We start from the raw sequence: 57,186 nt of genomic DNA on the forward strand, positions 1-57,186 counted from the left end.
GCCGTCGCCCTCGCCGACGACGAGGTCGCCGAACTGCTCGGTGAGGGCACGCGGGCCCTGGCTGCGGCGGGGGTCGACGTGCACTGGCCGAAGGAGCTGTCGCGTGAGCTCGCGTCGCACGCGACCGTCGGGCCGACGGATGACGGCACGCCCGCTCGGCGGGACGCCGCGACGCCCTCGTCGTTGCTCTCGTCGGACGCCATGGTCTCCTTCCGCTGGCAATTCGCGCTCGGAGGGCGGGAGTTGTCCCGGCAGGAGCTGGACCGGCTCGCGGCGGCCAAGCGTCCCCTGGTGCGGCTGCAGGACGGGTGGGTGCTGGTGGATCCGCGGCAGGCACACCGCGCCCGGTCCCGCCGGAACCGCGCCCTCTCCCCCGTGGAGGCGCTGGCCGCCGCGCTGACCGGCTCGGCGGAGGTCGACGGCCGGCAGGTCGACGTACGCTCGTCCGGGTGGCTGGAAGGGCTCAGGAAGCGGCTCACGGACCCCGGGACGGCACCCGCCGTCGAGCAGCCTCCGGGGCTGGCCGCCACCCTGCGCGACTATCAGCTCCGCGGGCTCGACTGGCTGGCCCGCATGACCGCCCTCGGCCTGGGCGGCTGTCTGGCCGACGACATGGGCCTTGGCAAGACGATCACCCTGATCGCACTGCATCTGCACCGGCAGGCGGACGCCTCGGCCGCCGGCCCCACCCTCGTCGTCTGCCCTGCCTCCCTGCTCGGCAACTGGCAACGCGAGATCGAACGGTTCGCCCCCGGTGTGCCGGTGCGCAGGTTCCACGGTCCCGGACGCGCTCTCGGATCCGTCGCGGACGGGGAGTTCGTCCTGACGACGTACGGCACGATGCGCCTGGACGCCGAGCGGCTGGCCGCACTGCCGTGGGGCCTGGTCGTGGCCGATGAGGCGCAGCACGTGAAGAACCCCTATTCGGCGACCGCGCGGGCATTGCGGTCCATCGGGGCACACGCGCGCGTGGCGCTCACCGGCACCCCGGTGGAGAACAACCTCACCGAGCTGTGGGCCATCCTCGACTGGACGACTCCCGGCCTGCTCGGCCGCCTCGGCACCTTCCGCGCCCGCTACGCGCAACCGGTCGAGGCCGGCCTCGATCCCGCCGCCGCACACCGTCTCGCAGGGCTCGTCCGGCCGTTCCTGCTGCGGCGGCGCAAGTCGGACCCCGGCATCGCCCCCGAGCTGCCGCCGAAGACCGAGAGCGATCACCCGGTGGCTCTCACGCCGGAACAGGCAGGACTGTACGAGGCGTTGGTACGCGAGACGCTGGAGCGGATCGCGGCCGCCGACGCCATGGCCCGCCGGGGCCTGATCGTGCGGTTGCTGACCGGCCTGAAGCAGATCTGCAATCATCCGGCGCAGTTCCTCAAGGAGGACGAGCCGCGGCTTGCCGGCCGCTCGGGCAAGCTGGAGCTGCTCGACGAACTCCTCGGCACCATCCTCGCGGAAGGCTCGGGGGTGCTCGTCTTCACTCAGTACGTGCGCATGGCCCGCCTGCTGGAGCGCCATCTGACGGCCCGTGGGGTGCCCTCGCTGCTCCTGCACGGCGGAACCCCGGTGAGCGCGCGCGAGGAGCTGGTCCGGCGTTTCCAGGACGGCGGGGCACCGGTGTTCCTGCTGTCCCTGAAGGCGGCCGGGACGGGCCTGAACCTCACCCGCGCCGGGCATGTCGTGCACTACGACCGCTGGTGGAATCCGGCGGTCGAGGCGCAGGCCACCGACCGCGCGTACCGCATCGGGCAGACACAGCCGGTGCAGGTGCATCGCCTGATCGCCGAGGGAACCCTGGAGGACCGCATCGCGGACCTGTTGGACCGCAAGCGCGAGCTGGCGGACACGGTGCTCGGAACCGGCGAGGCCGCGCTGACGGAACTGACGGACGCGGAACTGGCCGCGCTGGTCGAGCTGCGCAAGGAGGCACGATGAGCGATTACGACGACGAGCACGGCCGTGCGGCGGGGCGCACGCTTGCCGCACTGCCACCCGTCCACGGACGCGGGTTCGCGCAGAGCTGGTGGGGTCGGGCATGGCTGCAGGCGCTGGAGGACGCGGCCCTGGACGGTGCGGCGGTCAAGGCCGGCCGCAGGCTGGCGCGAGCGGGCGGAGTGGGCGCGGTGACCGTGCGGCCGGGGCGGGTCACCGCCGTCGTACGCGATCCGGGAGGCGCGGCCCACCGGGCCGATGTCCTCGTGCCGGAGCTGTCCGAGGAGGAGTGGCGGCGGTTCCTGGACGTGACCGTGGAGCAGGCCGGGCACATGGCCGCGCTCCTCGACGGGGAGCTGCCGCCGCTGCTGGTCGAGGACGCCGCGGTCGGCGGTGTCGAGCTTCTGCCGGGCCTGGGTGATCTGGAACCCGAGTGTGACTGCGGAACGTGGGACCACTGCGGGCACACCGCCGCGTTGTGTCACCAGGTGGCGCGGCTGCTGGATGAGGATCCGTTTCTGCTGCTGCTGATGCGCGGTCGCGGCAAGGATGCGTTCCTGGCGGAGCTGCATGTGCGCGGTACGGCGTCCCGCACGAAAGACTCCACATCCGTGGCCGGGGGCTCCGTGGCCAGGGGCGTGGACGCGGCGGAGGCCTGGGCGGCCGGGGACATCCTGCCCGGGCTGCCGGAGTTGCCCGGGCTCCCGCAGGCTCCGGGCGCACCGCCGTCCCTGACGGCCGCAACGGCACCGGCGCCCGGCATCGATCCCGTGGCGCTGGAGCACCTGGCGGGCCGCACCGCCGTGGAGGCGTACCGGCTCCTTGCGGTGGTCCTGCGCTCGGGTGCGTGGGACGGCACGGCCCGCACGGCCGCCCAGGACGCCGTACGACTCGCGTGCGGAGCGCCCTCGGGCGACGTCGTCGCACGGCTCGCCGAGGGGTCGGGCCGCGGCCGCCAGGGGCTGGCGACGGCTGTCCGTGCCTGGCATGCCGGTGGTGTCGCGGCCCTGGCCGTGCTCGACGAGGAATGGCAGGTGGAGGGTGTGGCACTGGCACGCGCGCGTGCGGCGCTCGAAGCGGCCTGGGAGCCGGACGAGCGGCCGGAGTTCCACAGCAGCGGCAACCGGTGGACCGTCCCGGGCGGAGGGGTTCAGTTGCGCCTCGGCCGGGACGGCCGCTGGTGGCCGTACCGTGAGGAGGCCGGGCACTGGGCCCCTGCGGGCGGGCCGGACGCTGATCCGGCGACGGCACTGGCCGCGGCGCGGCTCGGCACCGGCCCGGAGGGTGAAGAGGACTGCTGACAGGCCGTCAGCTCGAATCGTCGCGATCCGATGAACGGCCGACGCCGGCTGTTCACCCCGCGGTCTTACGACGTTCCTCCTGGGGCCCAAATGTGGCCGTTGTCAATGAACTTGCCCCAGGAGGCCCGATGTCCCCGCAGTCCGCCGGCCGGCGCCGCGTCCACCGTTCCGTTGCCACGGGCCTGTCCCTGGCCCTGGCCGCCACGTTGCAGGCCGCGGGGACGGCTAAGGCGGCACCGTCCCAGGACGCCCGCGTCATCCGCACGGCGACGCTCGGCGAGATCCCGCTCGGCGCGTTCAGCAACGCGCTGCTGCCCGGCAGTGTCGACGACGACCACGGGGTGAAGCTCGGCGGCATCGGCAGTGACATCTACCCGGCGGGCCGCAAGGGCGAGTACTGGACGGTGACCGACCGCGGCCCCAACGGGCAGATCAAGGTGAACGGCACGAAGCGCCGTACGTTCCCGGTGCCGGGATTCGACCCCGCGATCGTGAAGATCCGGGTCTGCGGCGACAAGGTCCAGGTCATCGATGCAATCCCGCTGACGACCTCCTCCGGGCAGGCCGTCACCGGGCTGCCCGACCAGAAGAGCCGCGACGAGGCGCCGTACACCTACGACGCGCAGTCGCCGCTCTCCTACAACCCGAACGGCCTCGACACCGAGGGCATCGTGCAGGCCGGCGACGGGACGTTCTGGCTCGTCGACGAGTACGGCCCCTCGCTCGTCCACGTCTCCGCGCGCGGGAAGGTGCTCACCCGGTACGTACCGAAGGGGCTCGGGCCGACGGGCGCGCACTACCCGGTGGTGGAGGCGCTCCCGTCGGTCTTCCTGCACCGCAAGATCAACCGGGGATTCGAGGGGCTGGCGCAGCTGCCCGGCGGTGATCTGGTGCTGGCCCTGCAGAGCCCGCTGTCGCTGCCGGACGCGGATGCCGGGAGCGCCTCGCGCACCACGCGGCTGCTGCGCTTCTCGCCGGGCAAGGAGGCCGTCACCGCCGAGTACGCCTACCGGTTCGACCCGGTGGACGTCGTCGATCCGGGCGAGGACGACACCTCCGAGCTGAAGATCTCCTCGGTGGTGGCCGTGGGCGGTGACCGGCTGCTCGTCGAGGAGCGCACGGACAACGCGGCCCGGCTGCAACTGGTCGAACTGAAGCGGCGGTCGAGCATACTGGGCGGCTCCTGGGACGACGACACGACGTCTCCGTCCCTGGAACAGCTGGACGACCCGGCGTCCGCCGGCGTACCGGTCCTGGCCAAGCGGCTCGTGGTGGATCTGGGCAAGGTCGACGGAGTGCAGCGGAAGATCGAGGGCATCGCGCGCGTGGACAACGACACGCTCGCCCTCATCAACGACAACGACTTCGGGATGACCGACGGCGCGGGCGCGTTCGACGCACAGGGCCGGCTTGTCGACAGCGGGATCAGGACGGCCGTCACGTATGTCCGGCTGCCCGAGGGACTGTGACGTCCCTGACTCCGTCAGTCCGGAAAGCGGACTGACGGACGGCCGGGACGGCGGCGCGTGCCGCTGCCCGGCCGTCCTCGCGTTCAGCCGCGTGCCCCCAGCAGGTGGTCCATGGCGAGCTGATCGAGGCGTTCGAAGGCCATGCCGCGCGCGGCGGCCGCGTCGACGTCGAAGTCCTCGAAGGCCGTACGGTCGCCGAGCAGGGCCTGCAGACCGTCGGCCGCGGTCGGCCGGGCCAACTGGTCCAGGCGTGCGGCACGCAGCGCCTCCTGCACCTCGGGGTCGGCGCGGAAGGCGGCGGCACGCTCCTTGAGGATGAGGTAGTTGCGCATGCAGCCCGCGGCCGACGCCCACACTCCGTCGAGGTCCTCGGTCCGCGGCGGCTTGAAGTCGAAGTGCCGCGGGCCTTCGTAGCCGGCGCTCTCCAGCAGGTCGACCAGCCAGAACGCCGCCCGCAGGTCACCGGCGCCGAACCGCAGGTCCTGGTCGTACTTGATGCCGGACTGGCCATTGAGGTCGATGTGGAACAGCTTGCCCGCCCACAGGGCTTGGGCGATGCCGTGCGGGAAGTTCAGGCCGGCCATCTGCTCGTGCCCGACCTCGGGGTTGACGCCGTACAGCTCGGGGCGCTCCAGGCGCTCGATGAAGGCCAGCGCGTGGCCGACGGTGGGCAGCAGGATGTCCCCGCGCGGCTCGTTCGGCTTGGGCTCGATCGCGAACTTCAGGTCGTAGCCCTGGGAGGTGACGTACTCGCCGAGGAGGTCGAAGGCCTCCTTCATGCGGTCCAGGGCGGCGCGCACGTCCTTGGCGGCACCGGATTCGGCGCCCTCACGGCCGCCCCAGGCGACGTACGTCCTCGCGCCCAGCTCGACCGCGAGGTCGATGTTGCGGATCGTCTTGCGCAGCGCGTAACGGCGTACGTCGCGGTCGTTGGCGGTGAAGGCGCCGTCCTTGAAGACGGGGTGGGTGAAGAGGTTCGTGGTGGCCATCGGGACGGTCATGCCCGTCGCGTCCAGGGCCTGACGGAACCGCTTGATGTGCGACTCGCGCTCGGTGTCGGAGGATCCGAAGGGGATCAGGTCGTCGTCGTGGAAGGTCACCCCGTAGGCGCCCAGCTCGGCCAGGCGCCGCACCGTCTCGACCGGGTCGAGGGCCCGGCGGGTGGCGTCGCCGAACGGGTCCCTTCCCTGCCAGCCGACGGTCCACAGGCCGAAGGTGAACCTGTCCTCGGGGGTGGGCTGGTAGCTCATGCCGCGGCTCCTTGCTGTGTTGCGACCATTTCGTCATGGCCGTTTACAAATTAGTATGCGCTCGCGCCTCCGGGAAGAGACAAGATGTCTATGTCCCGCAGAGTCGCGGAACGTCGCGCAAGTCGCGGAACGTCGCGGAAAAGGGAGAGCCCGATGTCAGCAGCCGAGGGTCCGCTCGTCGTCGGCGTGGACACATCAACGCAGTCCACGAAGGCACTGGTCGTGGACGCGGCCACCGGCCAGGTGGTGGCGAGCGGCCAGGCGCCGCACACCGTGTCCTCCGGCGCGGGCCGCGAGAGCGATCCGCGTCAGTGGTGGGAGGCGCTGTGCGAGGCATTGCGCCAGTGCGGGGACGCGGCACACGAGGCGGCCGCGGTGTCGATCGGCGGCCAGCAGCACGGCCTGGTCACCCTGGACGAGCGCGGTGAGCCGGTGCGTCCGGCGCTGCTGTGGAACGACGTGCGCTCGGCGCCGCAGGCCCGCCGGCTGGTGGAGGAACTCGGCGGTCCGAAGGCCTGGGCCGAGCGCACCGGCAGCGTGCCCGGCGCGTCGTTCACGGTCACCAAGTGGGCCTGGCTGGCCGAACACGAACCGGAATCGGTCCGCGCGACCAGGGCGGTACGGCTCCCCCACGACTACCTCACCGAGCGCCTGACCGGACAGGGCACCACCGACCGCGGCGACGCGTCCGGCACCGGCTGGTGGGCGTCCGGGACGGAGGCGTACGACGCGGAGACGCTCGCCCACGTCGGCCTCGACCCTGCGCTGCTGCCCCGTGTGGTGCGGCCGGGAGAGGTGGCCGGCACCGTGCGCGACAGCCACGACCTGCCGTTCTCCAAGGGCACGCTGGTCGCCCCCGGCACCGGCGACAACGCGGCGGCGGCGCTGGGCCTCGGGCTGCGGCCGGGCACCCCGGTGCTCAGCCTCGGCACGTCCGGCACGGTGTACGCCGTCTCCAGGCACCGCCCGGCCGATCCGACCGGCACGGTGGCGGGGTTCGCCGACGCCCACGGGGACTGGCTGCCTCTGGCCTGCACCCTGAACTGCACGCTCGCGGCGGACCGCGTCGCGGCGCTGCTGGGCCTGGACCGTGACGCGGTGGAGCCCGGCGGCTCGGTGACCCTGCTGCCGTACCTGGACGGCGAGCGCACCCCGAACCTGCCCAACGCCTCCGGCCTGCTGCACGGCCTGCGCCATGACACGACCGCAGGCCAGCTGCTGCAGGCCGCGTACGACGGCGCCGTTCACGCGCTGCTCGGCGCCCTCGACCTGGTCCTGGACGAGGACGCGGACCGCAGCAGCCCGCTGCTGCTGATCGGCGGCGGGGCACGCGGGACGGCGTGGCAGCAGACGGTACGGCGGCTGTCGGGCCGGCCGGTCCAGGTCCCCGAGGCCAGGGAACTGGTCGCCCTCGGGGCCGCGGCACAGGCCGCCGGCCTGCTCACCGGCGAGGACCCGGCAGCGGTGGCCCGCCGCTGGAACACGGCCGCGGGCCCGGTGCTGGACGCCGTGGAACGGGACCAGGAGACCCTGGAGCGGATCACCGGGGTACTCTCCGACGCGGCCCCCCTGCTGGAGCGGGGGACGGACACCACGCCGCACGGATGAGCCGGGCGGCAGACACCGGGGACTGACTTCAGGCATGACCGCACCGCTGCACGAGGCCCGCCCGTCGAGCGCCGGCCGCGCCCTGCCGGACACCCAGCAGGGCATGCGCCGACGCAACCTGGCCCGCGTGATGCACGCCGTCAGCGCCGAGGGTTCGCTGTCGCGGGCCGCGGTCGCCTCGCGCATCGGCCTGACACGGGCGGCCGTGTCGACCCTCGTGGACGAGCTGATCCGCTGGGGGCTGCTGGAGGAACTGGGCCCGGAGCGTCCGGGCCGGGTGGGCCGGCCCGGGTCGGCACTCGCGGTGAGCGGCCGGGGTCCGGCCGGGATCGGAGCCGAGATCGGCGTCGACCACCTCGCGGTGTGCGCGGTCGACCTGCGTGGCACGGTGCGCGCGCGGGCCGTGCGGCACGGAGCGAACCGGGGCCGCGCGCCCGCACCTGTGGTCGAGGAGCTGACCGGGCTGGTGCACCGGGTCGTCGCGGAGGCGGAGCGGGAGTCGCTGTGGCCCGCCGGACTGGCGGTTGCCGTGCCCGGACTGGTGGCACGGGACGGCCGTACGGTCGTACGCGCCCCGAACCTCGACTGGCACGACACCGACCTCGGCGCCCTGCTGCCCGGCGCGTGGCCGCTGACCGTGGACAACGAGGCGAACTTCGGTGCACTCGCGGAGTTGTGGCTCGGTGACGGCACGCCGCATGACTTCCTGCACGTGTCGGCCGAGATCGGAGTCGGGGCCGCGGTCGTCGTGGACGGCGGACTGCTGCGCGGCACCCGCGGCTTCGCCGGCGAGCTGGGCCACGTGCCCGTACGGCCGGACGGGCCGCCCTGTCCGTGCGGCGGCCGCGGCTGCCTGGAGCAGTACGCGGGCGAGGAGGCCGTGCTGCGTGCGGCGGGGCTGGAGCCGGGCGAGGATCTGGTGGGCCTGCTCGCCGGGCGCGCCGAGCAGGGCGACGACAACGTACGAGCCGCCCTGCGGGACGCCGGCACGGCGCTCGGCATCGCGCTGACCGGGGCGGTGAATCTCCTCGACCCCGAGACGGTGGTCCTCGGCGGTGCTCTGGCCGGCCTCTCCCCCTGGCTGCTGCCGTCCCTGGAGACGGAGCTGGCGGGCCGCACGGCGGGCCCGCCCTGCCCGGTGACAGTGTCCCGGCTGGGCCCGGAGGGGCCCCTGCTGGGCGCGGCACATTCGGTCGTCCGGGCCGTTCTGGACGATCCGGCGGTGGTGGCGGAACGGTCCTGAGGCCCGTTGCCGGGTCTCGTGGGACCCCAGGGCTGTGAAACGGGCTGGGGACAAACCGGCCCGGTGACCGCCGCCGTTCGCCCGATCGGGTGGCCCGGTTTTCCACAAGTGGGGGCTTCTCCACGGAACCGGCGCGCACTCTTCTGCCCAACCCGCCTGCGCCGTACCGTGATTCACGCGAGGCACTCGGCCGACGGATCGTCAACGTCTGCGGCTGCCGAGCGATCGACGGTATTTCACACACATCTGGTGGCAGTGGGCTGACACGCATCGGGGGACACACATGCACGAGAAGACGACCGGGGCGCTGCGGCGCGACGCCGTCGGGTTGCGCGAGGTGCTGTTCCAGAGCGTCACGGCGATGGCACCGGCCGCCGCAGTGGCCGCGTCGATTCCGGCCGGTGCCGCCTTCGCCGGCGGCAGCCTGCCGCTGGCGGTCCTGATCGCCCTGGTGGCCTGTCTGTTCACCGCGTCCTGCGTGGCCGAGCTGGCCCGGGAGCTGCCCGCCGCGGGCTCGGTGGCCACCTACGCGGCGCGGGGACTGCACCCGGCCGTCGGGTTTCTCGTCGGCTGGGGTTACGTCTTCGTGGAGATGCTGGTCCCCCCGTTGCTCCTGCTGCAGCTGGGCTTCACGGCGGCGGGCACACTGCACGAGGAGTGGTCCTCGTATCCGGCGGATCTGTGGTGGCCGTGGTCCCTGGCGGGGACCGGCGTGATCGCCGTCGCCGGTTACCTCGGCGTCCGCGCCTCGGCCCGGTTCGGCACCGTCCTCGGCATCTTCGAGGTCCTGGTCTTCCTGGTGTTCGCGGCCCTGCTCATCGGCATGGCGGGCAGCGCCAACACCCTGTCGGTCTTCGGCACCTCACACACTGCCGATGGTTACGCAGGGCTCGGTGGCGTGTTCGCCGGATCCGTGTACACGGTGCTGGCGTTCGCGGGGTTCGAGGCGGCGGCGCCGCTCGCCGAGGAGACCCGCGACCCCCGGCGGACGATGCACCGCGCGGTCCTCGGGGCGGCCCTCGGGATCGGTCTGTTCTACGTCGTCACGACCTATGCGATGACCGTCTACTTCGGCCCGGACCGCTTCGCGACGTTCGGCGCCTCGGGCTCGGCCTCCTGGGACGGCGTCGCCCGCGCCTCCTTCGGGCTCTTCTGGGTCCTGGTGTTCCTGGCGGTGATCAACTCCACGATCGCCAATGCCAACGCGTGCGCCAACGTCTCGACCCGTACGGCCTTCGCCCTGGCCCGGATCCGGGTCCTGCCCCGCCTGCTCGCCACGCTCCACCCCCGGCACCGCTCCCCCGTGGCCGGTATGGCGCTGCAAACGCTGGTGGCGGTCGGGGCGGTGCTGGGACTCGGTTTCGGCTACACCCCCGTGACCGGGTTCCTGCTGCTCGCCACGGTGATCGTCACGGTCGTCGTCAGCGTCTACATCGTGGTGAACCTCGCCTGCGCCGGCTACTTCCTGCGGGCCGGCCGGGCGGGCCTGAGGCCGGTACGGCACCTGCTGTTCCCGGTGCTGGGCATCGCGGCCTTCATACCCGCCCTGCTGACGGCCGCAGGCCTCCCGGTCTTCGACTTCGTCACTGAACTGACCGCCCCGGTCTCGTATGCGGGCCCGGTCGTCGGGATCTGGATGGCGGCGGGTGTCGTGGTGCTGATCCTGCTGATGCGGCGTCATCCCGAGCGCATAGCCGAGACCGCGCGGGTGCACCTCGACGTGTACGACCCGGCCGGCGACCGGCAGGACGGGACCGTGCTCCGCTGACGTCCCGTCACGCCCCGCACCCGCCGCACCACAACGCACCGGTGCCCACCCCCGTCCCACGACCGCCCACGTCAGAAGGGACCACCTCCACGATGACCGACCCCCGGATCCTCACCGTGCGTCCGGAACCGGACGCCTACGCCTGGACGTTCGGCGGTGCTCCGCCGGTGGCGCGGATCGCGCCCGGCACAGTGCTCGACCTGTACACGGAGGACTGTTTCGCCGGGCGGGTACGCTCGGAGAAGGACCTCGTCTCCGAGGTCTGCGAGTTCCCGTACCTCAATCCGCAGACCGGCCCTTTCCACATCGAGGGTGCCGAGCCAGGCGACACCGTGGCCGTGCACTTCGTGTCGATCGAACCGGCCCGCGACTGGGCGGCGTCGACGACGGTCCCGCTCTTCGGCGCGCTCACCTCGACCCACACCACGGCCACGCTGCAGCCCCCGTTGCCGGAGCGCGTCTGGATCTGGCAGCTGGACCGCACGCGGCGCACCGCCCTGTTCCAGGCGCAGGACAGCGACATCGAGGTCGAGCTGCCCCTCGATCCCATGCACGGCACGGTGGGCGTGGCGCCGGCCAATCTGGAGGTGCGCTCCGCCCTGGTCCCGGACGCCCACGGCGGGAACATGGACACCCCCGAGATGCGGGCCGGTGTCACCTGCTACCTGGGCGTCAACGTCGAGGGCGGCCTGCTCAGCGTCGGCGACGGACACGCCCGGCAGGGCGAGGGCGAGACCTGCGGCGTGGCCGTGGAGTGCGCGATGAACACCGTGGTGGTCGTGGAGCTCCTCAAGGACGTCGCCACCCCATGGCCCCGGCTGGAGTCGGACACCCACATCATCTCGACCGGCTCGGCGCGACCGCTGGAGGACGCGTTCCGGATATCGCAGCTGGACCTGGTGCAGTGGCTGGTGCGCGACTACGGGTTCAGTGCGCCGGACGCGTACCAATTCGCCACTCAGGCAGTGGAATCGCCGTTGGCCAACGTGTGCGACACGAACTACACGTGCGTGGCCAAGCTCCGCAAGGAATGGCTGCCGGCGCGCGAGACGTACCGCGGCGTGCACCACCGGCTGCGGGAGACCGCCCGGGCACTGCGCGGTTGACGCCGACGACGTCCCCGTGGGCGCGCATTCCCCCACCCTGAGTCCCCCTCTCGCCCCCCTCTCGTCCCCCTCGATCCCCCCTCTCTGAAACCTGACGCTCCTACGGCTCCGACTCCCCCCACCTTGAAAGGCACCGCCGATGGACATGGACCCGGCCGGCACCGCACAGCCGAGAGATCCGGCACCACCAGCGAGACCGGCACAGCCACGCCTGAGCAGACGCCGGCTGCTGAAAGGCGTGGCGCTCGCCGCCGTCCCCTACACACTGCTCCCCGACCCACGCGCCGGTGCGCAGCCCGAGGCCGTCGACTACCCGCTCGCCGAATGGCATCCGGCGAGCGTCTCCAACTACACCGCGTCCGACCGCCCGGGCGACTACGCCATCGACCGTGTGATCATCCACGTCACACAGGAGACGTACGCCAACACGCTGACGATCTTCGGAAATCCGCAGAAGAAGGTGTCCGCGCACTATCTGGTCCGCTCGGCGGACGGGCACATCGCCCAGTGCGTGCACGAGGCCGACATCGCCTGGCACGCGGGAAGCTGGGACTACAACACCCGCAGCATCGGCATCGAACACGAAGGGTGGGTGGACCAGCCGGCCTACTTCACCAACGCCCTCTACGAGCAGTCGGCGAAGCTCACGGCGGCGATCTGCACCAAGTACGGCATCCCGAAGGACAGGCAGCACATCATCGGCCACTACCAGGTGCCCGGCACCGATCACACCGACCCGGGCCCCGGCTGGGACTGGGTCCGCTACCTGAGACTGGTCAACTTCTCCTAGCCGGAAGACGATGGACGCAAGGAGCGGCATCAGGACCGACATCGCCGATTCGCCGTGCGGGAGGCAGAGTTGACCGATCCGTGGGTGGCCCTGGATCCGGGGGCCGACCCCACCGAGCGGGTCCGTGTGCTGCGCAGGGCGCACGAGACGTTCACCACGGTAGGCACGGTGCCGAGCCCGGTGCGGTCGGTCGTGGCGGAGTCGTGGCGGCGCAGCGCGCGGGCCGGTGTGGCACCGGACGCCACCGCCGGCGTGGAGCTGACCGACGCCGACCTCGGCGCGTACCGGGCGGAGCACCCGCTGGCCAGGGTGATGCCGCTGTTCCGGGAGCTGATGGGTACGTTCGCCGCCGACGGTGAGCATCTGCTGGCGGTGTGCGACGCGCAGGGCAGGCTGCTGTGGGTCGAGGGGCACCGGGCGACCCGGCGCCGGGCGGACGGGATGAACTTCGTCCCGGGCGCGCGCTGGTCGGAGAGTGCGGTCGGCACCAACGCGCCGGGGACCGCCGTCGCCGTGGACCGGCCGGTGCAGGTGTTCGCCGCGGAGCACTTCATACGTCGGGTCCAGCCGTGGACCTGCGCGGCGGCTCCGGTGCACGATCCGCGCACCGGCCGGGTCCTGGGCGCGGTGGACATCACCGGCGGGGACGGGCTGGCGCATCCGCACAGCCTGGGCTTCGTGCAGGCGGTGGCGCGGGCCGCGGAGGCGCAACTCGCGCTGCTCGCGCCGCCGCCGAGCACCGCGGACACGCCGCTGCTCGGCGCGCTGGGCCGGGACGAGGCCGAACTCGTCCTGAACGGCCGACGGGTCCGGCTCAGCCGCCGGCACAGCGAGATCCTCGTGCTGCTCGCCCGGCACCCCGAGGGCCTGACCGGTGACGAGCTGCTGTGCGCGCTGTACGCGGACGAGTCGGTGACCCCCGTGACCCTGCGTGCCGAACTCACCCGCCTGCGCAGGCTGTTGGGCGCCGGCCTGCTCGGCTCGCGGCCGTACCGGCTCACGGCCGCGGTCGAGTCGGACGTCACCGCGGTGGAGCGGTGGCTGGAGGCGGGGGCGGTCACCGCGGCGGCGGAGGCGTACACCGGTCCGCTGCTGCCCGCTTCACAGGCCCCGGCGATCGTACGGCTGCGGGACCGTCTCGCCGACGGGCTGCGGTCGGCGCTGATCGCGCACCGCGACCCGGACCTGCTGGCGGACTGGGTGCGCGCGCCCTGGGGCGAGGACGACCTGGAGGTGTGGCGGGCGCTCGCCGCGGTGCGGCCCACGGCGCCCGTGCGGGCCCGGCTCGCCACACTGGAGGCCGAGCTGACGGCACCGGCCGGCCGGGCACCGGGCGGGACGCGCGGTGCAACGTAGTTGCAACGTCCGCCCGCCTAGCCTCGCGCCGAGAGCTGCCCAACGGCGGGCAGCGCTGCAGCGGGAGGCAGACCAGCATGACTCGTTACGCGGCGCCGGGCACCGAAGGCGCGATCGTCTCCTACCAGGCGCGCTACGACCACTTCATCGGCGGCGCGTATGTGCCGCCGCTGCGCGGGCAGTACTTCGAGAATCCGTCGCCGGTCAACGGACAGCCGTTCACCGAGGTCGCGCGCGGCACGGCGGAGGACGTCGAGCGGGCGCTGGACGCAGCGCACGAGGCCGCGCCGGGGTGGGGCCGTACCCCGGTGGCGGAGCGTTCCGACATCCTGCTGAAGATCGCCGACCGTATGCAGGCCAGCCTCGAAGCGCTCGCGGTCGCCGAGAGCTGGGAGAACGGCAAGCCGGTGCGGGAGACGCTGGCGGCCGACATCCCGCTGGCGATCGACCACTTCCGTTACTTCGCGGGGGCGATCCGGGCGCAGGAGGGCTCGCTCGGCGAGATCGACGACGACACGGTGGCGTACCACTTCCACGAGCCGCTCGGGGTCGTCGCGCAGATCATCCCGTGGAACTTCCCGATCCTGATGGCGGCGTGGAAGCTCGCGCCGGCGCTCGCCGCGGGCAACGCGGTCGTCCTCAAGCCGGCCGAGCAGACCCCGGCCTCCATCCACTACTGGGTCGGCCTGATCGCGGACCTGCTGCCGCCCGGCGTACTGAACATCGTCAACGGGTTCGGGGTGGAGGCGGGCAAGCCACTGGCGTCCAGCCCGCGCGTGGCGAAGGTGGCGTTCACTGGGGAGACCACGACGGGGCGGCTGATCATGCAGTACGCCTCCGAGAACATCAAGCCCGTCACCCTGGAGCTCGGCGGCAAGTCGCCCAATATCTTCTTCGACGACGTGTGGGCGCACGAGGACGACTTCCGCGACAAGGCTCTTGAGGGCTTCACCATGTTCGCGCTCAACCAGGGCGAGGTCTGCACCTGCCCGTCCCGGGCGCTGATCCAGCGCGGCCACTACACGGAGTTCCTCGAGGCGGCGGTCGAGCGCACGCGGCTGATCAAGCCGGGTCACCCGCTCGACACCGACACGATGATCGGCGCCCAGGCCTCCAACGACCAGTTGGAGAAGATCCTCTCCTACCTGGACATCGGCCGACAGGAGGGCGCGAAGGTGCTCACCGGCGGCGAGCGCATCGAGTACGACGGCGAGCTGAAGGGCGGCTACTACGTCCAGCCGACCATCTTCGAGGGCGACAACCGCATGCGGATCTTCCAGGAGGAGATCTTCGGCCCGGTCGTCTCGGTGACCTCCTTCGACGACTTCGACGACGCCATCAAGATCGCCAATGACACGCTTTACGGCCTCGGCGCGGGCGTCTGGACCCGGGACGCCACCACCGCCTACCGCGCCGGCCGCGCGATCCAGGCGGGCCGCGTGTGGACCAACTGCTATCACGCGTATCCGGCGCACGCGGCGTTCGGCGGCTACAAGCAGTCCGGGATCGGCCGCGAGACACACAAGATGATGCTGGATCACTACCAGCAGACGAAGAACATTCTGGTTTCATACAGCCCGAAGAAACTTGGGTTCTTCTAGAGCCTGATACCTCGCGCCGCTGTCTGGACTCCAAGTGCAATCAGTTTCGGACCAGCCGCGGACCGAACGACGTCCCTGTGGAACCACTTCCGGCGGGGCGGATGGCACCTGCGGCACCGGTGAGACGGACGTGCTGGACGGTGCGCGGCCGTGTGGGCCGACCGCCCACAGACTCAGGGTGTCGCCGACCAGCGTGAGGGGCAGCCCGGCGACCAGCGACCCACACAGTGGCTCGCTGGTCGCTCCGTATGTACCGTCGTCGTCCGCGACCACCAGACCGGCCATCCCCAGGCCGACCGTCAGCGCTGTTTCCCGCGAGACATGCCAGGCCGGCCGCGCCCCAGGTCCGACGGCAGCGGCCCACGCTTCGTGTCCACGGCACTGATTCCGGCCGATCCGCGCAATCGGCGCCCACGCGTTCGGAGTCTTCGCGAACCTGCCTCTCTGCGGTCCACGCACGCTTTTGTCAGCCCGTCGGGGAGGTCGAAGACGTTGTGCGCCCCCGGCGCACAGCAGGTCATCGCGCAACGGATAGTTCATTGCCTGCCATGCGCCGACTGCCCCTGCCCGTACTCCGAGCCCTAGGCTGGCCGCCCACTGCGTCACGCCTCGGGGGAAGCGTTCATGGGAAACACCGCCGTACGTCTGGCTGCTCTGCTCACCGCACGCAAGGAACGGCTGGCGCAAGTCGACGCTGCCGCTCAACGATGGAGCGCGGTCAGCGCGGGACTGGCCGAACTGGGCCGGTCCCTGCGGATGCTGGCCGCCCACCCGGATCTCTCCGACGAGGTCAGGGCCCAGCTGTCGGCACCGTCCCTCCCGCCGGCCCAGGCCGCGATCGCCGAACTGCACGAGCTGTTGCGCGCCGCGGCGTCCCGCTTCGCCCGGGATACCGTGAACATCGGGGTCAGCGGCCGCGCCCGGGTGGGCAAGAGCACCCTGCTCCAATCCATATCCGGGCTGTCGGACATCCAGATCCCCACCGGTTCGGGGCTGCCGGTCACCGCGGTCCGCAGCCGGATCTTCCACACGCGCGGGCCCGAACGGGCGGTGCTCCGCTTCCACGGGCCGGAATCCTTCCTGACCGAGGTGGTACACCCGTACCACGCCCAGATCGGCCTGCCGGCCACGCCGGCGTCCCTGGAGGAGTTCCGGGGCTGGCGCTACCCGGAGCCGGAGGATTCGGCGGACTCGGAACCCGTGGCCCTGCTGGTGCGACTGCGGCAGATGCAGCAGGCCCTGTGGTCGTACGAGGCCGACCTCACCGGCGGCGAGCGCGTCCTCGACTTGGATGAGCTCCGCCCCTATGTCGCCTACCCCACCGACAAGCAGGTGGAATCGGGGGACGCCTGCCCCCGCCCGTACCTCGCCGTGCGCGACGTCCGGATCGACTGCTCGTTCCCGCACGCCGATGTGGCGAGCCTGGGAATCGTGGACCTGCCGGGCCTCGGGGAGAACGAGGCCCAGTCGGAGAAGCACCACGTCGCCGGGCTGCGCCATGAAGTGGACCTGGTCGTGATGGTGAAACGGCCGGTGGAAGGCATGGGGTACTGGGGCAAGGAGGACGCCAAGGCGCTCAGCCTGCTGGACGAAGTGCGCGGCTTCATCCGGCAGCGGGGGGACTTCGTCGAGCTGCTGCTGAACGTCGGCACCCCCGAGGACCACAGCAGCGCTCCCGCCCTGCGGAACCACATCAAACGTGAGGTCAACGGCGGCCAGGACGGCCGCTGGTACACGGTCCGCGAGACGAACGCGAAGGATCCCGAGGCGGTGGGCGCGCAGCTGCTGGGTCCCATGCTGGACCGGCTCGCCCGCACGCTGCCGGTCATGGACGACGACATCCTCGACGGGACGCGCCGGGCCGAGCAGGCGGCCGCGCAGCGGGTCAGGGCCGTGCTGGCCGAGGTGCGGCAGGCGCTGACCCAGGCCCGGTCGCGCAGCGCGGCACCGGCCGAGGACCTCGAAGCCCGGGTCCAGGAACTCCGGCGGTCCCTGGCCGTCGATCTGTCGGTGCTGCTGGACGAGCTGCGCACGTACGCGTACGCGGAGGACCAGGACCCCGACTACGAGACCGCCGTGGAGACCGCCCACCGCCAGCTGCGCTCCTGGCTGACGCTCGGCCTGGGTACGGGCGGGCAGGACGGTGACCCGGAGGCGGCGCGGGCCGCCTGGTGCGAGGAGGCACTGCGCGTCATGCGCGTGGAGCTCTCCAGCGGCGGGCTCGTGGCCGACGAGCTGCACCGGATCCGGGTGGAGACCGGCCGCCACTTCTCCCGGGTCGACACCTACTTCGACCGCCGGGTCGCCTGGCTCTGGACCAAGGTGACCGCCCTGCTGGCCGGGCACACGGGGACGTTGCTCGCGGAGCGGCCGGACGAAGCGGGGCTGCGTGCCCTCGCCGGATTCGCCAGGGCCGCGGCGGAGCCCTGCCCCACGCTGGAGGAGGCCGTACAGGGGCTGCTGGACCTGCGGCTGGACTACCGCAGCCAGCTCCACCCCAGGGTCCACCGCGAGTTGGAGCGGCTCCGTCCACAACAGCGGGACCCCCTGACCGGCATGCCGCAGTCGCAGATCGTGGTCGAGATCAGTCCGGCCGGAGCGGGGGCGTTGTACGAGTTCCTTACCGAGCGGGCCGAGCAAGCCGCCCACCGGACGCGGCAGGCCCTGCTGCGCGAGTCGATGACGCCGGCCACGGTGCTGCTGTCGGCGCTGGAGCACTTCGACGACCTACTGATCCGCTCGGCCGATGCCGAGCGCGACCTGCGCCGCTTCGCCCGGAGCTACCGCAACGAGCTGTGGCCGGGCGTCTACGAGGGGCTGGACTCGGGTCACGCCCGCTTCGCCGCGGTGGAGTCGGCGTGCCGGACCGTCCAGAAGACACTGGAAGGAGCGGCGGCATGAGCCCGACCGACCACCCGGCACCTGAGTTCAAGATCGGCGTACTGGGTCCCAGCCGGGTCGGCAAGACCTCACTCATCGCGTCCATCCTGGCCGACAGCTCTCGCTTCCTCGGCGGGACCAAGGTGACGCTCAGGCCGCGGACCACGGACACCGAGATCCGCATCACGAACCGGCGCGACGATCTGGACGGTGCCGTACTCGCCGGGCACTTCGACCATGTCGCACTGGCCGGGACCCAGGAAGCGACCCGCTTCGACCTGGCGCTGGAGACCGGGGCATCGGGTGCCGGCCTCCGGCTGACCCTGCTCGACTTCCCCGGCGGTTGGCTGAAGGCAGCCAACCGCCCGCCTGAGCAGGAGGAAGAGTGGCAGAAGTGCCGTGAGTTCATGGCGGAGAGCAGCGTGCTGCTCATCCCGATCGACGCGACCGTGCTGATGGAGGCGTCCACCCCTCGGCACCGGCGGGCGCTCCCCGCCACACTCAACACCGCCGAGGTGCAGTCCGTCGCCGAGGCCTGGGCCACGGAACGGCTGATGCGGCCGGACGAACCCGCACTGGCGATCCTGGTGCCGGTCAAGTGCGAGAGCTACTTCGCCGACAACGGCGGAACCGTCGCGGCCGGCCATGTGCTGCTCGAGACGGTGCAGCAGGTGTACGGGAACGTCCTGGACGTCATACGAGCCAACGACCCCAACGCGAAGATCTTGTACTGCCCCGTGGACACCCTGGGCTGTGTGGAGCTGCGCAGCGCCGAGTGGGAACCCGCGCCCAAGGGGCCGGGCGGACTCTCGTTCGAAGCCAGGTTCAGCATCCGCAAACCGGCCAGGATTTCGGTGCGCGGCGCGGAGGACGTGCTGATCGCCATATGCCGGCTGCTCACCTCCGCCCGCCGGGAGACGGAGCAGGAAGAAGTCATCCGACGGCAGGACCTGGCGCTCCGTGCCGAGGCGCTCGCCCGGCAGCCGGAAGGCTTCCTCCGCAGCATCTGGCTGTGGGCCAACGGCACGATGGCCGCCCGGCGGGAGGACGCGGACGACAAATCACGGCTCGCCGAGATCAGCCGGAGGCGGGCCCTCCTCCTCGCCGAGGCCGTCGACGCATTGGCGAGGCGCACGTACAGCGACCGTGTCAGGAGGCTCTAGCCGGTGCGTCAGCCCACACAACAGCCCGTGCGAGAGCCCACGCGGCACCCCACGACGCCAAAGCCCACGCGACGACGGCCCTCCGGGGAAGGGAATCGATGGACGGATATGTGATGTCCCGCGGCCGGGACCGGGATCGGGACTACGGCTTCCTCGGCGCCGCGCCCCCCGTCGCATGGTGGCGGTCCTATTCGCGCGTCGCCGACTTCGAGTACCCGACACTCCTCGTCGAGTCGGACGCCCGCGGCTGGCGAGCCTACTTCAGCGGCATCCGCTCGGAGCGGACGGACGCGGTGGGCACGCCCCTGCGCTTCACTCTGGTGCTGTCCGGCGGCCCGGCGGACGAAGCGGCCCCGCGGGTCGCCCGGTTCGCCACCCAATGGCTGGAGGACATCGCCGCCCGGCGGCCCGCGGGCGCGGTGGCCGGGTGTCTCGACCGCCACTTCCCGGCCGACGACGTCGACCGGTTGCTGGAGCTGCGCGACGCCGCCGCGGTGGACGAGACCCGGCGGCGCCTGGAGGAGGCCCTGGCCGAACCGGCCGGGCCGGCGGGCAGTGAGAGGACCGGAGACGGCGATCCCGGCCACGGGACGCCTCGCTCCGGGCCCCCGTCCTGGATCAACACGGTGCGGGACGGCCTGTCGCGGGAGTGCTTCGCCGTACGCGTCGGGGAGTTGCTCTCCGGCACTCGGGGCCGTGCCCTGCTCCTGAACCTGGCCACAGAGGCGGGGGATGTACCGGACGCCGGCCCGGACGGCCGGGTGGCGGCGCTCGTCGTCCACGCGAAGCAGGACTTCGGTCCGGGGCCGGTGGCGATTCCGGGAAAAGTCCGGGGCCTGGTGGAGGCCGGGCCGGTGCGCGGGACGCCTCTCGGGTTCTGGCGGAGCAGGAGCACCGGGCAGAAGGCACTGATCGCGCTGGGGGCGATCGTACTGGCGGCGGCCGTGGGAGCGGCGGGCCACGCCGTGGGGACCTGGAACCTCTGGGACCTGTTCTAGACGAGGGGGCGGGAGACGGCCCGGCCGGGTCGCGGTGCCTGGTGATTCGGCTCCCGGAGGACGGCGTCTCCTGTGTGTTCACCGTGGACTGGCACCGTCCGCCACCGGAGGAGGGTACCGGGCGGGCGGAGTTCGCGGCGCGGCAGGACTGCCCGGCCGCGGCCGGACTGTCGGGGGTTCTGGAGGTCGTGGTCCATTCGTGTCTGCCCGGCGCCGGCCCGGTCCTCGGCGGAGTGGGCAAGCTCCTCTCGGCGGTCCACAGCGCCACCCAGATGCGCCCGGACAAGGCGCTCGACGAGGCGGCGGACGGCCTCGGCGAACTCATGAAGCTCGCGGACCTGCGGACCAGGGTCGACCTGACGGTGCGCTTCCACGCGGCGAACGGACGGCCGTCCACCGCGCACCGGCTGACCGGCCGGGCGGCGCCGCCGCTGGCGGACACCGACCGGGCGGTGGAGTGGGACGACTTCCACATCCGGATACCCGGCTCCCCCGCACGCCGGCGGGCCGTCCTGACCCTCTCCCTGCCGCCGATACCCCGATGAGGAGGCCCCCGCGTGGTGGTGGTGACCCGTGACCTTCTGCTGTCCCTTCTCCTCGCCGGGCACGGCACCACCCCGCCCGGCGGCGTCCCGCCGGCGGAACGCCCCCTGGCCGAGGCGGCAGCCGCGCTCGCCGCAGGCGAACCGAAACACGCGCTGAGGGCCCTGGGCTCCGGCGCGGGACCGGCCACCGCCGCCCCGCGCACGGCCGTCCACGACGTGGCGAACGCGCTCCGCGTCGCCGCGCTCGCCCAGGACCTCAACTGGTTCCCGGGCGACGGCGGGGCGGTGATGTCCGAGGAGGACATCGACCGCGCCGCCCGCCCGGTGCCCCGTCCGGTGGCCGACCCCGACGCCGTCCTCCTCTTCCTGGTCGCCGCCCGACTGATACCCGACATCCGGAGCGCCCGGGCCGTCGCTGACAACTCCCGGGCCGCCCAGGACGTCCTCTCGGCTCGGAGGGCGCTGGACCAGCTCACGGCGCGGGATGCCCAACTGGCCACGCTCGCGTCGCCGTCGATACGCGCCCATCTGTGGATCGCCGCGGCGGACGTGGCCCACCGTGCCGGGCTCGTGGACGAGACGGCGGCGGCCCTGACGACCGCCCGGTCCCTCGCGGGCGCCGAGCCGGCGGCCCTCGCGCGGCTGGCCACCCTTGAAGGCGACATGGCGCTGGAGCCCATGTCCCGGCCCGAACTGCTCGGCCTGCGCCTGGACATGGACCTCCCTTGCCTCGTCCCGCCCGATACCGAATCGGCGCGCGCACACTACGCCCGTGCCGACGCCCTGTTCAGCCGGGTCGGCTCCGGCGGTGGGCGCGCCGCCATCGCACTGCGGCGGGCGCATCTGGCCCGTCGTGCCGACGACTTCACGACGTGTGCGGCGTTCCTGGACGCGGCCGGGCGCGCTGCGCGGGAGTCGGGTGCCGGAGCGCTCGCGCGGCTCGTGGAGGCGCACTGGGCCGTCGACCGGATCGGTCGCGGCGAGGACGTCCCGGCCGACGCGCTCGACGAGCTGTCCCGCTGGTCCCGGACCGACGGGAGCGGCAGCTTCGCCCGCGGTCTGGTCCGGCTGCTCGTCGTGCGCTCCCGCACCTGGCGGGACCGGGGTGCGGCCCTGCCGGCGCTGCGCTGTCTGCGGCTGGCGCGTCGCCTGTCCGTGTCGCTGGACGCGGCGGCGGAACGCGAACTCGTCGAACGGGCCCACGTCGAGCTCGCGGACCGGCTCAACGTCCGCCGGGCATCGGCCGTGTTGCTGGCCGCCGACACCGCGGAGGCGATCGCCGGGCTCGGCGACGGGCCCGTCGCCGAACTCGCCTTCGGGCGCGCCGCGAGCCTGGCGATCACCTTCGACAACACCGCCCAGGCCCTGGGAGACGCCGACTTGGCCGTCGTCGACGCGGCGCGGCTGGAGGAACTGTGCCGGCTGTCGGCGCGCGTCACCGACGTTTCGCCGATGGGCACGCGGATCATCGCCATGGTGCGTGCCGCCGCCCGCGAAGCGGCCCTGATGCTCCCCTACCACGAGGGGCAGCGGGCGCTGGCCGCCGGGTACCGCGACGAGGCCCGCCGGCACTTCGCCCTGGCGCTCGCGGCGGCTGAGCGGGAGGGGAACGACTTGCTGCGGTGCCTCCTGCGATACCTGCTCGACTGCCGGGAGGAGGCCCACGAGGTCGCACTCGACCTGTTCCGCCGTGGTGATCTGCACCCCGACCACGCGGTTTCCCTGTTCCTCCGGCTGGCCGACCCGGCCACCGCGGACCGGGCGCTGGCCGAGCTCGACCGGGTCGGCTGGGCCGGCCCGCCGGACCGGCCGTGGGCGGACCCGGCCCGCCGGGCGGAACTCGCGATGGCCCTGGGCCGGCACCGCGAAGCGGCCCGGCTCTCCGACACGGCCCTCGGCCTGTTCGAGCGGCACGCCGCCCAGCTGGTCCGGGACCCGTTGCGCAGCGCGGCCACCGATCACGTCGATGTGGCCGGGATGTTCCACACGGCCGTCCGCGCCCATCTCGCCCTGGCGTCGGAGCACTCGGACGGTGCCGCGCTCGCCGCCTCCTTCGAACTGTCCGACCGCTGCCGCGGTTTCGCGGTCGACACCCTGCGCTCCCTGGTCGGGCTGGCTCCCGGGCCCGCTCGGGAGGCCGCGCGCGGCTGGCTGCGGGCCGGCTCCCGATGGGCGGCGGCGTACCAGGAGCTGACGGGCGCGGCGCTCACCACGGAGCCCGTGGCCGGCCGCACCGGTTCCGACCTGCGCCCGCGGGTACTCGGCGCGGAGGACGCGCTTGACGCGGCGGAGTCCGAGGTGGGCCGCCACGCGCCCGCGCTGCTCATGCGGCACCAGGAGGAGCGGGGCGCGCTGCTGGAAGAGGTGCGGGCGGCTCTGCCCGCCGACGCGGCCCTGCTCATGTACGAGTCGTTCGACCAGGAGCTGCTCGTCTGGTCCGTCGAGCGGGACCGGGTCCACCACCGGGAACTCCCCGTCCACGCACGGGATCTCGCCTGTGACGTACGTGCGTTCCACACCGCGTGCGCCACCGGTGGCGTGGACCGGGTGGGGGCGGCGGCCCTCGCGGAGCGGCTCCTCGGGCCCGTTGCCGCCGCGGTCGACGCCGGTCGGCGGCTGTACGTCGTCCCCCATGGAGCCCTGTCCCTGCTGCCGTTCCACGTGCTGCCCCACCGCGGCCGGCCACTCGGTGTGTCCCGGACGGTCTCGTACCTGCCGTCGGCCGCGCTGCTGACCCTGCCCAGGGCCGGCGAGCGGCCCCCGCCCGGCGCCCCGGCGCTGCTCGTCGGCGACCCCGCATACGCCCCGGACCGGGGGCTGGCCCGGTTGCCGGGCACGGCGACGGAGGTGGCCGCCGTCGCGCGCATACTCGGAACGGGTCCTCCGTTGACGGGGGCGGGGGCGACGGCGCGGAACGTGGCCGCCAGGGCGGCGGGCGCCTCGGTGCTCCACTTCGCGACGCACGGTCTGGTGGACGAGCGCGGCCCCGACCTCGGCCGTGTCGTCCTGGCCGGTCACGACCAACTGGCCGTCGGCGACTTGATGGGACTCGACCTGACCGAGGCCCTGGTGGTGCTGTCGGCGTGCCACACAGGGCGCGGCACCGCCACGATCGGCGGTGACGTCGTGGGCCTGACCCGGGCCGCGGTGACGGCGGGCGCCCGGCACGTCGTCGTCTCGCTGTGGCCGGTGGACGACGAAGCGGGCTGCCTGACCATGGTCGCGCTGTACATGCGACTGGCCGAGGGCCGGGGGGTGGCCGAGGCCCTTGCCGCCGCCCAGCGCTGGGTGCGCGATCAAGGCGCGGCGGGCCGGCACGCCGCCTACGAGGCGCTGCGGGCACAGGAGGGCACTGCGACGGCGGCACCCTGGGCGAGGGACGGCCAGGTGCCGCCCTTCGCACGGGCGGAGGACCGGGACGACCTGCCCTACCACTGGGCACCGTTCGTCCACATCGGCGGCTGACGGGCGGACCGACCGACCCGGAGAGGACGGACATGCACAAAAGGGCATTGCTGATCGGGTGCCAGACCGAGGGCCTCACAGGTGTGGACGCCGACGTGGAGCTCATGGACGGCGTGCTCACCCCCTTCGGGTTCGAGACCACCCTGCTCACCGGCGAACGGGCGACGCGCCATGGCATCGAGGACGCGTACCGGAAGCTGATCACCGACAGCCGGCCCGGGGACGCCGCCCTGGTCTACTACTCCGGGCACGGCGGCCGCGCCCGCAACCCGGCGCCTGCGGACGACCCTTCCGTACCGGCCTGGCTCCCCTACCTGTGCCCCCAGGACCTTGGGGGCACAGGGTTCCGCGGCCTGCTGGCCGCCTCGCTGAGCCGGTATCAGGAGCAGCTGACCCGGCGTACGGCGAACGTCACGACCGTCCTCGACTGCTGCTTCTCGGGACGCATGGCCCGCGGCCGGTCCCTGCCCAAGGCGCACCCACGGCCGGAAGAGACGCCCTGGGAAGAAGTGCGTGGAGCCTGGGAGGCGGAACGTGCCGCGTTTTGCGGGGTCGGTGTCCCTGCCGTGGACGCCAACCCCCTGGCCGTCCGGCTCGTGGCCTGCGCCCCGGACCAGAGCGCGTCCGAGACCGACGTGCCCGGCCTCGGACGCCATGGGGTGCTCACGGCCTCGCTGGCCCGGCTGCTCCGCCGCCCCGGCAGCTCACGCCTGACCTGGCGTCAGCTGATCGAGCAACTGCGTCCCGCCGTCGCTCATCTCGAACCCTTCCAGCGCCCAGACGTGGAGGGTCCGGCGGACCGCTTCCTGTTCGACGTGCGCGAGACGTCGGGCAGCGGCGTCCTGCCCGTACTGACCGCGGGAGACGGAGTGTTCATCGACGCCGCAGAGCTCTTCGCGATCGAGGAGGGCGACGTCTACGCCCTGGTGGGGCCTGACGGAGAGGCCCGCGCAGCGCTCGCGACGGCGGTGGTGGAGCGCGTCACCGACGGCCGGGCCCGGCTGCGGCCGGTGGCCGGTGCCCCGGCGTTTCCTCCGCTGCCCGAGGGGACCGAGGCCCATCCCCTGCGGGTGTCCCTTGGGCGCAGGGCGGTCGCCGTCGTACCGGCGGATCATCCGGACCGCGAACGCACGGCCCGGGCCCTCATGAGCTCGGCGCGCGTACGGGTCGTGGGGGCGCGGGAGCCCGTGATGGCCACCGTCGTCCTGTCCGAGGACGGCATCGGACTGCTGGACGGGGTGGGCGAGCCGCTGGTGGACCCTCCCCGGGCCCGTACTGCGGAGGCACTCGAACTGACCGGCGCCGACCTGCGGCGTTTCGCGAGGGCCGCACAGGTGCGGGAGCTGGTCTCCGGCACAGGGCCGGCAGCGCTCGACGGCGGACTCGACTTCGGTTACACACGGCTCCTGCCCGACGGCTCCGAACGGCCGCTGGAGCGTTCCGGCGAGCATCTCTTCCGCGGCGACCAGGTGGTCGTCCGAATCCGCAACCGGGGAACGGCCCGTAGATTCGTCTCCGTCTTCGACATCGGTCTGCGCGGCGCGATCTCGTTGCTGACCACCAGCGAACGGTCCGGGGTCGGCGTCGGTCCCGGCGAGTGCTACGAGCTCTACCGGCACCCGCGGACGCACGAACTGGCCGGCATCACCCTCTTCTGGCCGGACGGCCTGCCCGAAGGTTCCCCACGACCGGGCACCTTCCTGGCCGTCGTCACCAACCGCCCCCAGGATCTCTCCCGGCTGGCGCAGGAGGGCGTCAAGCACACGCCCGAGGCCCGTGACTCGTCCCTGCAGCGCCTCCTGGGTGATCTGCTGGACGGTGTGCGCGACGGGCGCGGTCCCGCGTGGGCCGACGGACAGAACCAGTTGGTCCGGTTCCAGGTGGAGCGGTTCGAGGCGTACCTCCACCCGGAGCGGCGCGCGGATCCGCGGTTCTGACCGCTGGGGGGGGAGGTGCTCACGCAAGCGAGGCGAAACGCCAGACGTACCTCTTCTGCCAGGACGTCTCGACGGCGTGGGAGTAAGCTCGCGGTGGTCGCTCACGCCGGTCGAGACAGTCGGACCGGACCACAGCGGGCGGAGCTGAGTCGCATACCTGCCTGAGCGTCGCATCCTCCTGCCGCTGTTGCCTCACCAGTCTCGCAAGCACGTCCTTGGCATCCGGCGGCTGTCCGGTGCTCGACTGCCACCGTCGCGGATGACGACGCCACGCCCACTTCGCCAGTGTGCTTCCTCTGTAGCCGTCCGGCCGGGGCAGCGACGCGACCGCCTCGGGAGAAGCGGTCTCAGCCGCCCCGCCGTACCCGGGCCGACTTGCGGGCCTCCGCGAGCTTGCGGGCCTCGCTGCTCTTTCGGGAGGACCTGCCGCCGGAGCCGCCCTTCGCGTCCTTGGTGCTGCCCAGGCCGCGGAAGGGGGTGTTGTGGTTCTTGGGGCGTGGTACGGCCGGCCCGCCGTCGAGAGGATTCCCGGAGGGGGCCCTGGCGCCGGTGATCCGGCTCAGTTCCGCCTCGCCGGACCGCACTTTAGTGACCTTGGGGGCGACGTCGGCGTCCGCCATGACCTGGCTCGTCTCGCGGCGCTGTCCCGACAGGGCGAGTGTCACGACGGTGCCGGAGCGGCCGGCCCGGGCCGTGCGGCCGGCGCGGTGCAGATAGTCCTTCGGGTCGGTGGCCGGGTCGACGTTGACCACGAGGTCGAGGTCGTCGACGTGCAGGCCCCGTGCGGCGACGTTCGTCGCTACCAGCGCGGTGACCTGCCCGTTCTTGAACTGGGCCAGGGTCCGGGTGCGCTGCGGCTGGGACTTTCCGCTGTGCAGGGCGGCGGCGGCCACGCCGCTGGCCCGCAGATGCCGCGTGAGCTGGTCGACGCCGTGCTTGGTGTCCAGGAACAGCAGGACGCGGCCGTCCCGAGCGGCGATCTCCGTGGTCACGGCGTACCGGTCCGGGCCGTGCACGACGAAGACGTGGTGCTCGATCGCGGAGACCGCGCTGGACGAAGGGTCCACGGAGTGGACGGCGGGGTCGCGCAGGTAGCGCTGCACCAGCTGGTCGACGTCGCGGTCGAGGGTGGCGGAGAACAGCATCCGCTGCCCGTCGGGACGCACCTGGTCCAGGATCTCGGTGACCTGCGGCAGGAATCCCATGTCACACATCTGGTCGGCCTCGTCCAGGACCGTGATGCGCACCCGCCCCAGCCGGCAGCCCTTGCGCCCGACGAGGTCGTGCAGCCGACCGGGCGTGGCGACGACGATCTCGGCGCCATCCCGCAGCACGGCGGCCTGCCGTCCGATGGACACTCCGCCCACCACGGTCGCGAGCCGCAGCCGCAGCGCCTCGGCGTACGGGGTGAGCGCCTCACCGACCTGCTGTGCCAGCTCCCTGGTGGGCACCAGAACGAGCGCCAGCGGCTCTTTCGGCTGCGCGCGCTGCCCGGCCGTCCGAGCGAGCATCCCCAGGCCGAAGGCGAGCGTCTTGCCGGATCCGGTGCGGCCCCGGCCCAGGACGTCCCGTCCCGCGAGCGCGTTCGGCAGCGCCGCCGCCTGGATGGGGAAGGGCACAGTCACACCGTGCTCATCGAGCGCCCGCAGAACCTCGGCCGGCAACCCCAGCTGTGCGAAGGACGCCGCCGTGGGCACTGCCGAAGCGGCGCCCGACGCCTCGGACACATCGTTCTGCTGCCGGGCATCGGCACATGCTGATTCGCTCACAGAGAGCCTTCCTCCGAAGGGACCGTACCGGGGAAGGCGCGGCAGGGACGCGGCCACCAGCCAGAGACACCGAACGGAGCACCGACACAGCGACGCCGCAAACGCGCAACGCTAACACGGGGCGCGCCGCCCGGGCCTCCCGTGATCGCGCCGCTCAGCTGACGAACGACAGCCGGGCCTGCCTGTGCGGATTGCCTCGACGTGCCTGGACGCCAAGGCCTCCACCTGTGAGGCACGAAGGCGGCCGGGCGGGGCTGGGAGCCCGGCCCGGCCTCGCCCGCTTCCACCGCGGAGCCCGGGGCTTGCCTCACAGCGTCGAGGTCGTGCCCTCCCCGGACGCGCTGCCCGCGAGCCACTGGTCCCAGCCCAGGTTGAAGGCGGCGTAGCCGTTGTCGGCCGAGGCCTTGGCACGGGGCGAGCCGGTGATGGTGACGGGGTCGCCCTGCTTGATCTGGCCGTAGAACCACTTGGCGTCCGACATGGACAGGTGGACGCAGCCGTGCGAGCCGCGGGCGCTGCCGCTGCCCGGGTTGGGGTCGCCGGTCGAGTAGTGCACATAGGTGCCGGACTGGGTCAGGTGGACGTCCCAGGGCAGCGTCAGGTCGTAGTAGTTGGGGCTGCCCTTGTCGCAGCTGATGCCGACGCTGCAGGAGGTCATGTGGACCTTCTCCTGCTTGTCGATGACGGCCATCGTGCCGTTCCACGTCGGATACTGGGCGCTGCCCGCATTGATCGACAGAGTGCGTACCGGCTTGCCGTTCCGGGAGACCTTCATGGTGTGGCCGGTCACCGAGACATCCGCGCGCACGTCGTCGCCGATCGTGAAGGTGTGCGTGTAGTTGCGCACGCCGTAGCGTCCGTTGCCGTTGCTGACGCCGTTCATGTCGGCGTCGATCTTCACCTTCGTACCGGAAGGCCAGTACGTCTTCGGCCGCCAGTCGGCGCGCTTGTCGCCGAACCAGTGCCAGGCGCCGACCACCGGCTTCGAGGCGCTCACCTTCATGTGCTTCTCCACGGTGGCCCGTGCCTTTGCCGCCACCGGGTTGGTGAAGACCACCGAGATCGGCATGGCCACGCCGACCGTGGTTCCCGACTGCGGGGTGATCGTCTCCAGCAGCATCGGCGGACCGGCGGGCTTCGTCGGTGACGGGGAGGCGCTCACACTCGGCTTGCCCGAAGCCTTCGCGTCGTCCCCGCCCGCCTTGTCACTGCCACCCCCACCGCAGGCACTCGCGCCCACCAGCATCGCACCGGTGACGAGTGCGATCCCTATGCCGCCCTTGCGCCGTCCCACGACCTGCCCCGCTCTCTCGCTCTTCGCCCCTGAGGGGCCCGACTCTCCTGTCAGACAGCGAGAGCACGGTCCACAGTTGCACGCGTCGCGTAAAACATGTTTCAAAACTCTGCGGACCTGGCGGGCTCCGGGCGGGCCGTCGGACCGGACCCCTCGGGAGGCAGACGAAGCGCCGCCGGAGCCGCCCCGGGCGTACGACGCCGGAACCGCCGGAGACCGCCCAGACGTACGACACCGGAACCGCCCGGGCCGGCGCGGGTCGTCAGCCCTCGAACGCGACGCCGACGCCGAGCAGGACCAGCACCAGCCCGGTGACCAGGCGCAGCCCGCGCTGTACGGCCGGCCGGGCCACCAGCGCCCGGCCGCGGCTGACGCCCCAGGTGAACAGCAGGTACCAGCTGGCGTTGACCGCCCCCCACAGCGTGCCCAGCAGCGCCATCGACATGAAGACGGGGCCGTGGGCGGTGACGAACTGGGGCAGCACCGAGACTGCGAAGACACCGGACTTCGGATTGCCGAGCTGGGTCGCCAGCCCATTGCCGAAGGCGCTCCAGCGCCGGTCGCGCCGACCGGCCCGGTCGGCCGGCGGGGCGGTGGAGCGGAACGCGCGGATCGTGTTGATCCCGAGGGCGACGAGCATGACGCCGCCCGCGACGCGGATGGCGGTGTAGACACCCGGGTGGGCCAGCAGCAGGGTGGACAGTCCCGCGGCCGCGGACAGGGCCCAGATGACCAGGCCCAGCGCGTTGCCGACGATGGTGGGCCGGGCGAGGCTCATCCCGCCCTCCAGGGTCTGACGGGTCATCAGCGCCTGTCCGGCGCCCGGGAGCATCGCCAGCAGCCATGTCGTCACGAAGAAGAGCGGCAGGTGAGTGGGCACTACGGCAACCTCTCGCGCACCGCCGCGAGGAACACGTCGTTCTCCTCCGGCGTTCCCACGGACACCCGCAGCCAGGAGGGCACCCCACTGTCGCGGACGAGGGCACCCCGTGCGGTGATCTCCCGCCAGGCCCGGTGGCTGTCCCGGAACCGGCCGAACTGGACGAAGTTCGCCTCGGACGCGGTCACTTCGTAGCCGGCGGCCACCAGCGCCCGGACCATCCGGTCCCGTTCGGCGGTGATGCGCCCGACGTTGGCCAGCAGGGCCGGGGCGTGCTCCAGCACGGTCAGCGCGATGGCCTGCGCCGGCGCGGACAGGTGGTAGGGCAGACGGACGAGCTGGACGGCGTCCACGATCGCCGCCGTGCCGACCAGGTAGCCCAGGCGCAGCCCGGCGAGGCCCAGTCCCTTGGACAGGGTGCGCACCACGACGAGCAGCGGCCGGTCCTCGATCAGGGGCAGCGCGGAGGGCGTGCGCTGGAAGTCGACATACGCCTCGTCGAGGATCACCAGGGCGGGCCCGGCGGCCTGTGCCGCGTCGTACAGCGCGCTCACGGTGTCGGGCGAAAGCCCGTTGCCGGTCGGGTTGTTGGGCGCGGTGAGGAACACGACGTCCGGCCGGTGCTCGGCGATGGCCGCGCGGGAGGCGTCCACCGAGACGGTGAAGTCCTCGGCCCGGGGGACGGAGATCCAGCCGGTGCCAGTGCTGCGCGCGATCTCGCGGTGGACCGCGTACGAGGGCTCGAAACCCAGGGCGGTCCGCCCGGGGCCGCCGAACGCCTGCAGGAGCTGCTGGATGACCTCGTTGGAGCCGTTGGCGGCCCATATCCCGCGCTCACTCAGCGGTAAGCCGGTACCGGCTTCGACGTGCTTGGCGAGCGCGGTGCGCAGGGCCACGGCGTCGCGGTCCGGGTAGCGGTTCAGGCCGCGCAGCACGGGACCGAGTCCGGCCAGGATCTCGTCCACCAGCCCGTCGGGCAGGGGGTAGGGGTTCTCATTGGTGTGGAGCCGGACGGGGACGTCGATCCGTGGAGCGCCGTAGGCGGTCAGGCCCTTCAGCTCGGCGCGGATCGGCAGATCCTCGATGCTGGCCATGGAAGTCCTTCAGTCGATGAAGTCCGACACGAGAGGTCCGGCGACCGCCCGGAACTCCTCGAAGTACGCATGCCGTGCCCCCTCCAGCAGTTCGAGCCGCGCCCCCGGGATGCGCCGCGCCAGCAGCGCGGCGTTCGCCGTGGGGTTGAGCAGGTCGTCGCTGCCGTGCACGACGAGGGTGGGGCAGGAGATCCGCGGCAGGGCGTCCCAGGTGTCGTGACCGTCGCTGGCCACCAGGTGCCGCCTGCGTGCGAAGGCCGGCATCGCGGGGTCGCCGAGGGTGCGGTAGGGGCCGGGGTGGGCGGCCCGCCAGGCGGGGGTGTACATCAGGTCGAGCAGCGCCTCGCGCCGGGCGGCCGGATCCGGGACGGCCAGCGCCCGGCGCACGGTGTCGTCGCGCTCGACCGCGTGCGGCCCTCCGGGAGAGGTGCACCCGAGGACGAGGGACCGCACGCGGTGCGGCTGGTCGAGGGCCAGCCACTGCGCGACGCGGCCCCCCATCGACGTGCCGTACACGTCGGCCCGTTCGATCCCGAGCTCGTCGAGGACCGCGCGCACGTCGTCGGCGAGCAGCCTGGTGCTGTAGGGCACGTCCGGCTTGTCGCTGTCGCCGGTGCCGCGGTAGTCGACGGTGAGGGTGCTGCGGGTGCCGTGGAAGTCGTCGCGGACGCCGTCCCACCAGTGGTGGTTGTTGGCCTGGCCGGCGAGCAGGATCAGCGGGGAACCCGTCCCCCGGAGCTGGTAGGCGATGCGTGTCCCGTCCGCGGCCTTGGCGTACGACATGCCCATGGTCCCTTCCCTCGGATGTCCCCGTGGACGCTACAGCGTGGCGCCCGCGGGTGAGTCCGGCTCCGCCTCGTGCGCGAAGTAGCCGGTGGCGACCTTGCGGCCGGAGCGGAGGTGGGCGCCCTCCTGGATCTCGAAGAGCGAGTTGAACTCGGCCGCGGCGAGGGGGAGCCGCCAGGTCCCGGCCTCGCTGCGGGCGGTCTTCGACACCTTGCCGCGGACCAGCATGGCCGTGGGCTCGTTGTGCGCGGCGTGCGGGCCGTAGTAGAGCGGGAAGGCGTCGGCGGCCCGGTAGGCGGGGATGAAGACGCGGCGGTAGCGGTCGGAGGTGTTCTTCTCGGACGCGTGGACGGCCAGCGGGTGCAGGAAGACGACGGTACCGGCGGGTCCGGGGCAGTCCTGGACCGTGGACTCGTCCACGCCGACGCCTTCGAGGGTCGCGATCTTCCCCCCGAAGTGGCCGTCGACCTCGTGGCTGAGCAGCCCCTTCTTGTGGGCGCCGGCGGCCACCTTCAGGCAGGCGTTCTCGGGGCTCGCGTCGTCGAGGTAGATGAGCGAGGCCACCAGGTCGGTGTTGGAGTGCGGGTAGTAGGCGAAGTCCTGGTGCCACTCCACGACGCTGCCGACGCGGGGCGCCTTCACGTTGAGCTTGGAGTACTGCAGGATCAGGTCCTCGCCGATGAGGTCGGCGACCGCGTCGAGAAGGCGCGGGTGCTCGGCCAGTTCGGCGAACACCTTGTCGCGGCTCGTCGGCGCCCAGATGCGACGCGCCTTGGAGGCGTCGCCCGGCTCCGTCTCGGCCACGGAGTTCAGGTCCGGACTTGAGATCAGCTCGCCGACGACCTCACGGGCACGGTCGATGAGGTCGCTCTCGAAGAGTCCTTCGACGACCAGGAAACCGGTGTCCCGGTAGGTTTCGATCTGGCTCTCGGAGAGGACGTTTCCCATGAAATTCGCTCTCTTTCCGGCAATGGCCGCGAGGGATCTGGTGCTGCCCGTTCCATCGACACAGGGACGGAAAGGCTCTGGGGTATCGAGTCTGACACCGCAGGGTGGCGCACACAAGGTTCAACTGGGTTCGGCGGGCGGCACCTTGAAGAAATCGAATGGCATCGAAGCTGCCTCTTCCAGTGCCCCTTCACACCTTTCGCCACGCATAGCGTGAGGTTCTCCACGCGACTTTCCTACGGCTAGGGAGTGCCATGACCGGCGTCTCGCAAGAACCTGCTGTCCGTACGAACGCGACGGCAGTGGAGATTCTTGACTGCACGCTTCGGGACGGAAGCTATTCCGTGAACTTCGCGTTCAAGGAAGAGACCATCAGAGCGGTTCTGGCCGGCCTGGAGAGGTCCGGTATCGGGCTGATCGAACTCGGGCACGGTCTGGGCCTCAATGCGGGGGAGGCGCTGTCCCAGCCCAGCCTGGTGCCCGACGACGAGTGCTTCGTGATCGCGACCGAGACACTGGACCGGGCCTCCTGGGGCATGTTCTGCATCCCGGGGCTCGCCGAGCCGGACCATCTGACGCGCGCCGCCGAGGCCGGCATGGGGTTCGTCCGGATCGGTGTGGACATCACCGACGTGGGCCCGGCCGAGCCGTTCGTCGCGCTGGCGCAGGAGCTGGGCCTGCGGACCTTCGTGAACCTGATGAAGACCAACGTCCTCGGCCCGGACGGGGCCGTGGCGACGGCCCGGCGGTGCGCCGCGTTCGGGGCGGACAGCGTGTATCTGGTCGACTCCGTGGGCGGCTACCTGCCGCACGAGGTGGCCGAGCTGTTCGGGCGCGCCGCCACGGAGGTGCCCGTCCCGCTCGGCTTCCACGGCCACGACAACCTGGGGCTCGCCAACGCGAACGCCCTGGCGGCGGCGACGGCCGGGGCACGCTTCGTGGACACCACCCTGGACGGCATCGGCCGGGGGGCGGGGAACACGGTGACCGAGTCCTTCGCCGCGACACTGACCCGCCACCAGGGTCCGACCGGGTACGACCACCGCGCGCTTGCCCGGCTGAGCGAGAGCGTCGTACGCCCCCTCGCGCGGCTGCACGACGACCGGACGTTCCAGGTGATGGGCGGGCTGACGCAGACGCATTCGAGCTTCTTCCCGCTGATCACGCACTGCGCCGAGGCCGCCGGGGTGGACGTCTTCGAGCTGATGGCGGCCGTCGCCGAGGTCGAGCGCGTCCGCCCCACGGAGACCCTCGTGAAGGAGATCGCCGCCGGCCTGCGGCAGTGAGGACCGCGTTGCGGAACGATGCGATCCGGCCAGCCGCAGGCGCTTCTCAGGCGACCGGTCCGCACTCCCCCGGCGCACCGTACGTACGGAAATCAACAGAACCCTACGACTGGAATAATCAACCATAAGGGACATTTCCCTCTGAGCACCGCCGGCGCGAGGCACTCGGCCGCGGTCACAACTGCCGTTGTGCCTCCCGCCGCGCGGGTGGCTTGATAACCGGGGTTTTCCAGAGGCAACCGCTGCCGTTAGGGTCGATACCGTCGGAACAACGACTCGGTCCGCAGCCGCACGGGTCATCGCACAAGGAGTGTGCATGGCAGACCTTTTCGACGATCCCAGTACGGAATGCGTTGTCCTTGTGAAGAGCACCACCGGCCTCGTCGGCGAACTTCTCGGCTGATCCACCGCACCACCTTCATCCGGCTTACGGGGGCCAGGAGAATTCCCTACCGGGAATGGCTGCCGACCGCACCCGAAACCGTCACCCACCCTATTTCCGACGGCGGGCGCAGGTAGACACATCTGGAGCACTTGAGAAGATGATCAACTGGGCGAATGTCGAGGAATTCGGAGTACAGCTTCAGCGTTATCGCAAGAGAGCCCGACTGAGCCAGAAGATCTTGGCCGACCTCTCCACGGTGAGCGTGCGGGCCGTCCGCAACCTGGAGCTCGGGCAGGTCGCCGCCCCGCGCCGGGAGACCGTGCGGCTGCTCGCCGACGCCCTCCGGCTGACCACGCACGAGCGGCTGTCGTTCGAGCTGGCGGCGGGCGGCGAGGTCGACGAGGCGCTGTTCGGAACCCTCAGTCTGCCGACGGACGTTCTGGCCCGCCCGCTCGTCGGACGCACCCGCGATCTCGACGCGCTCATGCGCCGGCTGCTGAACGACCAGCGGCGTCTCATGGTCCTGTGCGGATTCGCGGGCGTCGGCAAGACTCACCTGGCCGCCGCCGCGGCCCGTTCCGTCCAGGCGGCGACGGCGACGTCCGTGCTCTGGGTCCGGTTGCAGCAGGACGCCGACCGGGGCCCGCTCCAGACGGCGATCGCCGACCTGCTCGTCGGGGAGGGCGCGGGTGCGGGCAGGCTCGCCCGGCAGATCGGCGACCGCGCCACCCTGCTGGTCCTCGACGGCAACGACAGCGGCGAGGTGCGCCGCGAGACCGTGTGGACCCTCGTCCGTGAGTGCCCGCGCCTGACCGTCCTGGAGACCAGCCGCGTCCCCCATGACGTCTCGGACCACCACAGGTTCCTGGTGACCCCGCTGCCCATCTGCCGGCCGGGAGCGCCACAGGCCGACGCCGCGAGCGCGCCCGCCCTGGACTTCCTGCTGCGGCGCTTCGCCGACATGCGGCCCACCTTCCAGCCGGACGAGGGCGAGGTGCGCAAGCTCGCGGAGGTGTGCGGCAGGCTGGACGGTCTGCCGAGCGCCCTGGAGTCCGCCGCCTTCTGGGCGACGGTGATCTCCATCGACGAGCTGCTGGCCATGGCACGGGACGAGCCGGAGGCCGTGGCCAGCCACCCGGCGACGCGCACCGACCCCGTGGCGGCCGCGCAGCGCATCCTGGGCCAGCAGACGCCCGCCGCCCAGGACGTGGCGCTGCGGCTCGCCGGCTGGTCCGAGGGCTGGACCATCGACCAGGTCGTGAGACAGTCCCGGCTGCCCCGGGCGCAGGCGGCCCTCGCCGTGCAGTCGCTGCTGCACGCCGGCCTGATCACGGAGCTTCAGTCGAAGCCGGGCGGCCCCGTCCGCTTCACGCTCCTCCATCTCGTCCGGGTCGCGCTGCACGCCCGTTTCCCGCACGTCCCGCAGCTCACCCTGGCCGCGGGCTGACCGACCGGACCCGCCGGTCCACGCGCCCGCCGATCCGCCTTCGTCCACTGACCACCCGTCAATTCCTCTCACAGCAACCGGAGTAGTCGCATGCGCCTGTGCACCATGACCCTGGACGGCCAGGAGGACGTCGGCATCGCGGTCGACGGCGGGATCGTCCCGCTCAGCACCGTCGCCGAGCTGACCGGGGCCACGCTCGGCCCGACGCTGCTGGACGTCGTCGTCGGCGACCGGCTCGGGCGGATCCGGGAAGCGCTGGCCGATCCCGAGCTGCGGGCCAAGGCCGTACGGTCCGCCGAGGTGACCTTCGGACCCCTGTACCGGAATCCGCCCAAACTCTGGGGCGTCGGGCTGAACTACCGGCGGCACGCCGACGACCTGGAGGTCGAGCAGCCCAGCGGCACCCCCGGGTCGTACCTGCGCCCGAGCAGCTGCGTCATCGGCCACGGCGACGAGATCGTCCTGCCGGTCCAGTCGGACCGCGTCACGGCGGAGGCGGAGCTGGGTGTGGTGATCGGGCGGACCTGCCGGGACGTCGCGCCGGAGGACGCCGAGTCCGTCATCTTCGGCTACACGACCGTGCTGGACATGACGGCCGAGGACGCGATCCGCATCAACCCGCGCTACATCCCGTGGTCCAAGGCGTTCGACACGTTCTGCAGCCTGGGCCCCTGGGTGGTGACGCCGGACGAGGTGGGCGAGCTGGCCTCGACACGGATCGCCACCGTGGTGAACGGGCGGACGATCGCCACCAACCAGGTGTCGGCCATGATGCGCGACCCGCACTGGCAGGTCGGCCACTTCTCCGGCGGCATGACGCTCGACGCCGGGTCCGTCATCGCCACGGGGACGCCCGGGGCCGGGGTCATCCGGGACGGCGATGTCGTCGAGGCCGTGGTCGAGGGGATCGGCACGCTCCGGAACACCGTGCGCCAGGCCACCCGGTAGCCGAAGAAGCGGCAGGAGCCCGGGAAGGGGCGGCAATGGATCTGGGTGTATCCGGACGGACCGCGCTCGTGTGCGCGTCCACGGACGGTCTCGGCCGTGCGGTCGCCGAGGCGCTCGCGCACGAGGGCGCCGACGTCGTGGTGTGCGGCCGTCGCGCGGAACTGGCTCGCGACATTGCGGCGAAGCTGCCCTCCGCCGTCGGCATCGGCGCCGACCTGCTGGCGCCGACGGGCGCGGCCGAACTGGTGGAGCGGGCCACCGCCGCGTTCGGGCCGATCGGCATCCTGGTCCTCAACGGCCCGGGGCCCCGTCCCGCGCCGGTCACCGGCATCGAGGCCGACGAGCTCGGCGCGGCGGTCGACTCGCTGGTGACGGCGCACCACCGTCTGCTGTCCCGCACGCTGCCGCACATGCGGCAGCAGCGGTGGGGGCGGGTGCTCGCCATCGGGTCCAGCGCGGTGGTCGCACCCATCGCAGACCTCGCGCTCTCCGGTGTCGGCCGCACCGCGCTGGCCGCCTATCTGAAGATGCTCGCCACCGAGGTGGCCTCCGACGGAGTGACCGTCAACATGCTGCTCCCCGGGCGCATCGCCACACACCGCGTGGAGCAACTGGACGCGGGGCGCGCCGCCCGGTCGGGCCGGACCGTGGAGGAGGAGCGCGCGCAGTCCGCCGCCCGCATCCCGATGAACCGGTACGGCACGCCGGAGGAGTTCGCGCGGTGCGCCGCCTTCCTGTGCAGCGACGCGGCGGCCTACGTCACGGGTACGGCACTGCGCTGCGACGGCGGGCAGTCGCCGGTCCTGTGAGTACGACGCCTCGGGGCGGGCGGGTGTTCTCGGGGCGGGCGTTTTCGGGGTGGGCGGGTGATGCTGGTGAGCGGACAGCCCTGCGAGAAGGGCAGGAGGCTCGACCAGGTGACCGCCGTCAACCCGATGAACAGCGCCTCGGTGCTGGCCGCCTTCGGCGCGCTCGGCGTCCTGGTGGTGGTCTTCGCGGAGTCCGGCCTGCTGGTCGTCGGTTTCTTCCTGCCCGGTGACACCCTGCTGTTCCCGGCCGGAGTGCTGTGCGCCGACACCGCGCAGCAGGCGCCTCGGCTGGCGCTGTGGCAGGTGCTGCTGTGCGCGGCCGTCGGGGCGGTGGCCGGCGGGCAGGTGGGATATCTGATCGGGCGGCACGGCGGACGGGCCCTGCTGGCCCGTACCTCCAGCCGGCGGGTGAAGGCGGCGGCCGTGCGGGCCGAGAGGCTGCTGGCGCGGTACGGCTACGGGAAGGCACTGGTCATCGGGCGGTTCGTGCCGTTGCTGCGGACGGTGCTGCATCCCGTGGCCGGGGTGCTCGACGTGCCCGTGCGGCCCTTCACGATCTGGCAGACCGTGGGCGGGGTGCTGTGGTCGCAGCTGCTCGTCCTCGCCGGTTACACCCTCGGTGCCTCGGTCCCGCACATCGACGACTATCTGCTGCCGCTGGTCGCCGTGGTCGTGGTCCTGTCGATGCTGCCCCTCCTGGCCGAGGCACGCCGAGCCCGCCGAGCCCGCCGAGCGCGCCGCTGATAGTGCCCCGTGGCAGTCGGGGCCGCCGCCGGGCGGTGCCGTTGTCGAAGGTCCCGTCCATGAACAACTGCACCCCGGCCATCCACCGCGGCGCGCCGCCGGTGCCCCGGAGCCGGACCGGCTCGGCCACGGCGTCCTCGTCCGCCCCGGCCCGGCGCCAGGACGCGATCCGCGGCCGCAGGGGCAGGCTGTGCCGGTGAGTCCGGACGCGGCCAGGGCGCGCGGCACCTCGGCCTCGGTGGGCCGGGGACGACAGCCTCGCCGGGTGCGCAGGCGGCGTCCGCCGGCACCAGCCCGGTGGGCCGGCCATCGGAATCGCAGACGATCAGCGCGCCCGACGTGAACCGGCTGGGACCGCCGATGTCCGCGCGGTGCAGCGCGCGCTCGCCGTCCGGCGCCGAGTGCGCGTCGAACAGGTCGACGAGGCGGAAATGCCGTCGGGCACTGAGCCGGGGTCCAGGCCCCCAGCCGCGCGGCCAGGCGCCCGCCGCAGCCCTCGTACCGCCGTGGCCGGCGCGGTCCGTACGGCGGTCAGACCCTGGCAGCCGGACAGGTCGACGCCCATGGTGCGGTCGGCGCCGGACATCGGATGCAGACGGCCGTCGGTGCGGCCCGCGGTCACCACCGCCCCGCGCAGGTCCACGACCCTGCTGCCGGGTCCGGCGAGGACACGGGCCTCCCGGTCGCCGTCGGACGGCCGCTCACTGGCCGCCGGTGATCCGGGGGCCTGGTGCGGCTGTCGGACACCGTGACGGGCGCACCACGCGCCCGCCTCGCCGGCCACCACGGGCCTGTGCATGCGGTGGCGTTCGGCCCGGACGGGCGCGTGGCAGCCGCCGGCAGTGACGACGACACGGTGCGGCTGTGGGATGCGGCCACCGCGAGGACCGGGCCCTCTTCACCGGGCGGGAAGCCGATCCGCCCGCTCTCTGCGCCGAGAGCGGTGTGCGCAAGCGCCCCGCCCTCCCGGGGCCGAGCAGCCGGAGAGCAGGCCGGCGACATCTGCCTTGGCCCTGCCGGCCGGTCTGGTGGTGCCCTCGGCGGCGTACGCACTGCGCCGCGCGGCTCAGCGCAGGCTGCGGTTCTTGGGGCGTTTGCGGTTGACACGGGCGGGGCGCTGGAGCGTGGCCAGTTCGCCGATCTCCGCGCGGACATGGGGCGGGTCACCCCGGCGGGAATCGCCCGCGCACCACCAGCACGGCCGTCCGTTGGCCTCCCGCGGGTGCATGCCGAGGTCATGGACGGTGCACAGGGGCCACGCCCGCCACAGACACTCCGTCACCGTCTCCTGGACGGCGTCGGCGACGGCCGTCAGGGCCTCGGCGGCGGACTCCGTCGGGGAGCAAGGAGGCGCCATGCGCTTCGCCGTCGGCGAGAGCCACATGGACGTGCTCGTCCAGGCCTCCGGCCTCGGGGTAGGCGATCAGGCGCAGCGGACGCTGTCCGGGGACGGTGACCGCCAGATCGCGGTTGACGGCCGCCAGCGCCTCGTCCCACAGCGGATATTCACCGGCGAGCACGAGGCGCGGCTCGGGCAGACCGAGGAAGGCACACATGAGCACATCCTCACAAACGCACGGCGCACTGCTGCGGCCGCCACGGCCGGCATACCGGCGACAGGGCCCAAGGACGCGTGCTGGACGGGCACATGACGAACCGTGAGACTGGACGGGTCCGGCACCCCGCGCCCCGGTTCTTCAGGACGGTGACCCATGGATGAGGCACTCCCCCGCGTCGAACTCACCCCTCGGGCCGCGGATCTGGTGCGGCGACTGCACGCCGATCACGGCCCGCTGATGTTCCACCAGTCCGGCGGCTGCTGCGACGGCAGCGCGCCCATGTGCTACCCGGACGGCGAGTTCCGTACCGGCGACTCGGACGTGCTGCTCGCGGAGCTGGCGGTGGACGGGGTGACCGAGCCCGTCACCTTCTGGATGTCCCGGAGTCAGTACCAGGCGTGGAGCCACACCCGGCTGATCGTGGACGTCGTCCCCGGACGGGGCAGCGGCTTCTCACTGGAGGCACCCGAGGGGGTGCGTTTTCTCACCCGTTCTCGCGTAGTCGACGCCTAGTCGGCCCGGTGCTCGCCGCGCTCTGGTCCACTGCCCCGTAGAACCCGTACGGAACCTGTACGGCCATATCCGTACGCAGGGACAGTTGACGAGACATCAGGGGGCACGGTGACCAGACGTCGCAGGTGTTCGGCAGCGGGCAGAGCGGTTCTCACGGTGGTCACGGCGTTCGGTGTGCTGGCCGGTGCGGCCCTGGCGGGGGCGGCGCCGGCCGGTGCGGTTCCGGCCGGCGAGCGGATCGCTCCGGGCGTCACCTACCGGCAGTTCGACGTCGACGCGGCCGCGGGCACGGCACACGCCCATCTGCTCACGGTCGATCTGGCCGATCCGCATGTCCGCGTGGGCCTGCTGCACCCGGGCGCGGTGGCGGCCCGGGCCACCGTCTCCGGGATGGCGGACTCGGCCGGGGCGGTCGCCGGGGTCAACGGTGACTTCTTCCACATCACCGAGACCCAGCATCCGGGCGTGCAGGCCACCGGCGCGAGCGTCGGACCGGCGATCGCGGACGGGCAGGTGCTGAAGGCGGCGGTGCCGGACGGGCAGCGGTTCGGGCCCACGCTGCCGCCGGGGACGAGCACCCGGGACGTCTTCGGCGTCGGCACCGACCGGCGGGCCCGGCTGGACCGCCTCTCCCTCGTCGGCCGCGTCGCCACGCCGGAGGGCACCTTCCCGCTGAAGGGCCTCAACCAGTACGCGCTCGCGCAGAACTCCGTCGGCGCCTTCACCTCACGCTGGGGCAGCGCCTCGCGGATGCGCGCCGTGTGCGGCAGCGACATCGAGCGGTCGGCGCCGTGCAGCACCGACACCCACGAGGTGAGGGTCCAGGGCGGCCGGGTGGTCTCCGCCTCCGACACGCCGGGAAGCGGGGCGATCCCGGCGGACACCACGGTCCTCGTGGGCCGCGAGGAGGGTGCGCAGCGGCTGCGCAAGCTGTCCGTCGGTGACGCGGTGACCGTGACGCACACCCTGGCGGCGGCCTCGTCCAGGGTGCCGTACGCGTTCGCGATCGGCGGGTTCCCCGTCCTGCGGCACGGCAAGGCGCTGTCCGGTCTGGACGACGTCACCTCGACGGTGCGCACGGTCGTGGGCTTCAGGGGCGGCGGACGGCAGTTGCTGATCCTGGCGCTGGACGGGGCCGCCGCCTATCGGACCGGCCTGACGGTCGCGGAGGAGACCGACGTCATGCGTCTGCTGGGCGCGTCCGACGCGTTCAACCTCGACGGCGGCGGTTCGACGGAGCTGGTCACCCGTGACGACGGAGCGCGCGCCGTGACGGTCCGCAACCATCCGAGTACGGGCACCGAACGCCCCGTCGCCAATGGGATCGGCGTCTTCTCGACCCCCTGAGCCAGGGCTGATTCAGGGCCGCAGGCCGCTCACCAGCTCGGCGGTCGTCATGAGCCCGCTGTGGATGGTGGGCGCCATGCTCGTGCCGGCCAGGAAGAAGCCGAGCAGCATGCAGACCAGGGCGTGGGACATCTTCAACGCGCAGTTGCGAATGAAGATCACGGCCAGGATCAGGAGCAACAGCACCACAGAGATGGAAACGGCCATCGGGAACCTCCTCCGCCACGCCCGTTGAGCGCGTTCGGCCGCAAGTGTGGCGTAGCGGAGGGTTTGTCCGGGCGGCTGACGTGTCCCCCAAACGTGTGGTGTCTCGCGCTCGGGCGGGCGTCGGGGAAGGCCTCGGACCTGCCAGACCGGCGCAGAAGCCCACCCCGGGTGGGGCGGGCTTCACGCGCTCGGTGTCAGGGTGCCTGGAGGTCGACCAGTTGGGCCAGCGCCTCCCGATGGGCCCCCGCCGTGCCGTAGGCGATGGAGTCCGCCTTGGCCCGCTTGAGGGACAGGTGGACCGGGTGCTCCCAGGTCATGCCGATCCCGCCGTGCAGTTGCAGCGCCTCCTCGGTGGCGTGGACGGCGACGGGCGCCGCGTACGCCTGGGCGACGGCGACCGACACGTCGGTGTCCTCGCCGGAGGCCAGCGCGTCGGCGGCCGCACGGGCCGCCGCCCGCAGGTTGACGACCTCCAGCCACAGCTGGGCGAGCCGGTGCTTGAGCGCCTGGAATCCGCCGACCGGCCGGTTGAACTGCTTGCGCTCCTTCAGGTAGCGGACCGTCTCGGTCAGCGCCCAGTCGGCCACGCCGAGTTGCTCGGAGGCCAGCAGCCCGGCGGCGGTGCGCAGCGCCCTCCGTACGGCGGGTTCCGCGTCGCCGACACGGCGGCCGGGAGCGCCCTCCAGGCGTACCGCCGCCAGCGGCCGGGTCAGGTCCAGGGAGATCTGCGGGGTGATCGTCACGGCGTCGGCCGGGACGGCGTACAGGCCGCCGTCGTCGGCCGGGACGAGCAGGACGTCGGCCACGGCCGCGTCGGCGATGCCCGTCAACTCGCCGTGCAGGGCGCCGTTCTGCAGCCGCACGGTCTTCACCTCGGCGCCCGGGGCCGTGTGCAGCCCGACCGCGAGGGCGCCGATGGTCCGGCCGGAGGCCAGCTGCCCCAGCAGTTCCTCGTCACCGCAGGCCAGCAGGGCCTCGGTGGCCACGACCGCGCTGGTGAGATAGGGCACGGGTGCGACCGCCCGGCCCAGCTCCTCCAGTACGACGGCGACTTCGCGGGGTGAGGCGCCCTGGCCGCCCTGCTCGTCGGGCACCAGGAGCCCGGCCAGGCCCATGCCCTCGGCGAGGGACTTCCACAGGGCGAGGTCGTGCGGGGTGTCCGACTCGACGCGGGCGATGACGTCCGTCGGTGCGCAGTGGTCCGTGAGCAGGTCGCGGACGGCCGCCCGCAGCGCCTCTTCCTCCTCCGAGTACAGCAGGTCGGTCATCGGGCCAGGTCCTTCCATGCGACGTCCTTGTCGGTGCGCGGCTCGGCGGGCAGGCCGAGGACCCGTTCGGCGACGATGTTCAGCAGGACCTCGCTGGTCCCGCCCTCGATGCTGTTGCCCTTGGAGCGCAGATAGCGGTAGCCGGCGTCACGGCCGGTGAAGTCGACCAGCTCCGGACGGCGCATGGTCCAGTCGTCGTACCACAGGCCCTCTTCGCCGCGGAGTTCGACCTCCAGGCCGCTGATCTCCTGGTTGAGGCGGGCGAAGGCGAGCTTCATGCCGGAGCCCTCGTAGCCGGGCTGGCCGGCGACGAGCTGCTGGCGCAGGCGTTCGGCGGTGAGGCGGGAGACCTCGGCCTCGACCCACAGCTTGAGCAGCCGCTGGTGCAGCTCGTGGGTGCGCAGTTCGGGGCGTTCGCGCCAGGTCTTGGCGACCGGGCCGATCATGCCGCCCTCGCGGGGCAGGGCCATGCCGCCGATGGAGACACGCTCGTTCATCAGCGTGGTCTGGGCGACCCGCCAGCCGTCGCCGACCGCGCCGAGGCGGCGGGTGTCGGGGATGCGGACGTCGGTGAGGAAGACCTCGTTGAACTCGGCCTCGCCGGTGATCTGGCGCAGCGGCCGGACCTCGACGCCCGGGTCGGTCATGTCGCAGAGGAAGTAGGTGATGCCGGCGTGCTTGGGCACGTTCGGGTCGGTGCGGGCGATGAGGATGGCCCAGCGGGCGATGTGCGCGCTGGACGTCCACACCTTCTGCCCGTTGACGACCCAGTCCTCGCCCTCCCGTACGGCCCGGGTGCCGAGCGCGGCGAGGTCGGAGCCGGCGCCGGGCTCGCTGAACAGCTGGCACCAGACCTCCTCCCCGGTCCACAGGGGCCGCAGGAAGCGCTGCTTCTGCTCGTCCGTGCCGTACTTGAGGATCGTCGGCGCGGCCATGCCGAGGCCGATGCCGATGCGCCGGGGGTCGTTGTCGGGGGCGCCCGCGGCCTCCAGTTCGGCGTCCACGACGGCCTGCAGGGCGCGTGGGACGCCCAGACCGCCGAGGCCCTCCGGGTAGTGGACCCAGGCGAGGCCCGCGTCGAAGCGGGCGCGCAGGAAGTCCAGGCGGTCGGTGCTCGCAGGGGGATGCGCGGCCAGCAACTCCCGTGTACGGCGGCGCAGTTCTTCGGCGTCGGTCATGCTGTCTCCTCCATCACCACGGCGATCCGGCCGGTGGAGCGGCCGTCCGCCACCTTCTGCACGGCCACGGCGGCCTCGCTCAGCGGCACCCGCTCGCTCACCAGGGGCTTGATCGCGCCCCGGGCGGCCAGCTCGGTGAGCTGCTCGTGGCACTGCAGGATCAGCTTCGGGTTCTTGGTGTTGTACAGGCCCCAGTGGAGGCCCAGGATCGAGTAGTTCTTCACGAGGGCGTGGTTGAGGGCGGGGCTCGGGATGGTGCCGCTGGCGAAGCCGACGACGACGATCCGGCCCTCGAAGGCGACGAGCTTGGCGGACTGGGCGTAGGCCTCGCCGCCGACGGGGTCGTAGATCACGTCCGCGCCCCGGCCGCCGGTGGCCTCCTTCACGGCCGCGATCACGTCCTCGCTGCGGCGGTCGACGACCACGTCACAGCCCAGCTCACGGGCCACGGCGGCCTTGTCCGCGCCGCCGACGACACCGATCACGGTGGCGCCGGCCGCCTTGCCGAGCTGGACGGCGGCACTGCCGACACCGCCGGCGGCGGCGTGCACGAGCAGGGTCTCCCCCGCTTCCAGACCGGCCCGGCGGTGCAGGCCGAACCAGCCCGTCTGGTAGCCGATGTGGAGCGCGGCGGCCTCGGCGTCGTCCAGCGACTCGGGCGCGGGCAGCAGGGCACGGGCGTCGGCGAGCGCGTACTCGGCGAAACCGCCGTACGGCAGCGCGGGGTTGGCGATCACGCGGCGGCCGTCCTCGGTCTCGCCGCAGATCTCCACGCCGGGTGTGAAGGGCAACGGCGGGCGCACCTGGTACTGGCCGCGGCACAGCAGCGCGTCCGGGAAGTTGATGTTGGCGGCGCGCACGCGCAGCAGCACCTGCCCGTCACCCGGTGCGGGCCGCTCCACCTCCGCGAGGCGCATCACCTCGCTCGGCTCGCCGTTCTCGTGCACTTGCCATGCCTGCATGCGGGGCCTCCACGGGACTGCTTCGTCTGACCGGGTCCGACGGCATACTAAGCGGTCGCTTGCCCATCAGGGAACAGGCGGCCGCACCCCGGCTCGCGTCGCGTGGGTCACGTCCGGGACGCCGGCCGCGCCCGTACGTGCATCCGCTCGCCCTGCGGCCCGAACAGACTCAGGAACTCCACCGGACCCTCGCCCGTCGACCCGAACCAGTGCGGCACGCGCGTGTCGAACTCGGCGGCCTCCCCCGCGGAGAGCACCACGTCGTGCTCGCCGAGGACCAGCCGCAGCCGGCCCGACAGCACATACAGCCACTCGTAGCCCTCGTGGGTGCGCGGATCCGGCTCCTGCTCGCGCTGCGGCTCCAGCACCTTGAAGGCCTGGAGGCCGCCGGGCTGGCGGGTGAGCGGCCAGTGGGTGCGCCCGCCCCGCACGATCGGCTTCGACCGCACCCGCGGATCCCCCACCGGCGGCGCGCCGACCAGTTCGTCCAGCGGCACCTGGTGGACCCGGGCGATCGGCAGCAGCAGTTCGAGGCTGGGTCTGCGCAGGCCGGACTCCAGCCGGGAGAGGGTGCTCACGGAGATGCCGGTGGCCTCGGACAGCGCGGCCAGGGTCACCTCCCGCTCCTTGCGGATGCGCCGCAGCCGGGGTCCCACCCCCGCGAGAACGTCGTCGGAACTCATGCCGGTATTGCAGATTCGGCAAACACGTTTGTCAATACCGCAGCGCCGGAGCAACGGTCGGAGACGGAGGTGGTCGGACCATCGACGAACGCGGGCTGACGACTGTCGCGGTCAACCACGGCGCACCCGTACGTCGCCGCACACCCGCGCCCACCGAACCGCGCACCCGGCGGAGCGTTGGTGCACCCTTGAGGAGATGCTGCTGACCCGGCTCGCCCAGGTGTCCCGGGAGGTCGCCGCGACGGCGGCCCGGTCCCGTAAGACCGCGCTGCTCGCCGAGCTGTTCCGGGAGGCGGAGGCGGACGACGTGCCGATCGTCATCCCCTACCTGGCCGGACGGCTGCCGCAGGGCCGGCTCGGCGTCGGCTGGAAGGTGCTCGGCCGCCCGGTGCCGCCGGCCGCCGAGTCCACCCTCACGGTCCGGCAGGTCGACGCGCTGCTCGGCGAGCTGGGCAAGGTGTCCGGTCCGGGTTCGCAGGCGGAGCGGACCCGGCTCGTCGGCGAGCTGATGGGCGCCGCCACCGAGGACGAGCAGCGTTTCCTGCTCGGTCTGCTCACCGGCGAGGTGCGGCAGGGCGCGCTGGACGCCGTCGCGGTGGAGGGCCTCGCCCAGGCCACGGACGCGGACCCGGCCGCCGTACGCCGGGCGGTGATGCTCGCCGGGTCGCTGCAGACGGTCGCCCAGGCCCTGCTCGCCGAGGGACCCGGGGCGCTGGACCGCTTCCGGCTCACGGTCGGCCGGCCCGTGCTGCCGATGCTGGCGCACAGCGCCTCCTCGGTCGCCGAGGCGGTGGAGAAGCTGGGCGCCTGCGCGGTGGAGGAGAAGCTGGACGGCATCCGGGTGCAGATCCACCGGGACGGCGACACGGTCCGTGTACACACCCGCACCCTGGACGACATCACCGACCGGCTGCCCGAAGTGACCGCTGCCGCGCTGCAGTTGGGGGGTGAGCGGTTCATCCTGGACGGTGAGGTGATCTCCTTCGACGCGGCCGGACGGCCCCGGTCCTTCCAGGAGACGGCGGGCCGGGTCGGCTCCCGCACGGATGTGGCGAAGGCGGCCGAGGAGGTCCCGGTCTCCCCCGTCTTCTTCGACGCCCTGTCCGTCGACGGCACCGACCTGCTGGACCTGCCCTTCGCCGAGCGGCACGCACAGCTGGCCCGGCTGGTGCCGGAGCCGATGCGGGTACGCCGGACGGTCGCCTCGGGACCGGAGGACATCGCGGTGGCGGAACGGTTCCTTGCCGAGACGCTGGCCCGCGGGCACGAGGGCGTGGTGGTCAAGGCGCTGGACGCGCCGTACAGCGCGGGCCGGCGCGGCGCCTCCTGGCTGAAGGTCAAGCCTGTCCACACCCTCGACCTGGTGGTGCTGGCCGCCGAGTGGGGGCACGGCCGCCGCACGGGCAGGCTCTCCAACCTCCACCTGGGTGCCCGCAACCCCGACGGCAGCTTCGCCATGCTCGGCAAGACCTTCAAGGGCATGACCGACGCGATGCTCGCCTGGCAGACCGAGCGGCTGCAGGAGCTGGCGGTCGAGGACAGCGGCTGGGTGGTCCGGGTGCGCCCCGAACTCGTCGTGGAGATCGCCTACGACGGCCTCCAGCGCTCCTCCCGCTATCCGGCCGGCGTCACCCTCCGTTTCGCCCGTGTGGTCCGCTATCGCGAGGACAAACGCCCCGAGGATGCCGATACGGTGGAGGCCCTGCTGGCGGCCCACCCGGAGGTCAGGCCGTGACGGTGCGTGCGACGCGGCGCAGCGCGGGACTGCTGTTGTTCCGGCACACCGATGAGGGACTTGAGGTGTTGCTGGGCCATATGGGAGGCCCGCTCTGGGCGAAGAAGGACGCGGGCGCCTGGACCGTGCCCAAGGGCGAGTACGAACCGGAAGAGCCCGCCTGGGAGGCCGCCCGGCGGGAGTTCCAGGAGGAACTGGGGCTGGCGCCGCCCGACGGGACGGCCGTACCGCTGGGCGAGGTCGTGCAGAAGAACGGCAAGATCGTCACCGCGTGGGCCGTCGAGGCGGACCCGGACCTGACGGGCTTCAGCCCCGGCACCTTCACGATGGAGTGGCCGCCGAGGTCCGGCCGGGTGCGGGAGTTTCCGGAGCTGGACCGGGTGGAGTGGCTCGGTCTGGAGCGGGCCCGTGAGCTGGTCGTCGCGGCGCAGACCGCGTTTCTCGACCGGCTGGCGGAGCACTCGGGCTGAACAGGGGCCTTTCGCGTTGCGGCTTGCCCGGCCGCGCGCGAAGGTCGAAGCAAGCCCGCTCCCAGGGAGGTCAGCCATGCCCATCGCGACGGTGAACCCGGCGAACGGCGAGACGCTCAAGACGTACGAGCCCATGGATGAAGAGGAGCTGGAACGCCGGCTTCAGCTCGCCGAGGCCACGTTCCGCACGTACCGGACGACCACCTTCGCCGACCGCGCCCGGCTGATGAACGAGGCCGCCGGCCTGCTGGACGAGGATCAGCAGGAGATCGCCAGGGTCATGACCACCGAGATGGGCAAGCCGATCAAGCAGGCCCGCGCGGAGGCCGCGAAGTGCGCCAAGGCGATGCGCTGGTACGCCGAACGCGCCGAGGGTCTGCTGGCCGCCGAGGAGCCCCCGGAGTCGGACGTGAAGGACTCCGGCGCCTCCCGGGTCCGGGTCCGCTACCGGCCGCTCGGCCCCGTCCTCGCGGTGATGCCGTGGAACTTCCCGCTGTGGCAGGTGGTCCGGTTCGCCGCGCCCGCGCTGATGGCGGGCAACGTGGGCCTGCTCAAGCACGCTTCCAACGTCCCCCAGACGGCCCTGTACCTGGAGGACCTGTTCCACCGGGCGGGCTTCACGGAGGGCTGTTTCCAGACGCTGCTGGTCGGCTCGGCCGCGGTGGACGACATCCTGCGCGACGAGCGGGTGAAGGCGGCGACGCTGACGGGCAGCGAGCCCGCGGGCCGGGCGGTCGCCTCCACCGCCGGTGAGATGATCAAGAAGACGGTGCTGGAGCTGGGCGGCAGCGACCCGTACGTCGTCATGCCCTCAGCCGACCTGGACCGGGCGGCCCAGGTGGCGGTGACCGCGCGGGTGCAGAACAACGGGCAGTCCTGTATCGCGGCCAAGCGGTTCATCGTGCACACCGACGTCTACGACACGTTCGCCGAGAAGTTCGTCGCCGGTATGAAGGCGCTCAAGGTCGGTGACCCGCTGGAGGAGGACACCGAGGTCGGGCCGCTCTCCAGTGAACAGGGGCGCAGCGATCTGGAGGAGCTGGTCGACGACGCGAAGCGCAGCGGCGCCGAGGTGCTGTGCGGCGGCGAGCGGCCGGACGGGCCGGGCTGGTACTACCCGCCGACCGTGCTGGCCGGGATCACCCGGGAGATGCGCATCCACCGGGAGGAGGCGTTCGGACCGGTGGCCACGCTGTACCGGGCCGACGACGTGGACGAGGCACTGCTCATCGCCAACGACTCGCCCTTCGGGCTGAGTTCCAACGTGTGGACGCGGGACGAGAGCGAGGTGGAGCGGTTCACCCGCGACCTGGAGGCCGGGTCCGTGTTCGTCAACGGGATGACCGCCTCCCATCCGGCGTTCCCGTTCGGCGGGGTCAAGCGGTCCGGGTTCGGGCGTGAGCTGTCCGGGCACGGAATCCGCGAGTTCTGCAACATCACCACGGTTTGGCAGGGTGCGTGAGCGCTGCGCGGCTAGCATCCGGTTTGTGAACGGCGAAGTGACTCTGCCTCTGATCGTGGACGACCGTGGGGCCCTGCAGGTGGCTGCGGCCGACGTGAGTAAGTTGCTGCGGACCGTGGGCGCTCGGTGGCTGCATCTGGTCGACGGCGGGGAGCCGGGGCTGGACGAGGACACGGTGGCCGCTTTGACCATTGAGCTGGCCAAGCTGGCGGACCGCATCGACGTGGCGTGCATCGCGCACAGCAGCGGGGCGCCCTAGGGGGTGCCGACCGGCCTGATCCAAACGACACCCCCTGGGCCGCCTTGCGGGCTGCCGCACCGCTGCCCCACTGCTTCCCCGCCGTAACAGTCGTCATCGAATTTCCCCTCGTCCGGCGGTGGAATTCGCCCTTCGAGCCTCCCCCTGGGTCCCCGATTCGGAGTAACCCAACGCGAGATCGTCGTCCTCCTGGGTGACGGTGGGGGGAGCACCCACAAGAGGTGAACCACCTTCTGGCCGGTGGGCGAAGGCCCGCCGAAAGCGGAAAGCAGGGACGGTTCATGGCGACTTTGTGCAGACCCTCGGTGTCGGTCCCGGAGCACGTGATCACGATGGAGGAGACGCTGGAGCTGGCGCGCTCCCGCCACGCGGACCACCCTCAACTGGCACTCGCGCTGCGCCTCATCGAGAACACGGGCGTCAAGACCAGGCACATCGTGCAGCCCATCGAGGAGACCCTGAAGCACCCCGGCTTCGAGGAGCGCAACAAGCTCTACGAGGCCGAGGCCAAGGCCCGGGTCCCGGCAGTGATCCAGCGGGCGCTGGACGACGCGGAGCTGCTCACCAGCGACATCGACGTGATCGTCTACGTGTCGTGCACGGGCTTCATGATGCCCTCGCTGACGGCGTGGCTGATCAACGAGATGGACTTCGACTCCACCACCCGCCAGCTCCCCATAGCCCAGCTGGGCTGCGCGGCCGGCGGGGCGGCGATCAACCGGGCGCACGACTTCTGCTCGGCCTACCCGAACGCCAACGCGCTCATCGTGGCCTGCGAGTTCTGCTCGCTGTGCTACCAGCCCACCGACCTCGGCGTCGGTTCGCTGCTCTCCAACGGCTTGTTCGGCGACGGCATCGCCGCCGCCGTCGTACGCGGAAACGGCGGTACGGGCGTGCGTCTGGAGCGAAACGGCTCCTACCTGATCCCGAAGACGGAGGACTGGATCGCCTACGACGTCCGGGCCACCGGCTTCCACTTCCTGCTGGACAAGCGGGTGCCCGCGACCATGGAGCCGCTCGCCCCGGCGCTGAGGGACCTGGCCGGCATGCACGGCTGGGACGCGTCCGACCTGGACTTCTACATCATCCACGCGGGCGGGCCGCGCATACTCGACGACCTCAGCAAGTTCCTGGAGGTCGAGCCGCACGCCTTCCGGTTCAGCCGGGCCACGCTCACCGAGTACGGCAACATAGCCAGCGCCGTCGTCCTGGACGCGCTGCGCCGGATGTTCGACGAGGGCGGCGCCGAGGACAGGGCGCGCGGTCTGCTCGCCGGGTTCGGCCCCGGCATCACGGCCGAGATGACGGTCGGCCGCTGGGTCAACGGGAACGGCGACCCGCGATGACCGAGGAGATGACGCTCATCGAGGCCCCGCCCCCGATCCGGCAGTGGCCGGCGCTCGACCTGACCGGGACGGATTTCGACCCGGTGCTGACCGAGCTGATGGGCGAGGGACCGGTCACCCGCATCGAGCTGCCCAACGGCGAGGGCTGGGCCTGGCTGGTGACCCGGTACGACGACGTGCGCATGGTCGCCAACGACCCGCGCTTCAGCCGCGAGGCGGTCCTGGAGCAGTCGGTCACGCGACTCGCCCCGCACTTCATCCCGGACCGCGGCGCGGTCGGCTTCCTCGACCCGCCCGACCACACCCGGCTGCGCCGTGCGGTGGCCGCCGCGTTCACCGCGAAGGGTGTGGAGCGGGTACGGGAGAAGGCACGGGCCATGCTGGACGAGCTGGTCGACGAACTCCTGCAGGACGGGCCGCCCGCCGATCTCACCAGTGCGGTGCTCAGCCCGTTCCCGATCGCGGTGATCTGCGAGCTGATGGGCGTCCCGCCCTGCGACCGGCACACCATGCACACCTGGACCCAGCTGATCCTGTCCTCCTCGCACGGCAAGGAGGTCAGCGAGAAGGCCAAGCGGGACATGAGCGCCTACTTCGGCGACCTCATCGGACTGCGCGAGAACAGCACGGCCGAGGACGTCACCTCACTGCTCGGCGCCGCGGTGGGCCACGGCGAGGTCGCCCTGGAGGAGGCCGTCGGTCTGGCCGTTCTCCTCCAGATCGGCGGCGAGGCGGTCACCAACAACAGCGGGCAGATGTTCTACCTGCTGCTGACCCGCCCCGACCTGATGGAACGGCTGCGCGCCGAGCCGGGGATCCGGCCGCAGGCCATCGACGAGCTCCTGCGCTACATCCCGCACCGCAACGCGGTCGGGCTGTCCCGGATCGCGAGGGAGGACGTGGAGATCAAGGGCCACCGCATCCATGCGGGCGACGCGGTCTATGTCTCCTACCTGGCGGCCAATCGCGACCCGGACGTCTTCCCCGACCCGGAGACCATCGACTTCTCCCGCAGCCCGAACCCGCATGTGGCGTTCGGTTTCGGCCCGCACTACTGCCCCGGCGGCCAGCTCGCCCGGCTGGAGTCGCAGTTGCTGGTGAACGCCCTGCTGGACCGGGTTCCGGGCCTGAAGCTGGCCGTACCGCCACAGCAGGTGCCCTTCAAGAAGGGCGCGCTGATCCGGGGTCCCGAGGCCCTGCCGGTGACCTGGTGAGCCACCGATGACACAGACCGAGGGACTGCTCGTGCCGCCGGGCCACGGCCGGGTCGTGGCGGCACCGGCGCAGCGTGTGACGTTCAAGGTCACCGGCGCCCACTCGCGGATCGCCTCCACCTTCGAGGTGGAGGTCCCGCCGGGCTTCGACGTGGGCGCCCATGTGCACACGCGCAGCGAGGAGCTTTTCTACGTCCTCGACGGCGAGCTGGACGTGCTCGCCTTCGAGCCGCGCATCCGCACACCGGACAACTGGCAGAAGTGGGAGTCCAGTTCGGGCAGCCGGGTGGTGCGGGCGACTCCCGGCACGGTCATCGTCGTACCGCCGGGGTGCCCGCATGCGTTCGCGAACCCGACGGACACCCCCGCGAAGATGTTCTTCCAGGCGAGCCCGCCACCGGATCACGAGCGCTATTTCGAGGAGCTGCTGGAGATCCTGGGCGACGGGGGTCCGCCGGACCAGGAGGCGATCGAGGCGCTGAGGGCGAAGTACGACATCGAGCAGCTCACACCGCTCAGGCATCGGTGAGTGTCCTTACCGGATGGGCATCCCGGCCAGGGTCCGCGCGATGACGAGCCGCTGGATCTCGCTCGTACCCTCGAAGATCGTGTAGATCGCGCTGTCCCGGTGCATCCGCTCGACCGGGTACTCACGGGTGTAACCGTTCCCGCCCAGAATCTGGATCGCCTGAGCGGTGACCTTCTTCGCGGTCTCACTGGCGAACAGCTTCGACATCGACCCCTCGGCCGCGGTGAACGGCCTGCCGTTGACCGCCATCCACGAGGCCCGCCACACCAGCAGCCGGGCGGCGTCGATCTGCGTCCGCATGTCCGCGAGCTGGAAGGCCACTCCCTGGTTGTCGATGATCGGCCGCCCGAACTGCTCCCGGGTCCTGGCGTAGTCGAGGGCGACCTCGTACGCGGCCCGGGCGGTGCCGACCGCCATGGCGCCGACCGCGGGGCGGGAGGCCTCGAAGGTCGCCATCGCCGCGTTCTTGACGCGCTCGCCGCCCGCCTTGGCCTTCTCGCGGGCCCGCGCGAGCCGCTCGTCCAGCTTCTCCTTGCCCCCGAGCAGGCAGGAACCGGGGACGCGGACGTTGTCGAGGATGACCTCGGCGGTGTGCGAGGCCCGGATGCCGTGCTTCTTGAACTTCTGGCCCTGGGCGAGACCCGGCGTGCCCGGCGGGACGATGAAGGAGGCGTGGCCCTTGGAGCCCAGCTCCGGGTCGACGCAGGCCACGACGACGTGGACGCCCGCGATGCCGCCGTTGGTCGCCCAGGTCTTCGTGCCGTTGATCACCCACTCGTCCTTGGCCTCGTCGTACACCGCACGCGTGCGCATGGAGGCCACGTCGGAGCCGGCGTCGGGCTCGGAGGAGCAGAACGCGGCGACCTTGACGTCGTTCTGGTCGCCGTACATCTGCGGGATCCAGGTGCCGATCTGTTCCTCGGTTCCGTTGGCGAGAACGCCCACGGCGGCGAGACCCGTGCCGACAATGGAGAGGGCGATGCCCGCGTCGCCCCAGAACAGCTCCTCCATGGCCATCGGAATGCCGAGGCCGGTGGGGTCGAAGTACTGCTGTGCGTAGAAGTCGAGGGAGTAGATGCCGACCTTCGCGGCCTCCTGGATGACCGGCCAGGGAGTCTCCTCGCGCTCGTCCCACTCGGCGGCCGCGGGGCGGATCACGTCGGCGGCGAAGCCATGGAGCCAGTCCCGGACTTCCTTCTGTTCGTCGTTCAGCTCCATGGTGAACTCGGCCATGTCCCCTCCAGCGGCGGCGATGCGATGTTACTAGCGGTAACCCGAGTCTGTTACTGACGGGTAGGAAAGTCAACCGCAGATGGCGCCCGGCATCCCGTTCGATGTCAGGGGCACAGTCAGTGTTAGTTTGCGCAGGCGTCATCGAATCAGCACGGGTGGGGAGAGCACATGGACACCACACAGCGGACCGATCAGCAGCGGTCCGCCGACCGACGACGGCGCGGGCTGCTGGAGGCCGCCGACCGGGTGGTGCTGCGCGACGGCCCGCAGGCGTCGATGAACGCGATCGCGGCGGAAGCGGGGATCACCAAGCCGATCCTTTATCGCCACTTCGGCGACAAGGGCGGCCTTTACGCGGCTTTGGCCAAGCGGCACACGGATGCACTGCTCGATTCACTGCGGGCGGCGCTGGACGCTCCCGCCGAGAGGCGCGAGCGTGTCGAATCCACGCTGGACACCTACCTCGCGGCGATCGAGGCCAGGCCTCAGGTCTACCGGTTCCTGATGCATCCCGCGGAGGGCGGCGCCGGGGGCGACCAGGGGTTCGATGTCGGAAAGCATTCAGCTCCGCTGCTTCGGCGGATGGGTGAGGAGCTGGCCCAGGTCATCGAGGAGCGGGTGGATCTCGGACCGGAGAGTCAGCAGCTGGCGCGGGTGTGGGGGCACGGCATCGTCGGGATGATGCATGCGGCCGGCGACTGGTGGCTGGGGGAACGTCCTTGCTCCCGGGCCGAGTTGGTGCGGTCTCTCGCGGATCTGCTGTGGGGGCGTCTTGCGGCTGCGGGGGACAAAATGGGGGGTCCGGGGTTCTGACGGTCGCTCCCCGTGTGCGGGTGCGTGGGGGTTGCTCGTGCAGTCCCCCTCGCCCCTGAGTCGGACCGGTTCACCGGCGCCATGCAGCCCTGGAGATCTGCCTCGTCAATCTCCGCTTCCGCCACCCCGCCAGGTGATCGGCGTACACCCGGCCCTCCAGGTGGTCGCACTCGTGCTGAAGGCACCGTGCGAAGAAACCTGTGCCATGGATCGTGACCGGCTCTCCCGTCATCGTGAAGCCCTCGACCACCGCATGGTCGTAGCGCTCGGTCCCCGCTTCCAGGCCCGGCAGGGACAGGCAGCCCTCCGGGCCCCGGACGACCACGCCGTCCGTCTCCACCAGTCGCGGGTTCACCACATGCCCGAGGTGGCGCACATCGTCATCATCCGGGCAGTCGTAGACGAACACCCGCAAAGCCACCCCCACCTGATTCGCGGCCAGACCCACCCCCTGCGCCGCGTACATCGTGGCGAACAGATCCTCCACGAGTGCCGCCAGGCCGGGGCCGAAGTCGGTGACTTCCCGGCATTGCTCGCGCAGCGGTGCGTCTCCGAGCAGGGAAAGAGGCCGGACTCGCCCGTGGGCGCCCGGGATCGTGCCGTGTCGCATAGCGGCAAGGGTACGGTTCCTTCAGCTCATGCCCGCCGCACAGGCGTGGGCCGGGATTCGGGTGTGCGAATGGATCTCGATAGGCTTCAGGTCCACACCACGTTGCCGGATGGCCCCAGGCGCGGCGCGTACGCAAGGAGGATCGAGAACTGATGGCAGGCAACTCGGACCCGCTCACGCCGCGGGCCAAGCTGGCCGTGACCGCGGGCAAGGCGGTCGCTGCGGCATCACGTGCCGCGGGGCGCGGCAGCGGGTCGGTGATCGGTGGCCGGGTCGCGCTGAAACTCGACCCCGATCTGCTCGGACGGCTCGCCCAGAACCTGGACGTCGTCCTGGTGTCGGCCACCAACGGCAAGACGACGACGACCCGGCTGATCGCCGAGGCGCTGCGCGCCGCGGGCCCGGTCGTGTCGAACGCCCTCGGCGCCAACATGCCGGCCGGTATCACCTCCGCGCTCGCGGGCGGCTCGGAGGCGAAGTTCGGTGTCATCGAGGTCGACGAGAAGTACCTGGCCGGTGTGGCCAGGGACACCAGCCCCAAGTGCATCGCCCTGCTCAACCTCTCCCGCGACCAGCTCGACCGTGCCGCCGAGACCCGGATGCTCGCCGAGAACTGGCGCGAGGGCCTCGCCGGCTCCAAGGCCGTTGTCGTCGCCAACTGCGACGACCCGCTGGTGGTGTGGGCCGCGTCCTCCTCCCCGAACGTGGTCTGGGTCGCGGCCGGGCAGATGTGGAAGGACGACGCCTGGTCCTGCCCGTCCTGCGGTGGCGTGATGCAGCGCCCCGGGGACGACTGGTTCTGCGGTGAGTGCGGGTTCCGGCGGCCCACGCCGACCTGGGCGCTGTCCGGTGATCATGTGCTGGACCCGCACGGGTCCGCCTGGCCGATCCATCTGCAGCTTCCGGGCCGCGCCAACAAGGCGAACGCGGCCAGCTCCGCCGCCGTCGCGGCCGTCTTCGGGGTGCCGCCGCAGGTCGCCCTGGAACGGATGTACC

50 protein-coding genes (2 of these 50 only partly in view) are annotated in these 57,186 nt (G+C 72.1%); 34 read left to right on the plus strand and 16 right to left on the minus strand.

Annotation, left to right across the window (positions count from 1 at the left end; genetic code table 11):
- From ACIGXP_RS02555 to ACIGXP_RS02565, 3 genes are all read left to right on the plus strand, one after another.
- Positions 1–1,935, plus strand: partial view of an SNF2-related protein gene (locus ACIGXP_RS02555; protein WP_399763112.1) — the 3' portion only. The gene continues 939 nt to the left of window position 1, outside the view; 1,935 of the gene's 2,874 nt are visible here — the last part of the coding sequence; its start codon lies beyond the left edge, outside the window; it ends in the stop codon at positions 1,933–1,935.
- On the plus strand, positions 1,932–3,233 hold the full coding sequence (locus ACIGXP_RS02560) for an SWF or SNF family helicase (RefSeq protein ID WP_399763113.1): 1,302 nt from the start codon (positions 1,932–1,934) through the stop codon (positions 3,231–3,233). Before ACIGXP_RS02555 ends, ACIGXP_RS02560 begins: the two co-directional genes overlap by 4 nt.
- Positions 3,234–3,361: 128 nt before the next feature.
- A complete protein-coding gene (locus tag ACIGXP_RS02565) occupies positions 3,362–4,702 on the plus strand; it encodes an esterase-like activity of phytase family protein (protein ID WP_399763115.1) in 1,341 nt (446 codons plus the stop codon).
- An 83-nt stretch (positions 4,703–4,785) separates the two neighbouring features.
- Here the strand turns inward: ACIGXP_RS02565 and xylA are convergent, their stop codons facing one another.
- Positions 4,786–5,952, minus strand: coding sequence for a xylose isomerase (gene xylA, locus ACIGXP_RS02570; RefSeq protein WP_399763117.1), 1,167 nt, complete (start codon positions 5,950–5,952; stop codon positions 4,786–4,788).
- 153 nt (positions 5,953–6,105) lie between these two features.
- Here xylA and xylB point away from each other — a divergent pair, with 153 nt between their 5' ends.
- The 13 genes from xylB (at position 6,106) to ACIGXP_RS02635 (ending at position 26,412) form a co-directional block, all read left to right on the plus strand.
- A complete protein-coding gene (gene xylB / locus ACIGXP_RS02575; RefSeq protein WP_399763118.1) occupies positions 6,106–7,560 on the plus strand; it encodes a xylulokinase in 1,455 nt (484 codons plus the stop codon).
- Between the two features lie 34 nt (positions 7,561–7,594).
- On the plus strand, positions 7,595–8,803 hold the full coding sequence (locus ACIGXP_RS02580; RefSeq protein WP_399763119.1) for an ROK family protein: 1,209 nt from the start codon (positions 7,595–7,597) through the stop codon (positions 8,801–8,803).
- A gap of 283 nt (positions 8,804–9,086) precedes the next feature.
- Positions 9,087–10,571 carry an APC family permease gene (locus ACIGXP_RS02585; protein WP_399763121.1) on the plus strand — a complete coding sequence of 495 codons (1,485 nt, stop codon included), beginning with the start codon at positions 9,087–9,089 and terminating at the stop codon, positions 10,569–10,571.
- 92 nt (positions 10,572–10,663) lie between these two features.
- On the plus strand, positions 10,664–11,677 hold the full coding sequence (locus ACIGXP_RS02590; RefSeq protein ID WP_399763123.1) for an acetamidase/formamidase family protein: 1,014 nt from the start codon (positions 10,664–10,666) through the stop codon (positions 11,675–11,677).
- A gap of 145 nt (positions 11,678–11,822) precedes the next feature.
- Positions 11,823–12,467: an N-acetylmuramoyl-L-alanine amidase gene (locus ACIGXP_RS02595; RefSeq protein WP_399763550.1), complete on the plus strand. Its 645-nt coding sequence runs from the start codon at positions 11,823–11,825 to the stop codon at positions 12,465–12,467.
- Between the two features lie 69 nt (positions 12,468–12,536).
- Entirely contained in the window at positions 12,537–13,823 is a 1,287-nt protein-coding gene (locus ACIGXP_RS02600; RefSeq protein ID WP_399763125.1) for a GAF domain-containing protein, read from the plus strand.
- A 77-nt stretch (positions 13,824–13,900) separates the two neighbouring features.
- Positions 13,901–15,424: an aldehyde dehydrogenase gene (gene adh / locus ACIGXP_RS02605; RefSeq protein WP_399763127.1), complete on the plus strand. Its 1,524-nt coding sequence runs from the start codon at positions 13,901–13,903 to the stop codon at positions 15,422–15,424.
- Between the two features lie 624 nt (positions 15,425–16,048).
- Positions 16,049–18,325 carry a hypothetical protein gene (locus ACIGXP_RS02610; RefSeq protein WP_399763129.1) on the plus strand — a complete coding sequence of 759 codons (2,277 nt, stop codon included), beginning with the start codon at positions 16,049–16,051 and terminating at the stop codon, positions 18,323–18,325.
- Entirely contained in the window at positions 18,322–19,467 is a 1,146-nt protein-coding gene (locus ACIGXP_RS02615; RefSeq protein WP_399763130.1) for a hypothetical protein, read from the plus strand. The genes ACIGXP_RS02610 and ACIGXP_RS02615 overlap by 4 nt, the downstream gene beginning before the upstream one ends.
- 98 nt (positions 19,468–19,565) lie before the next feature.
- A complete protein-coding gene (locus ACIGXP_RS02620; RefSeq protein ID WP_399763132.1) occupies positions 19,566–20,465 on the plus strand; it encodes a hypothetical protein in 900 nt (299 codons plus the stop codon).
- A gap of 41 nt (positions 20,466–20,506) precedes the next feature.
- Positions 20,507–21,010 (plus strand): hypothetical protein, encoded by a 504-nt coding sequence (locus ACIGXP_RS02625; RefSeq protein ID WP_399763134.1) that lies wholly within the window; start codon positions 20,507–20,509, stop codon positions 21,008–21,010.
- 12 nt (positions 21,011–21,022) lie between these two features.
- Positions 21,023–24,475: a CHAT domain-containing protein gene (locus ACIGXP_RS02630; RefSeq protein ID WP_399763136.1), complete on the plus strand. Its 3,453-nt coding sequence runs from the start codon at positions 21,023–21,025 to the stop codon at positions 24,473–24,475.
- 32 nt (positions 24,476–24,507) lie between these two features.
- Complete coding sequence (locus ACIGXP_RS02635; protein ID WP_399763138.1) at positions 24,508–26,412, plus strand: caspase family protein; 1,905 nt, start codon at positions 24,508–24,510, stop codon at positions 26,410–26,412.
- 347 nt (positions 26,413–26,759) lie between these two features.
- Here ACIGXP_RS02635 and ACIGXP_RS02640 read toward each other — a convergent pair whose 3' ends face one another.
- The 6 genes from ACIGXP_RS02640 to ACIGXP_RS02665 all read right to left on the minus strand — a co-directional run bounded on the left by ACIGXP_RS02640 (position 26,760) and on the right by ACIGXP_RS02665 (position 33,183).
- Positions 26,760–28,139, minus strand: coding sequence for a DEAD/DEAH box helicase (locus tag ACIGXP_RS02640; RefSeq protein WP_399763552.1), 1,380 nt, complete (start codon positions 28,137–28,139; stop codon positions 26,760–26,762).
- 349 nt (positions 28,140–28,488) lie between these two features.
- Entirely contained in the window at positions 28,489–29,475 is a 987-nt protein-coding gene (locus tag ACIGXP_RS02645) for an Ig-like domain-containing protein (RefSeq protein WP_399763140.1), read from the minus strand.
- A gap of 262 nt (positions 29,476–29,737) precedes the next feature.
- Positions 29,738–30,355, minus strand: coding sequence for a LysE family translocator (locus tag ACIGXP_RS02650; RefSeq protein WP_363218650.1), 618 nt, complete (start codon positions 30,353–30,355; stop codon positions 29,738–29,740).
- The gene (locus ACIGXP_RS02655) at positions 30,355–31,449 is read right to left on the minus strand and encodes a histidinol-phosphate transaminase (protein ID WP_399763142.1); all 1,095 of its coding nucleotides are present in this window, start codon (positions 31,447–31,449) and stop codon (positions 30,355–30,357) included. Before ACIGXP_RS02655 ends, ACIGXP_RS02650 begins: the two co-directional genes overlap by 1 nt.
- Before the next feature lie 9 nt (positions 31,450–31,458).
- Complete coding sequence (locus ACIGXP_RS02660; RefSeq protein WP_399763555.1) at positions 31,459–32,232, minus strand: alpha/beta fold hydrolase; 774 nt, start codon at positions 32,230–32,232, stop codon at positions 31,459–31,461.
- A gap of 36 nt (positions 32,233–32,268) precedes the next feature.
- Positions 32,269–33,183, minus strand: a complete 915-nt coding sequence (locus tag ACIGXP_RS02665; protein WP_399763144.1) for a phytanoyl-CoA dioxygenase family protein — start codon at positions 33,181–33,183, stop codon at positions 32,269–32,271.
- A 254-nt stretch (positions 33,184–33,437) separates the two neighbouring features.
- On the opposite strand from ACIGXP_RS02665, the gene ACIGXP_RS02670 reads away from it, so the two are divergent.
- The 6 genes from ACIGXP_RS02670 to ACIGXP_RS02695 all read left to right on the plus strand — a co-directional run bounded on the left by ACIGXP_RS02670 (position 33,438) and on the right by ACIGXP_RS02695 (position 39,002).
- Entirely contained in the window at positions 33,438–34,469 is a 1,032-nt protein-coding gene (locus ACIGXP_RS02670) for a hypothetical protein (protein WP_399763146.1), read from the plus strand.
- Positions 34,470–35,011: 542 nt separating this feature from the next.
- Positions 35,012–36,301 (plus strand): helix-turn-helix domain-containing protein, encoded by a 1,290-nt coding sequence (locus ACIGXP_RS02675; RefSeq protein ID WP_399763148.1) that lies wholly within the window; start codon positions 35,012–35,014, stop codon positions 36,299–36,301.
- Between the two features lie 90 nt (positions 36,302–36,391).
- Positions 36,392–37,249 carry a fumarylacetoacetate hydrolase family protein gene (locus tag ACIGXP_RS02680; protein ID WP_399763149.1) on the plus strand — a complete coding sequence of 286 codons (858 nt, stop codon included), beginning with the start codon at positions 36,392–36,394 and terminating at the stop codon, positions 37,247–37,249.
- A gap of 35 nt (positions 37,250–37,284) precedes the next feature.
- Positions 37,285–38,058 (plus strand): SDR family oxidoreductase, encoded by a 774-nt coding sequence (locus ACIGXP_RS02685; protein ID WP_399763150.1) that lies wholly within the window; start codon positions 37,285–37,287, stop codon positions 38,056–38,058.
- 108 nt (positions 38,059–38,166) lie between these two features.
- On the plus strand, positions 38,167–38,802 hold the full coding sequence (locus tag ACIGXP_RS02690) for a DedA family protein (protein WP_399763558.1): 636 nt from the start codon (positions 38,167–38,169) through the stop codon (positions 38,800–38,802).
- 59 nt (positions 38,803–38,861) lie between these two features.
- Positions 38,862–39,002 carry a hypothetical protein gene (locus ACIGXP_RS02695; RefSeq protein ID WP_399763151.1) on the plus strand — a complete coding sequence of 47 codons (141 nt, stop codon included), beginning with the start codon at positions 38,862–38,864 and terminating at the stop codon, positions 39,000–39,002.
- A gap of 125 nt (positions 39,003–39,127) precedes the next feature.
- Here the strand turns inward: ACIGXP_RS02695 and ACIGXP_RS02700 are convergent, their stop codons facing one another.
- Both ACIGXP_RS02700 and ACIGXP_RS02705 read right to left on the minus strand, forming a co-directional pair.
- Positions 39,128–39,601: a hypothetical protein gene (locus ACIGXP_RS02700; RefSeq protein WP_399763153.1), complete on the minus strand. Its 474-nt coding sequence runs from the start codon at positions 39,599–39,601 to the stop codon at positions 39,128–39,130.
- Positions 39,602–39,868: 267 nt separating this feature from the next.
- Entirely contained in the window at positions 39,869–40,159 is a 291-nt protein-coding gene (locus ACIGXP_RS02705; protein WP_399763587.1) for a hypothetical protein, read from the minus strand.
- Here ACIGXP_RS02705 and ACIGXP_RS02710 point away from each other — a divergent pair.
- The 3 genes from ACIGXP_RS02710 to ACIGXP_RS02720 all read left to right on the plus strand — a co-directional run bounded on the left by ACIGXP_RS02710 (position 40,158) and on the right by ACIGXP_RS02720 (position 42,221).
- The gene (locus ACIGXP_RS02710; RefSeq protein ID WP_399763590.1) at positions 40,158–40,454 is read left to right on the plus strand and encodes a hypothetical protein; all 297 of its coding nucleotides are present in this window, start codon (positions 40,158–40,160) and stop codon (positions 40,452–40,454) included. The genes ACIGXP_RS02705 and ACIGXP_RS02710 overlap by 2 nt on opposite strands.
- A gap of 60 nt (positions 40,455–40,514) precedes the next feature.
- Positions 40,515–40,874 carry a DUF779 domain-containing protein gene (locus ACIGXP_RS02715; protein ID WP_363219009.1) on the plus strand — a complete coding sequence of 120 codons (360 nt, stop codon included), beginning with the start codon at positions 40,515–40,517 and terminating at the stop codon, positions 40,872–40,874.
- A gap of 156 nt (positions 40,875–41,030) precedes the next feature.
- Entirely contained in the window at positions 41,031–42,221 is a 1,191-nt protein-coding gene (locus tag ACIGXP_RS02720; RefSeq protein WP_399763155.1) for a phosphodiester glycosidase family protein, read from the plus strand.
- Positions 42,222–42,233: 12 nt separating this feature from the next.
- On the opposite strand, the gene ACIGXP_RS02725 is transcribed toward ACIGXP_RS02720, so the two are convergent.
- The 5 genes from ACIGXP_RS02725 to ACIGXP_RS02745 form a co-directional block, all read right to left on the minus strand.
- On the minus strand, positions 42,234–42,428 hold the full coding sequence (locus tag ACIGXP_RS02725; RefSeq protein WP_363219008.1) for a hypothetical protein: 195 nt from the start codon (positions 42,426–42,428) through the stop codon (positions 42,234–42,236).
- A gap of 194 nt (positions 42,429–42,622) precedes the next feature.
- On the minus strand, positions 42,623–43,696 hold the full coding sequence (locus tag ACIGXP_RS02730) for an acyl-CoA dehydrogenase family protein (protein WP_399763158.1): 1,074 nt from the start codon (positions 43,694–43,696) through the stop codon (positions 42,623–42,625).
- Positions 43,693–44,874, minus strand: a complete 1,182-nt coding sequence (locus ACIGXP_RS02735; RefSeq protein ID WP_363219006.1) for an acyl-CoA dehydrogenase family protein — start codon at positions 44,872–44,874, stop codon at positions 43,693–43,695. Before ACIGXP_RS02735 ends, ACIGXP_RS02730 begins: the two co-directional genes overlap by 4 nt.
- Positions 44,871–45,836, minus strand: coding sequence for an NADPH:quinone oxidoreductase family protein (locus ACIGXP_RS02740; RefSeq protein ID WP_363219005.1), 966 nt, complete (start codon positions 45,834–45,836; stop codon positions 44,871–44,873). The genes ACIGXP_RS02735 and ACIGXP_RS02740 overlap by 4 nt, the downstream gene beginning before the upstream one ends.
- 107 nt (positions 45,837–45,943) lie before the next feature.
- Positions 45,944–46,519 carry an XRE family transcriptional regulator gene (locus tag ACIGXP_RS02745; protein ID WP_363219004.1) on the minus strand — a complete coding sequence of 192 codons (576 nt, stop codon included), beginning with the start codon at positions 46,517–46,519 and terminating at the stop codon, positions 45,944–45,946.
- 196 nt (positions 46,520–46,715) lie between these two features.
- Here ACIGXP_RS02745 and ACIGXP_RS02750 point away from each other — a divergent pair, with 196 nt between their 5' ends.
- The 7 genes from ACIGXP_RS02750 (at position 46,716) to ACIGXP_RS02780 (ending at position 53,534) form a co-directional block, all read left to right on the plus strand.
- The gene (locus ACIGXP_RS02750) at positions 46,716–48,254 is read left to right on the plus strand and encodes an ATP-dependent DNA ligase (protein ID WP_399763164.1); all 1,539 of its coding nucleotides are present in this window, start codon (positions 46,716–46,718) and stop codon (positions 48,252–48,254) included.
- Positions 48,251–48,724, plus strand: a complete 474-nt coding sequence (locus ACIGXP_RS02755; protein ID WP_399763167.1) for an NUDIX domain-containing protein — start codon at positions 48,251–48,253, stop codon at positions 48,722–48,724. The genes ACIGXP_RS02750 and ACIGXP_RS02755 overlap by 4 nt, the downstream gene beginning before the upstream one ends.
- A 76-nt stretch (positions 48,725–48,800) precedes the next feature.
- Entirely contained in the window at positions 48,801–50,186 is a 1,386-nt protein-coding gene (locus ACIGXP_RS02760; protein WP_399763170.1) for an NADP-dependent succinic semialdehyde dehydrogenase, read from the plus strand.
- A gap of 25 nt (positions 50,187–50,211) precedes the next feature.
- On the plus strand, positions 50,212–50,445 hold the full coding sequence (locus ACIGXP_RS02765; RefSeq protein ID WP_031160188.1) for a DUF6213 family protein: 234 nt from the start codon (positions 50,212–50,214) through the stop codon (positions 50,443–50,445).
- A gap of 281 nt (positions 50,446–50,726) precedes the next feature.
- Positions 50,727–51,791, plus strand: coding sequence for a type III polyketide synthase (locus ACIGXP_RS02770; protein WP_363218999.1), 1,065 nt, complete (start codon positions 50,727–50,729; stop codon positions 51,789–51,791).
- Complete coding sequence (locus ACIGXP_RS02775; RefSeq protein WP_363218998.1) at positions 51,788–53,005, plus strand: cytochrome P450; 1,218 nt, start codon at positions 51,788–51,790, stop codon at positions 53,003–53,005. The genes ACIGXP_RS02770 and ACIGXP_RS02775 overlap by 4 nt, the downstream gene beginning before the upstream one ends.
- A 7-nt stretch (positions 53,006–53,012) precedes the next feature.
- Positions 53,013–53,534: a cupin domain-containing protein gene (locus ACIGXP_RS02780; protein ID WP_363218997.1), complete on the plus strand. Its 522-nt coding sequence runs from the start codon at positions 53,013–53,015 to the stop codon at positions 53,532–53,534.
- A 6-nt stretch (positions 53,535–53,540) separates the two neighbouring features.
- On the opposite strand, the gene ACIGXP_RS02785 is transcribed toward ACIGXP_RS02780, so the two are convergent.
- Positions 53,541–54,767 carry an acyl-CoA dehydrogenase family protein gene (locus ACIGXP_RS02785; RefSeq protein WP_399763177.1) on the minus strand — a complete coding sequence of 409 codons (1,227 nt, stop codon included), beginning with the start codon at positions 54,765–54,767 and terminating at the stop codon, positions 53,541–53,543.
- Between the two features lie 168 nt (positions 54,768–54,935).
- Between ACIGXP_RS02785 and ACIGXP_RS02790 the strand changes: the two genes are divergently transcribed.
- Complete coding sequence (locus tag ACIGXP_RS02790; RefSeq protein WP_399763180.1) at positions 54,936–55,580, plus strand: TetR family transcriptional regulator; 645 nt, start codon at positions 54,936–54,938, stop codon at positions 55,578–55,580.
- Between the two features lie 70 nt (positions 55,581–55,650).
- On the opposite strand, the gene def is transcribed toward ACIGXP_RS02790, so the two are convergent.
- Positions 55,651–56,190 carry a peptide deformylase gene (gene def / locus ACIGXP_RS02795; RefSeq protein ID WP_363218992.1) on the minus strand — a complete coding sequence of 180 codons (540 nt, stop codon included), beginning with the start codon at positions 56,188–56,190 and terminating at the stop codon, positions 55,651–55,653.
- Between the two features lie 152 nt (positions 56,191–56,342).
- On the opposite strand from def, the gene ACIGXP_RS02800 reads away from it, so the two are divergent.
- Positions 56,343–57,186 carry the 5' portion of a MurT ligase domain-containing protein gene (locus tag ACIGXP_RS02800; RefSeq protein ID WP_363218991.1) on the plus strand. It continues 395 nt past the right edge of the window, so 844 of the gene's 1,239 nt are visible here — the first part of the coding sequence; its start codon is at positions 56,343–56,345; the stop codon falls past the right edge of the window.

Origin of the sequence: Streptomyces sp. NPDC053069 (assembly GCF_044546895.1) — a bacterium.
Taxonomy (GTDB): Bacteria; Actinomycetota; Actinomycetes; order Streptomycetales; family Streptomycetaceae; genus Streptomyces.

Coding starts and splice junctions, on each gene's coding strand:
- ACIGXP_RS02560 (WP_399763113.1), top strand. CDS start 1,932: ATGAGCGATTACGACGACGAGCACGGCCGTGCGGCGGGGCGCACGCTT.
- ACIGXP_RS02565 (WP_399763115.1), top strand. CDS start 3,362: ATGTCCCCGCAGTCCGCCGGCCGGCGCCGCGTCCACCGTTCCGTTGCC.
- xylA (WP_399763117.1), bottom strand. CDS start 5,952: ATGAGCTACCAGCCCACCCCCGAGGACAGGTTCACCTTCGGCCTGTGG.
- xylB (WP_399763118.1), top strand. CDS start 6,106: ATGTCAGCAGCCGAGGGTCCGCTCGTCGTCGGCGTGGACACATCAACG.
- ACIGXP_RS02580 (WP_399763119.1), top strand. CDS start 7,595: ATGACCGCACCGCTGCACGAGGCCCGCCCGTCGAGCGCCGGCCGCGCC.
- ACIGXP_RS02585 (WP_399763121.1), top strand. CDS start 9,087: ATGCACGAGAAGACGACCGGGGCGCTGCGGCGCGACGCCGTCGGGTTG.
- ACIGXP_RS02590 (WP_399763123.1), top strand. CDS start 10,664: ATGACCGACCCCCGGATCCTCACCGTGCGTCCGGAACCGGACGCCTAC.
- ACIGXP_RS02595 (WP_399763550.1), top strand. CDS start 11,823: ATGGACCCGGCCGGCACCGCACAGCCGAGAGATCCGGCACCACCAGCG.
- adh (WP_399763127.1), top strand. CDS start 13,901: ATGACTCGTTACGCGGCGCCGGGCACCGAAGGCGCGATCGTCTCCTAC.
- ACIGXP_RS02610 (WP_399763129.1), top strand. CDS start 16,049: ATGGGAAACACCGCCGTACGTCTGGCTGCTCTGCTCACCGCACGCAAG.
- ACIGXP_RS02615 (WP_399763130.1), top strand. CDS start 18,322: ATGAGCCCGACCGACCACCCGGCACCTGAGTTCAAGATCGGCGTACTG.
- ACIGXP_RS02620 (WP_399763132.1), top strand. CDS start 19,566: ATGGACGGATATGTGATGTCCCGCGGCCGGGACCGGGATCGGGACTAC.
- ACIGXP_RS02635 (WP_399763138.1), top strand. CDS start 24,508: ATGCACAAAAGGGCATTGCTGATCGGGTGCCAGACCGAGGGCCTCACA.
- ACIGXP_RS02655 (WP_399763142.1), bottom strand. CDS start 31,449: ATGGCCAGCATCGAGGATCTGCCGATCCGCGCCGAGCTGAAGGGCCTG.
- ACIGXP_RS02660 (WP_399763555.1), bottom strand. CDS start 32,232: ATGTCGTACGCCAAGGCCGCGGACGGGACACGCATCGCCTACCAGCTC.
- ACIGXP_RS02665 (WP_399763144.1), bottom strand. CDS start 33,183: ATGGGAAACGTCCTCTCCGAGAGCCAGATCGAAACCTACCGGGACACC.
- ACIGXP_RS02670 (WP_399763146.1), top strand. CDS start 33,438: ATGACCGGCGTCTCGCAAGAACCTGCTGTCCGTACGAACGCGACGGCA.
- ACIGXP_RS02675 (WP_399763148.1), top strand. CDS start 35,012: ATGATCAACTGGGCGAATGTCGAGGAATTCGGAGTACAGCTTCAGCGT.
- ACIGXP_RS02680 (WP_399763149.1), top strand. CDS start 36,392: ATGCGCCTGTGCACCATGACCCTGGACGGCCAGGAGGACGTCGGCATC.
- ACIGXP_RS02685 (WP_399763150.1), top strand. CDS start 37,285: ATGGATCTGGGTGTATCCGGACGGACCGCGCTCGTGTGCGCGTCCACG.
- ACIGXP_RS02695 (WP_399763151.1), top strand. CDS start 38,862: ATGAACAACTGCACCCCGGCCATCCACCGCGGCGCGCCGCCGGTGCCC.
- ACIGXP_RS02700 (WP_399763153.1), bottom strand. CDS start 39,601: ATGCACAGGCCCGTGGTGGCCGGCGAGGCGGGCGCGTGGTGCGCCCGT.
- ACIGXP_RS02710 (WP_399763590.1), top strand. CDS start 40,158: ATGCGCTTCGCCGTCGGCGAGAGCCACATGGACGTGCTCGTCCAGGCC.
- ACIGXP_RS02705 (WP_399763587.1), bottom strand. CDS start 40,159: ATGGCGCCTCCTTGCTCCCCGACGGAGTCCGCCGCCGAGGCCCTGACG.
- ACIGXP_RS02715 (WP_363219009.1), top strand. CDS start 40,515: ATGGATGAGGCACTCCCCCGCGTCGAACTCACCCCTCGGGCCGCGGAT.
- ACIGXP_RS02725 (WP_363219008.1), bottom strand. CDS start 42,428: ATGGCCGTTTCCATCTCTGTGGTGCTGTTGCTCCTGATCCTGGCCGTG.
- ACIGXP_RS02730 (WP_399763158.1), bottom strand. CDS start 43,696: ATGACCGACCTGCTGTACTCGGAGGAGGAAGAGGCGCTGCGGGCGGCC.
- ACIGXP_RS02735 (WP_363219006.1), bottom strand. CDS start 44,874: ATGACCGACGCCGAAGAACTGCGCCGCCGTACACGGGAGTTGCTGGCC.
- ACIGXP_RS02740 (WP_363219005.1), bottom strand. CDS start 45,836: ATGCAGGCATGGCAAGTGCACGAGAACGGCGAGCCGAGCGAGGTGATG.
- ACIGXP_RS02745 (WP_363219004.1), bottom strand. CDS start 46,519: ATGAGTTCCGACGACGTTCTCGCGGGGGTGGGACCCCGGCTGCGGCGC.
- ACIGXP_RS02750 (WP_399763164.1), top strand. CDS start 46,716: ATGCTGCTGACCCGGCTCGCCCAGGTGTCCCGGGAGGTCGCCGCGACG.
- ACIGXP_RS02760 (WP_399763170.1), top strand. CDS start 48,801: ATGCCCATCGCGACGGTGAACCCGGCGAACGGCGAGACGCTCAAGACG.
- ACIGXP_RS02770 (WP_363218999.1), top strand. CDS start 50,727: ATGGCGACTTTGTGCAGACCCTCGGTGTCGGTCCCGGAGCACGTGATC.
- ACIGXP_RS02775 (WP_363218998.1), top strand. CDS start 51,788: ATGACCGAGGAGATGACGCTCATCGAGGCCCCGCCCCCGATCCGGCAG.
- ACIGXP_RS02780 (WP_363218997.1), top strand. CDS start 53,013: ATGACACAGACCGAGGGACTGCTCGTGCCGCCGGGCCACGGCCGGGTC.
- ACIGXP_RS02785 (WP_399763177.1), bottom strand. CDS start 54,767: ATGGCCGAGTTCACCATGGAGCTGAACGACGAACAGAAGGAAGTCCGG.
- ACIGXP_RS02790 (WP_399763180.1), top strand. CDS start 54,936: ATGGACACCACACAGCGGACCGATCAGCAGCGGTCCGCCGACCGACGA.
- def (WP_363218992.1), bottom strand. CDS start 56,190: ATGCGACACGGCACGATCCCGGGCGCCCACGGGCGAGTCCGGCCTCTT.